37 protein-coding genes and 1 pseudogene (2 of these 38 cut by a window edge) are annotated in these 57,671 nt (G+C 61.3%); 23 read left to right on the plus strand and 15 right to left on the minus strand.

Going from position 1 to position 57,671, the window contains the following annotated elements:
- From ISP18_RS05480 to ISP18_RS05490, 3 genes are all read right to left on the minus strand, one after another.
- Window positions 1-1,867 carry the 5' portion of a CocE/NonD family hydrolase gene (locus tag ISP18_RS05480; protein WP_380007758.1) on the minus strand. It extends 107 nt beyond the left edge of the window, so 1,867 of the gene's 1,974 nt are visible here — the first part of the coding sequence; the start codon lies at window positions 1,865-1,867; its stop codon lies off the left edge, out of view.
- A gap of 232 nt (window positions 1,868-2,099) precedes the next feature.
- Window positions 2,100-3,875 (minus strand): acyl-CoA dehydrogenase C-terminal domain-containing protein, encoded by a 1,776-nt coding sequence (locus tag ISP18_RS05485; protein WP_380007761.1) that lies wholly within the window; start codon window positions 3,873-3,875, stop codon window positions 2,100-2,102.
- A 21-nt stretch (window positions 3,876-3,896) separates the two neighbouring features.
- Window positions 3,897-4,394 carry a hypothetical protein gene (locus ISP18_RS05490; protein ID WP_380007764.1) on the minus strand — a complete coding sequence of 166 codons (498 nt, stop codon included), beginning with the start codon at window positions 4,392-4,394 and terminating at the stop codon, window positions 3,897-3,899.
- Between the two features lie 273 nt (window positions 4,395-4,667).
- On the opposite strand from ISP18_RS05490, the gene ISP18_RS05495 reads away from it, so the two are divergent.
- The 8 genes from ISP18_RS05495 to ISP18_RS05530 all read left to right on the plus strand — a co-directional run bounded on the left by ISP18_RS05495 (window position 4,668) and on the right by ISP18_RS05530 (window position 12,537).
- On the plus strand, window positions 4,668-5,147 hold the full coding sequence (locus ISP18_RS05495; RefSeq protein ID WP_380007767.1) for an SET domain-containing protein: 480 nt from the start codon (window positions 4,668-4,670) through the stop codon (window positions 5,145-5,147).
- Between the two features lie 254 nt (window positions 5,148-5,401).
- Window positions 5,402-5,938, plus strand: coding sequence for an RDD family protein (locus tag ISP18_RS05500; RefSeq protein ID WP_380007770.1), 537 nt, complete (start codon window positions 5,402-5,404; stop codon window positions 5,936-5,938).
- Window positions 5,938-6,618 (plus strand): RDD family protein, encoded by a 681-nt coding sequence (locus ISP18_RS05505; RefSeq protein WP_380007772.1) that lies wholly within the window; start codon window positions 5,938-5,940, stop codon window positions 6,616-6,618. Before ISP18_RS05500 ends, ISP18_RS05505 begins: the two co-directional genes overlap by 1 nt.
- Complete coding sequence (locus ISP18_RS05510; RefSeq protein WP_380007775.1) at window positions 6,615-7,592, plus strand: stage II sporulation protein M; 978 nt, start codon at window positions 6,615-6,617, stop codon at window positions 7,590-7,592. The genes ISP18_RS05505 and ISP18_RS05510 overlap by 4 nt, the downstream gene beginning before the upstream one ends.
- Complete coding sequence (locus tag ISP18_RS05515) at window positions 7,582-9,108, plus strand: DUF4129 domain-containing protein (RefSeq protein WP_380007777.1); 1,527 nt, start codon at window positions 7,582-7,584, stop codon at window positions 9,106-9,108. The genes ISP18_RS05510 and ISP18_RS05515 overlap by 11 nt, the downstream gene beginning before the upstream one ends.
- Window positions 9,105-10,229: a DUF4350 domain-containing protein gene (locus tag ISP18_RS05520; RefSeq protein ID WP_380007780.1), complete on the plus strand. Its 1,125-nt coding sequence runs from the start codon at window positions 9,105-9,107 to the stop codon at window positions 10,227-10,229. The genes ISP18_RS05515 and ISP18_RS05520 overlap by 4 nt, the downstream gene beginning before the upstream one ends.
- A gap of 41 nt (window positions 10,230-10,270) precedes the next feature.
- Window positions 10,271-11,230: an AAA family ATPase gene (locus ISP18_RS05525; RefSeq protein ID WP_380010928.1), complete on the plus strand. Its 960-nt coding sequence runs from the start codon at window positions 10,271-10,273 to the stop codon at window positions 11,228-11,230.
- Window positions 11,230-12,537 carry a DUF58 domain-containing protein gene (locus ISP18_RS05530; protein ID WP_380010931.1) on the plus strand — a complete coding sequence of 436 codons (1,308 nt, stop codon included), beginning with the start codon at window positions 11,230-11,232 and terminating at the stop codon, window positions 12,535-12,537. Before ISP18_RS05525 ends, ISP18_RS05530 begins: the two co-directional genes overlap by 1 nt.
- Before the next feature lie 111 nt (window positions 12,538-12,648).
- On the opposite strand, the gene ISP18_RS05535 is transcribed toward ISP18_RS05530, so the two are convergent.
- Together ISP18_RS05535 and fusA are read right to left on the minus strand one after the other, a co-directional pair.
- On the minus strand, window positions 12,649-13,149 hold the full coding sequence (locus ISP18_RS05535; RefSeq protein WP_380007783.1) for a GreA/GreB family elongation factor: 501 nt from the start codon (window positions 13,147-13,149) through the stop codon (window positions 12,649-12,651).
- 141 nt (window positions 13,150-13,290) lie between these two features.
- Window positions 13,291-15,330 carry an elongation factor G gene (fusA, locus tag ISP18_RS05540; protein ID WP_380007786.1) on the minus strand — a complete coding sequence of 680 codons (2,040 nt, stop codon included), beginning with the start codon at window positions 15,328-15,330 and terminating at the stop codon, window positions 13,291-13,293.
- A 287-nt stretch (window positions 15,331-15,617) separates the two neighbouring features.
- Here fusA and ISP18_RS05545 point away from each other — a divergent pair, with 287 nt between their 5' ends.
- From ISP18_RS05545 to ISP18_RS05560, 4 genes and pseudogenes are all read left to right on the plus strand, one after another.
- On the plus strand, window positions 15,618-16,595 hold the full coding sequence (locus ISP18_RS05545) for a hypothetical protein (protein WP_380007789.1): 978 nt from the start codon (window positions 15,618-15,620) through the stop codon (window positions 16,593-16,595).
- A 481-nt stretch (window positions 16,596-17,076) separates the two neighbouring features.
- Complete coding sequence (locus ISP18_RS05550) at window positions 17,077-19,377, plus strand: S53 family peptidase (RefSeq protein WP_380007791.1); 2,301 nt, start codon at window positions 17,077-17,079, stop codon at window positions 19,375-19,377.
- Between the two features lie 186 nt (window positions 19,378-19,563).
- On the plus strand, window positions 19,564-21,498 hold the full coding sequence (locus ISP18_RS05555) for a hypothetical protein (protein ID WP_380007794.1): 1,935 nt from the start codon (window positions 19,564-19,566) through the stop codon (window positions 21,496-21,498).
- An 18-nt stretch (window positions 21,499-21,516) separates the two neighbouring features.
- Window positions 21,517-22,008: pseudogene (locus tag ISP18_RS05560) on the plus strand (GFA family protein).
- 76 nt (window positions 22,009-22,084) lie between these two features.
- Here ISP18_RS05560 and ISP18_RS05565 read toward each other — a convergent pair.
- The 5 genes from ISP18_RS05565 to ISP18_RS05585 form a co-directional block, all read right to left on the minus strand.
- Window positions 22,085-24,337, minus strand: coding sequence for a xanthine dehydrogenase family protein molybdopterin-binding subunit (locus ISP18_RS05565; protein ID WP_380007797.1), 2,253 nt, complete (start codon window positions 24,335-24,337; stop codon window positions 22,085-22,087).
- Window positions 24,334-24,870 carry a (2Fe-2S)-binding protein gene (locus ISP18_RS05570; RefSeq protein ID WP_380007801.1) on the minus strand — a complete coding sequence of 179 codons (537 nt, stop codon included), beginning with the start codon at window positions 24,868-24,870 and terminating at the stop codon, window positions 24,334-24,336. The genes ISP18_RS05565 and ISP18_RS05570 overlap by 4 nt, the downstream gene beginning before the upstream one ends.
- 52 nt (window positions 24,871-24,922) lie before the next feature.
- Window positions 24,923-26,242 (minus strand): APC family permease, encoded by a 1,320-nt coding sequence (locus ISP18_RS05575; protein WP_380007804.1) that lies wholly within the window; start codon window positions 26,240-26,242, stop codon window positions 24,923-24,925.
- A 95-nt stretch (window positions 26,243-26,337) separates the two neighbouring features.
- Window positions 26,338-27,225: a PhzF family phenazine biosynthesis protein gene (locus ISP18_RS05580; protein ID WP_380010934.1), complete on the minus strand. Its 888-nt coding sequence runs from the start codon at window positions 27,223-27,225 to the stop codon at window positions 26,338-26,340.
- Window positions 27,226-27,339: 114 nt separating this feature from the next.
- Window positions 27,340-29,253: a S53 family peptidase gene (locus tag ISP18_RS05585; RefSeq protein WP_380007807.1), complete on the minus strand. Its 1,914-nt coding sequence runs from the start codon at window positions 29,251-29,253 to the stop codon at window positions 27,340-27,342.
- Between the two features lie 322 nt (window positions 29,254-29,575).
- Here ISP18_RS05585 and ISP18_RS05590 point away from each other — a divergent pair, with 322 nt between their 5' ends.
- A complete protein-coding gene (locus ISP18_RS05590; RefSeq protein ID WP_380007809.1) occupies window positions 29,576-29,878 on the plus strand; it encodes a hypothetical protein in 303 nt (100 codons plus the stop codon).
- 108 nt (window positions 29,879-29,986) lie between these two features.
- Here ISP18_RS05590 and ISP18_RS05595 read toward each other — a convergent pair whose 3' ends face one another.
- Complete coding sequence (locus ISP18_RS05595) at window positions 29,987-31,915, minus strand: S53 family peptidase (protein ID WP_380007812.1); 1,929 nt, start codon at window positions 31,913-31,915, stop codon at window positions 29,987-29,989.
- Window positions 31,916-32,418: 503 nt separating this feature from the next.
- Here ISP18_RS05595 and ISP18_RS05600 point away from each other — a divergent pair.
- The 7 genes from ISP18_RS05600 to ISP18_RS05630 all read left to right on the plus strand — a co-directional run bounded on the left by ISP18_RS05600 (window position 32,419) and on the right by ISP18_RS05630 (window position 42,904).
- Window positions 32,419-33,030 (plus strand): outer membrane beta-barrel protein, encoded by a 612-nt coding sequence (locus ISP18_RS05600; protein ID WP_380007815.1) that lies wholly within the window; start codon window positions 32,419-32,421, stop codon window positions 33,028-33,030.
- A gap of 142 nt (window positions 33,031-33,172) precedes the next feature.
- On the plus strand, window positions 33,173-34,687 hold the full coding sequence (locus ISP18_RS05605; RefSeq protein WP_380007818.1) for a fumarate hydratase: 1,515 nt from the start codon (window positions 33,173-33,175) through the stop codon (window positions 34,685-34,687).
- A 318-nt stretch (window positions 34,688-35,005) separates the two neighbouring features.
- Window positions 35,006-37,618 carry a bifunctional aspartate kinase/diaminopimelate decarboxylase gene (locus ISP18_RS05610; protein ID WP_380007821.1) on the plus strand — a complete coding sequence of 871 codons (2,613 nt, stop codon included), beginning with the start codon at window positions 35,006-35,008 and terminating at the stop codon, window positions 37,616-37,618.
- Window positions 37,619-37,704: 86 nt separating this feature from the next.
- Complete coding sequence (locus ISP18_RS05615) at window positions 37,705-38,085, plus strand: endonuclease domain-containing protein (protein ID WP_380007824.1); 381 nt, start codon at window positions 37,705-37,707, stop codon at window positions 38,083-38,085.
- A 118-nt stretch (window positions 38,086-38,203) separates the two neighbouring features.
- Window positions 38,204-39,553, plus strand: a complete 1,350-nt coding sequence (gene murL, locus ISP18_RS05620; protein ID WP_380007827.1) for a UDP-N-acetyl-alpha-D-muramoyl-L-alanyl-L-glutamate epimerase — start codon at window positions 38,204-38,206, stop codon at window positions 39,551-39,553.
- Between the two features lies 1 nt (window position 39,554).
- Window positions 39,555-40,913: a UDP-N-acetylmuramoyl-L-alanine--D-glutamate ligase gene (gene murD, locus ISP18_RS05625; protein ID WP_380007830.1), complete on the plus strand. Its 1,359-nt coding sequence runs from the start codon at window positions 39,555-39,557 to the stop codon at window positions 40,911-40,913.
- Between the two features lie 344 nt (window positions 40,914-41,257).
- Entirely contained in the window at window positions 41,258-42,904 is a 1,647-nt protein-coding gene (locus ISP18_RS05630; protein WP_380007833.1) for an MASE1 domain-containing protein, read from the plus strand.
- A 1-nt stretch (window position 42,905) separates the two neighbouring features.
- Here the strand turns inward: ISP18_RS05630 and ISP18_RS05635 are convergent, their stop codons facing one another.
- The 3 genes from ISP18_RS05635 to ISP18_RS05645 all read right to left on the minus strand — a co-directional run bounded on the left by ISP18_RS05635 (window position 42,906) and on the right by ISP18_RS05645 (window position 49,043).
- Window positions 42,906-43,106, minus strand: a complete 201-nt coding sequence (locus ISP18_RS05635; protein ID WP_380007836.1) for a hypothetical protein — start codon at window positions 43,104-43,106, stop codon at window positions 42,906-42,908.
- 220 nt (window positions 43,107-43,326) lie between these two features.
- Window positions 43,327-45,411, minus strand: a complete 2,085-nt coding sequence (locus ISP18_RS05640; RefSeq protein WP_380007839.1) for a M13 family metallopeptidase — start codon at window positions 45,409-45,411, stop codon at window positions 43,327-43,329.
- 278 nt (window positions 45,412-45,689) lie between these two features.
- Window positions 45,690-49,043 carry a GH92 family glycosyl hydrolase gene (locus ISP18_RS05645; RefSeq protein ID WP_380007842.1) on the minus strand — a complete coding sequence of 1,118 codons (3,354 nt, stop codon included), beginning with the start codon at window positions 49,041-49,043 and terminating at the stop codon, window positions 45,690-45,692.
- A 209-nt stretch (window positions 49,044-49,252) separates the two neighbouring features.
- Here ISP18_RS05645 and ISP18_RS05650 point away from each other — a divergent pair, with 209 nt between their 5' ends.
- The 3 genes from ISP18_RS05650 to ISP18_RS05660 all read left to right on the plus strand — a co-directional run bounded on the left by ISP18_RS05650 (window position 49,253) and on the right by ISP18_RS05660 (window position 54,105).
- Window positions 49,253-50,719: a DHA2 family efflux MFS transporter permease subunit gene (locus tag ISP18_RS05650; protein WP_380007845.1), complete on the plus strand. Its 1,467-nt coding sequence runs from the start codon at window positions 49,253-49,255 to the stop codon at window positions 50,717-50,719.
- A 387-nt stretch (window positions 50,720-51,106) separates the two neighbouring features.
- On the plus strand, window positions 51,107-53,305 hold the full coding sequence (locus ISP18_RS05655) for a hypothetical protein (protein WP_380007848.1): 2,199 nt from the start codon (window positions 51,107-51,109) through the stop codon (window positions 53,303-53,305).
- Between the two features lie 38 nt (window positions 53,306-53,343).
- Window positions 53,344-54,105 (plus strand): FkbM family methyltransferase, encoded by a 762-nt coding sequence (locus ISP18_RS05660; RefSeq protein ID WP_380007851.1) that lies wholly within the window; start codon window positions 53,344-53,346, stop codon window positions 54,103-54,105.
- A gap of 94 nt (window positions 54,106-54,199) precedes the next feature.
- On the opposite strand, the gene ISP18_RS05665 is transcribed toward ISP18_RS05660, so the two are convergent.
- Window positions 54,200-57,671, minus strand: the 3' portion of a protein-coding gene (locus ISP18_RS05665) for a translocation/assembly module TamB domain-containing protein (RefSeq protein WP_380007854.1). Its footprint extends 308 nt past the window's final position; 3,472 of the gene's 3,780 nt are visible here — the last part of the coding sequence; the start codon falls outside the window, past its right edge; the stop codon is at window positions 54,200-54,202.

The following is a 57,671-nucleotide window of genomic DNA, read 5'->3' on the forward strand; positions in this document are numbered from 1 at the left end:
GCACGAAGGTCTGCGGGTTGCGGTCGTAGAGTGGGAACCAGCTCGATTGCACCTGCACCATCACCCGGTGGCCGGGCAGGAACACGTGGTTTGCGGTTGGCAGGTCGAAGTGGTAGGCGAGCGGCTGGTTGGCGGCCAGTGGCTTGGGGTTGTCGTAGCCTTCGCGATAGCGGCCACGGAAGATATCCATCGACACGGCGAGCTGATAGCCACCCATCTCCGGCTGCTCGGCCACCTGGTCGGGATACACGTCGACCAGCTTCACCACCCAGTCGCTATCCGTGCCGCTGGTAGAGGCCGTCAGGTGCACGATCGGCGCGCCGCTGATGGTCAGCGGTTGAGTAAGCACATCGGAGACATACGTGACGACGTCGGTACGACCGGAGGCCTCGCGCTGATCGTCCACCAGCCACTGCGGCCAGGTCAGGCCGTTGTCGTAGCCGATCGGCTGGATCGGGCGCGCGCGAAACGGCACGGGGTGCGCGGGATCGGAGACATATTCGTCGTACGCGTCGCCGCTGCCCGGTGCGCTGAAGCCGAGCTTCTGGTCCGCCTGCAAGTACAGCGGACGGCTCTTTGCATTGCAGCCTTCCTCACAGGCCAGCGGCCAATGGCTGAGCCGTTGCCATTGATTGCTGCCCGTCTGGTAAGCCGTCACCGGCGCGATGTCCGCCTTGGGCGCGCCGTCCTTCAGATATTGCGCCAGGTACGGACGCAAGACGTGTTCGCGGAAATACTTGGCGGTGTCGCTGCCGAAACGGATCGCTCCGAGCGAGCTTGCTTCCTCGATTTCCTGGCCGTGATGCCACGGGCCCATCACCAGCTTGACCATGTCGCCGTTTTTATCCTTCGGCTTGATGGCGCGATACACGGCGAGTGCACCGTAGATGTCTTCCTGGTCCCACAGGCTGTGCACCAGCATCGTCGGCACTTTCAGTGGCTGCGCGGCGAGCACCTTGTCGACGGCCTGGTCGCTCCAGAACGAGTCGTATGCAGGGTGCGCAATCATCTTGTTCCAGAAGCCCAGCTGTTCCATGCCATACGCGCGGCCCATGTCACCGGCAGACACATAGTGCATGAACAGATCGTATTCGTCGTGGAAGCTGCTCCACCACTTGAACGAGTTGTCGCGACTGCCCGACTGCTCGTAGATGTAAGACATGTTCTGCTGGCGGAATGCGCCGTGATGGAACCAGTCGTCGCCCATCCAGCCGTCCACCATCGGATTCATCGGCACGGCGACCTTCAGTGCCGGATGCGGATTCACCAGCGACATCAGCGGTTCGAAACCGTCATAGGAAATGCCGATGGTGCCGACCTTGCCGTTCGACTCGGGGATGTTCTTCACCAGCCAGTCGATGGTGTCGTAGGTGTCGGTGGCGTCATCGACCGGCGTGGGATTGAGCGGGCCGTGCACCGGCCGGTTCATCACGTAATCGCCCTCGGAGCCGTACTTGCCGCGAATGTCCTGGATCACGCGGATATAGCCGTCTTCCACGATCACGTCAGTGGCGTTGTCGTAGCCCTGCAGCATGGGGCCAAGATGGCCGCTCATCACGTGATGGGTGAGTTCCTTGGCATCGTAGGGTGTGCGGGTAAGCACGATGCCTGCGTGATGCGCGCTCTTTGGGACGAGGATCACCGTGTGCAGCTTCACGCCGTCGCGCATCGGAATGTCCATGTCGCGTTCGACGTAATCGAAACTGTCCGTGACCGGCTTGAAGTGCGCCGGCGTTTCGCTGGGGTAATTCGGATATTGCTGCGGCGTGTCGTCCATGGCCGGTACGGCGCCGCTCAGGCTGAGCAGCAAGGCAAGCAACGCGGGTTTGACGCCGCGTAAAGCGATCGCGGTACGACTCGACTTCATGGTGACTCCCCGTTGGATAAGCTGGGGTAGCCTAGCGTCAATCGAGATGGACGGGTACGTGCCGATGGTCGCGTAACCCGCTTGGCCGTCATTCCCGCGCAAGCGGGAATCCATCTTCGCTTTTGCATAAGATCAAAATGGATTCCTCGCTCCTCAAAGCCGAGCACGTCCATGTGCTCTCCCCGCGTACCCGCTTGCGCGGGAATGACGGCCATGGGAGTTATCGGCTATCTCAAGCTATGGCCGGAATCGTGTCGATCCCTCCCTCAATTGCAGCTTTGTGCATATGCGTCCGCGGCAACAAACGCGCAAAGTAGAACGCCGCCGTATCCCGCTTCGCCTGCTTGAGTGCCGGTTGCTGCGCACTCGGTTCCAGCGCTGCCACCGCGCGCGCCCAGAAATAGGCAAGGGTGATGTAGCCGCTGTAGTAGAGATAATCGTTCGCCGCAGCGCCGAGTTCTTCCGGATTCGACTGGATGCGCTGCGCCAGCTTTAGCGTCAGCTCGCCCCATTCTTTCGCCAGCGCGCCGAGCGGTCCGATGTACGGCTTCAACGCTTCATCCGCCGCATGTTGCTTGCAGAATGCGCCAATCTCGGCGAGGAAGTGCTGCAAGCCCACGCCCTTGAGTTGCAGGATCTTGCGGCCAAGCAGGTCGGCGGCCTGGATGCCAGTGGTGCCTTCGTACAACGTGATGATGCGTGCATCGCGCACGAACTGCTCAACGCCGTTCTCCACGATAAAACCGTGGCCGCCGTACACCTGCAGTGCTTCCTTGGTGCATTCCTGTGCCAGTTCCGTGACCAAGCCCTTGGCGATCGGGATCAGGAAGGCGAGCAGTTCGCTGCCTTTCTGCCGCTGAGCTTCATCGGCGCCACGCGCTTCGACGTCGGTTTGCAGCGCGGCGTACAAGAGCAGCATGCGCGAGCCTTCCACGAAGGCGCGCTGGGTCAGCAGCATACGGCGCACGTCCGGCTGAACTAGCAAGTTGTCGGCCGATTTCTCCGGGAATTTCGGGCCGGAGAGTGAACGCGATTGCAGACGTTCGCGCGCGTAGTTCTCGCTGTTCTGCAGCGCACGTTCGGCCAAGGCCAGGCCCTGCACGCCTACCGAAAGGCGCGCAGCATTCATCATGGTGAACATCGCCGCCAAGCCTTTGTGCGGCTGACCGATCAGATAACCCTCAGCGTCGTCGAAATTCATCACGCAGGTGGCCGAGCCGCGGATGCCCATCTTGTGCTCGATGGCGCCGGCGTACACGTTGTTGCGCTCACCCGGTGTGCCGTCGGCCTTTAGCTTGAACTTGGGCACGATGAACATGGAAATGCCGCGGCTGCCGGCCGGTGCATCGGGCAATCGCGCAAGCACTAGATGGATGATGTTCTCGGCCAGGTCGTGGTCGCCTGCGCTGATGAAGATCTTGGTGCCCGTGATCTTGTAGCTGCCATTCTCGCCGGGCTCGGCGCGCGTTTTCAGAAGGCCCAAGTCCGAACCGGCCTGCGGTTCGGTCAGGCACATGGTACCGGTCCACTGGCCGGCGACGATCGGCTTGAGATAGGCGTGCTTCTGCTCATCGGTGCCGTGCAGTTCCAGCGCATGGCAGGCGCCTTCGGACAGCAGCGGATACAGGCTCCACGACAGGTTGCCCGACTGGAACAGCTCGGTGGTGGCCGTGCCCAGTATCGAGGGCAGTGCCTGGCCGCCGAATTCCTCCGCCATGGTGAGGCCCGGCCAGCCGCCGTCGGCGAATTGCTTGAACGCTTCCTTGAAGCCCTTGGGCGTGGTGACGGTGCGTGCGGCCTTGTCGTAATGGCAGCCTTCTTCGTCGCCCGGTGCATTGGTGGGCGCCAGCACCTGTTCGCTCAAGCGGCCGGCTTCTTCCAGCACCGCATCGAGCAGGTCGCGGGTGTGGCCGTCGCCCCCTTGCAGCTTGGTGAGCACGGCTTCGGCGCCGAGCACGTCGTAGAGTGCAAAGCGCAGGTCGGTGAGCGGAGCCTTGTAGAGCGTCATGGCTTGATCCTTCGTAGAGCGTTAGCGATACGTGTTGGGCACGCCGGGAACCGGCGAAAGGAAGGAGTTGCTGGTCAACGGAAAATCACGCGGGTTCTTGTTGTCCGGGTGATCTTCCAGATTGGGCATGCAGTGCACGATGCCGTTGAGGGTGTAGGGCAGGGAACCCGCGCTGCCCTCGGCGGCCACCGCCTGTAACGCCTGGCTCATAGCGGCTGTCGGCAGCACTTGCACCTGCACCACGTCACCGGCGAACGAAGGGACGTCGAGGTCGAACTTGGCATGCACGCGCACCGGTATGCCCTGCGCCACCTGCAGGCTGCCTTCGATCGACTGGTAATTCATGCCGGTGTAGCTGTTGTTCTGGAGGCGCAGGCTGAGCTGCCAGGCGCCGTCGGGCTGCACGCGCATCTGCTGGATAGTGATGGTGGGCGGGAACACGCTCTGCCGCTGCGGTCCGCAGGCCGTCAACAGGAAAGCCAGCATCACAAGGGCCAATCCGTGGAGCAGTCGTTTCATGGAAGCACCTCAAACGATTGTTTGAATATAGCAGGGAACGGGACGGGTGAAATGACACCGCGCAACATGCGAAACGTTTGAAACTGAAAGGGTTATACAAAAAGGATGTGGCGGAATGCAGTGCCTGCGCTTTGCTAGTTGCGCCGGCTCCGTCCAGCGCAACAGAGAAAGAAGCAGTGCATGTGCATCCTGGTGTTCTGTTGCGGTTCCCAATGCCACACAGAGCAGGCATCATTAGCGATTACCTTCTTCTCCTTCCATTTCTGGTCATCCATGTCCCGTCGCATCGTTGCTCGCCGCTCACCCATCCACGGCAATGGCGTGTTTGCCGTCGCCCCCATCAACAAGGGTGAAGAAATCATCGAATACAAGGGCACGATGATGACCCACGAGGACGCCGACGAGATGTACGGCGACGGCGGCGAGACGGGTCATACCTTCCTGTTCACCCTCAACGACGACTACATCCTCGACGCCAACCGCAAAGGCAACATCGCGCGCTGGATCAACCACAGCTGCGCGCCGAATTGCGTAGCCTTCGTGATCGAGAATGAAAGCGGCAATCCGCGCAAGGACAAGGTGGTCATCGAAGCCAAGCGCAACATCAAGGCCGGCGAAGAGCTCACCTACGACTACGGCATCGTGCTGGAAGTGCCGCACACGGCGCGCCTCAAGAAGAAGTGGGCCTGCCTGTGTGGTTCGCCCAAGTGCACCGGCACGCTGCTCAAGCCCAAGCGCGCCGCCAAGAGCTGATCGCGTCGCAAGCCGGATGATATTCCGGCGTTTGGCAAGACGTTAATCGGTTTTCTGGTGGCCTGAGCGGGTCTGCTCCCTCCCCCATCCTTATTCATCTTTGGGGGAGAGGGATCCGGTACTGCGGGTTAGGGCGAACTGACGTTGCGCGGTTGATAAGCACCCTCGCGCCACTTGCACGCCTGTCAGGACTTGCTCATATACTCAAGTCAAGCATCGGCATGGGGGCCGATGTTCAGACAGGGAAATAAGCCATGGAAACGAATCCGTATGCCGCGCCCGGCGCGGTGGTCGAGGACGCGCCTGTACTGCGTGACGACACTCTGGACGCTCGCAAGGCAACGCGATGGCAGCGTTGGTGGGGAGCTTTCATTGACAGTTTTGTCGTAGGCATCTGCGCTTGGCCCTTGTCCATGTGGTGGGCCTCCCATTACGGAATCAACCATTCCGCAAGCGCGGCCATCCTGCAAAAGCTTCCTTTTACCGGGCCAACTGCCATGGCCATCAGTTCAATCTTGCTGCTGGTGGTGGTCGCCTGCAATCTCATGCTGCTCAATCGAAATGGCCAGTCCATCGGCAAGCGTGCCGTCGGTACGAAGATCGTGCGCACCGATGGCAGCCCGGTGGAAGTCTGGCGTGTCGTCGCCCTGCGTTGGCTTCCGCTGTTTATTGTGCGGTATATCCCATTCCTGGGGGGCTTCGCCGGGCTTGCCGATGCACTGGTGATCTTCGGCAACGATAAACGCTGCATCCACGATTACGTCGCGGACACCATCGTCATCGTCGACTGATGCTGGACACCGTACGCGAAATCGAAACGCCGGAGGGCGTTGGCCTGCGTCTGCGTGCCGCCGGTTCGTTCGGCCGTGCGCAGGCGTGGCTGCTGGATTTCTTTCTGCGTGCAATGGTGTTCTTCACTGCGCTGGGCATCTTCGCGGCGCTCGGTCGCGGCGGCATGGGCCTGGCTTCGCTGCTGCTGTTCTCGCTCACCTGGGTGTACAACGTGGTGTGCGAGGTGTGGTTCCACGGCCAAACAATCGGTAAGCGCGCGCTGGGTTTACGCGTGGTCAGCGCCGATGGCACACCGATCACGCTGATGCCTTCGATCGTGCGCAATCTGCTGCGCGTGGTGGATGCATTGCCCGGTATCTACGGTGTCGGCTTGATTTGCAGCATGATCGATCCTTCCGCACGGCGCATCGGTGACATCGTGGCGGGCACGCTGGTCGTCCATGCGAACGATCTCCCTGCAGGCAGCAAGGTGCCGGTCGTGCCTGCGCAGCCGCTGCCTTTGCCCCTCGATCAGAATGAACAGGCCGCGGTGATCGAATTCGCCGAACGCTCCCCGCTACTCACAGTGCAGCGGCAGGAAGAGCTTGCCGATATTCTCTCTCCGCTGACGGGACGCGAAGGCACCGCTGCAGTCACGCAGATCACCGCCTACGCCAATGGATTGCTGGGAAGACCATGAAACAGGAGCAGTTCGTCGCCTTGCATGCGGAAGAATGGGATGCGTTGCAGTTCTGGCTCGCGCAGCTCGATCGTAAGCCGCAAGCAGCCATGCGCGCCGAGCGTGCGCTGGATTTTCCGCAGGCCTATCGACGCGTATGCCATCACCTCTCACTCGCGCAGGCGCGCGGCTACAGCCGCGAGGTGACGGATCGCTTGCAGCAGATTGTGCAGATGGGGCATCGCCAGCTCTATCGCCCACCTGCGCCGCGCTGGCACAAGGTGGCGGTTTTTCTGCTTGCAGACTTTCCCCGCCTGGTGCGCCAACAATGGCGCTACATGCTCGTCGCCGCGTTGCTGTTATATGTGCCGACGGTGGTGACTTACATCGTGCTGCAATGGAAGCCGGCGCTGGCGCATTCGCTGTTCACTACGCGGCAGCTTGCCCAATTCGACCAGATGTACGACCCGGCCAACAGTCATATCGGCCGCAGCAGTGGCACCGATCTGCAGATGTTCGGCTTCTACATCATGAACAACGTCAGCATTGCTTTTCGCACGTTCGCGTCGGGACTGCTGTTTGGCGTAGGTGCGATCTATGTGCTGGCGGCCAACGGCGTGATCATTGGCGGGGTGGCGGGGCACCTCAATGCTATCGGCTACGGCGCGCCGTTCTGGCGTTTCGTCGTGGGCCATTCCGGATTTGAATTGACGGCCATCGTGATTGCCGGCGGCGCCGGCTTGCAGTTCGGCCTGAGCCTGCTGGCGCCGGGGCGCTTGCGGCGCGAGGTAGCGCTGCGTCATGCCGCATGGACCGGCGCGCGCCTGGCCATGGGCGCGTTCGCGATGCTGGTGGCCGCAGCGTTCATCGAGGCGTATTGGTCGTCGATCGCAGCGCTGCCCGATATCGTGAAGTACAGCACCGGCGGCGGCATCTGGTTGCTAGTGCTGTGGTGGCTCATTCGCGGCGGGGCGGGGCGCAGCCATGCAGCTTGAACGCATAGGCGTGGCATTACGCCCGCGTACGCCGATGGAAGCCATGGACCTGGGGGTGGTCATGCTGCGTGCGCATGCACGCCCTCTATGGACAGCATGGTTCGCGTTCACGCTGCCGATTTTTTTGGTCTGCCTGGGATTGGCATGGTTGCTGGGCATGCCGTGGCTGGGCTTGCTGTTGCCTTGGTGGTTGCGTCCCTTGTTCGATCGTATTCCGCTTTATGTGCTGTCGCGCGCGGTGTTCGAGCAGGCGCCCACGTGGCGTGCAACCTTGCGCGGTCAGCGCCAGTGGCCATGGAAGCGGACGCTGGCCGCATTGACGTGGTTGCGTGTGGATACCAATCGCGCCTTGCGTCTGCCGATGGAATTGCTGGAAGGCGTGGCGTCGACGCAGCGCAAAGCGCGATGGCGCGTACTCAGCCGCCCGCTGGTCGGTGTGACCAGTGGCCTCACCTGGACGTGCATGGCATTCGAGTTGGCGATATCGCTGAGCTTGTGCATCTTCGCAATCTGGTTGCTGCCCAGCGAAGCACTGCCCGATTCCATGCGCAATCTGAACCAGGCTTTCGCGTTGCCGGCCTTCAGGCATGCCCTGGCGTGGATCGTCTCGGGCGTCACGTATGTATCGATGAGCATTGTCGAACCGTTGTACGTGGCGGCGGGTTTTGCGCTGTATTTGAATCGCCGCACGCAATTGGAAGCGTGGGATATCGATCTCGCCTTTCGTCGCTTGCGTCAGCGCTTGATCGAAGCGGGCGTCGCCATGGCCTTGCTGGCGTGCGTGATGTGCGTTCCGTCCATCGCTCACGCTGCGGACAAACGTGCCGAAGCCAGTCATGCGCCGACACAGAACATCGCCCAGGCGTTCCACCAGCCGGTCGACGAGAAAGATGCGCAGTTTGCCAGCGAAGCCGCCGATGTCTATCGCGATCCCAGATTCGGGCAGGAACACAAAGTGCTGCGCTGGGTGCCGCGGCTGCCGCCGAATCCCACGCCCACCAAGCCGCTCCCGCCCTTGTGGCTGGCTGGGATGTTCGCCAATTTTGGTGCCGGCGTGTTGAACGTGTTGTTGTGGGGATTGCTGGCCGTAGTGGTTGTGGCGTTGATCGTGTTTGCCGTGCGCCACCTGCAGCGCGGCGCGATATCGCCGCAGGAACGCAACGAAAAGTCGAAGGTATTGCGCAGCAGTGCCGTGCACGATATTCCGCTGCCCGAGGATCTGTCCGCAGCCGTGCGCGAACAGTGGCGCGAAGGCCATCGTCGTGAGGCCCTGGCCTTGCTCTATCGCGGCAGTGTGCAGCGTGCAGCGATGGCGTTGCGCATGCAGCCGCCGATCGATGCGACCGAGGCCGACTGGCTGCAGCATGCGCGCTCCATCGACGATTCGGCCCGACGCGAACGCTTGATCGCGATCGTACGCACCTGGCAGCTTGCCGCGTACGCTGACCGCTATCCCGGCGATGCCGACATCGACGTGTTGTTGTCGGGCTGGCCCGCGCAGCAGGTGGTGTCATGAAAATCCGCTTGATTATCGCGCTGATCTTGATTGCCGTGGCGTTGCTGTGCAGCGCTATCTTCTTCTCCACGTTCAAGCGCGACTGGGTCACCGAAACCACGCCGGCGAGCGGTGAGGCGCGCTACAACCGCTTTTTTGCGCTGGAAGGCATCCTGGAAAACCTGGAGCAGCCCGTCAGCAGCAGCGTGATGCTGGGCCGCGTTCTGCCGCTGCTACGGCCGGGCGATACGCTGGTCATCGGCGATGACGTCGGCCGCATCAATCCTGCACAAGCCGAGGCGCTGCACACGTGGGTGCGCGGTGGCGGGCATCTGGTGCTTTCGCCGTCGATATCCGCCGATCGCGAAGTGCCAGTGCTTGACGATCTCGGTGTGCTGCAAACTGGACAAAAGCGCGAATGGGTGTGCGTGAAGCTCACGGCCGGCGCCGAAAGTCGTCCCGATGCGCAGACAACGCCACTGTGCGGCTTCGGTTTCCACCTGCAGCCACAAGCGCTGGCGCGCGCGAGCACCGTGATCGGCGATCAGGCCGGTAAAGGGCTGGTCTTTGCACGCGTGCCGGAAGGCAAGGGCGTGGTCAGCGTGCTGGGCGATATGGACATTCTTTCCGGCAACCATCTGAAAAACGCGCCCGAGCAGCAGTTCGCGCGGCGGCTGTTGGCACCGAACTTCGGACGTGGCCATAGCTATCTGCTGTACGAACTGATCGGCAACTCGTTCTGGGTAAATCTGTTCGTGCGCGGCTGGCCGGCGTTGCTGGCGTCCTTGTTGCTCATCCTTGGCTGGATGGCTGTGCGCAGCGAGCGATTGGGGCCACTGGCGCCGGCGCCAGCCGCGCACCGCCGCGCGCTGCTGGAACATATTCAGGCCGTCGGCGAGTTTCTGTTTCGCCGCGACGGCGGCCGCAGTCTGCATCAGTTGGCATGCGAGGCAGTGCGGGCGCGCCTGCATCGCAGCGATCCGGCCAGCACTATGCTCAACGATCAAGAGTTGTACGCATGGCTGGCGCAGCGCAGCCGGCTCGAACCTTCCCACATCGAACATGCATTCCGCTCGCCTGCGAACGCCGCTGCGTTCCGCGGCAGCATGACTACCCTGGTGCGGCTGAGGAGCCATCTATGACGACGACAGAAACCCTTGCGCCCGCAGCGCCGCTGGCGCCGATGACGGTCGACATCATTCATGCGCGCACCAGCGCGTTGCGGCAGCAGGTGGCGCATGCCTTCATCGGGCAAAGCGGCGTGTTCGACCAGGTGCTGATGGCCTTGCTTGCCGGCGGCCATGTATTGATCGAAGGCGTTCCCGGATTAGGCAAGACGCTGCTGGTGCGCGCGCTGGCGGCGGCGATGAACTGCAGCTTCGGGCGCATTCAGTTCACGCCTGACCTGATGCCCACCGACGTAACCGGTCACGCCATCTACGACGTGAAGGCGGAGCGCTTCCAGATTCGTCGCGGTCCGGTGTTCGCCAACCTGCTGCTGGCCGACGAAATCAACCGCGCACCGGCGAAGACGCAGGCGGCGCTGCTGGAAGCGATGCAGGAAGGGCAGGCCACCATCGAAGGCCGGCGCTTCCCGCTGCCGGCGCCGTTCATGGTGGTGGCCACGCAAAATCCTATCGAGCAGGAAGGCACCTATCCGCTGCCCGAAGCGCAACTCGATCGCTTCCTGATCAAGGTGCTGATCGACTACCCCTCGCTGGAAGACGAGAAGCGCATGGTGGAGAGCGTGCTGAGCGGAAATATCGCCGCCGATCTCGACGTGTCGCGTGTGCAGCAGGTGATGACGCAGGTGGAATTGCTCGCCATGCAGCAAGGTGTGGCGAACATGCATATGGATCCCGCGGTGACCGATTACGCCGTGCGCATTGCACGCGCGACGCGTGAGTGGCCCGCGGTGGTCGGCGGCGCGGGTCCGCGTGGTGGCTTGGCGCTTGCACGCCTCGCACGCGCGCATGCCGCCATGGACGGCAGGGATTTCGTTACACCCGATGACGTGCGTGTCGTGGCCTTGCCGGCGCTGCGTCATCGCTTGCTGCTGGCGCCGGAAGCGCTGGTGGAACGGCAGCGTCCGGACGACGTGATCCGCGCGCTGCTGCACAAGGTGGCTGCGCCACGGCAATGATGCGACCGGCTCCATTGTTGCTATGGCTGCTGTTCGGTTGGACGCTGGTGGGCGTGCTGGCGAGCATCGGCATGCTTCCGTTGACAGCGTGGCTGGCTTACGGCGGTGTACTTGCGTGCGTGATCCTGATCGACGCATGGCGACTGCAGCGTGCACCGTCGCCGGCGCTGCAACGCGAAGTGGTGCCGGTGGTGCCGCTGGGGCTGGACATGGTCGTGCGGCTGCGCCTGCAGTCGGCCGAGAAAGCCCGGCGCACCGTCGACGTGCACGATCTGCATCCGGGTGGCTGGCCGATGCGCGGGCTGCCGCATCGCCTGCAGCTCGCGCCGGAAACCCATTACGCATTCGAATACGCGCTCACCCCCGACGAGCGCGGACCGGCGATCTTCGCCGGTTGCCATATGCGGGTTCATTCCGCCTGGCGATTGTGGACGCAGCGCCGCACGCTGGAGGTGGTGAACACCGTGCGCGTGTATCCCAACTTCGCGCCACTGGCGAAAATGGCCGGTCTCACTGTGGAATTGGCATCGCACACCATCGGTGCGCGCCTGCAGCGGCGGCGCGGCGAAGGCACGGAATTCCAGGAGCTGCGCGATTACCGCGTCGGCGACAGCATGCGCAAGATCGATTGGAAAGCCACGGCGCGCATGGGCCATTTCATTTCGCGTGAATACCGCGAGGAACGCAACCAGCAGATCGTGCTGCTGCTCGATTGCGGCCGTCGCATGCTGGCGAAGGACGGCGCGATCTCGCACTTCGATCATGTATTGAACGCATCGCTGTCGCTGGCTTACATCGCCATGCGCGAAGGCGACGCGGTGGGTCTGCTGGCATGCACGGGCCACACGCAACGCTGGCTGCCCCCGCAGCGTGACAGTGGCGGCATGGATCTGCTGCTCGGCACCGGCTATGACTTACAGGCGACCTCCGCGCCAACCGACTACCTCGCTGCGGCGAGCGCCTTGCAGCAACGACAACGCCGACGCGCACTCGTGATTCTGGTGACCAATGTGCGTGACGAGGACGACAGTGAACTCGCTCTGGCGGTGACACTGCTTGCGCAACGCCATCTGGTGCTGGTGACGAGCTTGCGCGAGCAGGCGGTGGAGCAGGCCGCCCAGCATGCTGGCGACAGCTTGGAAGGCGCAATCCGCAGCGCATCCGCCATGCACTATTTGGCAGGGCGCGAGCGCATGCATGACGATCTCAACCGGCGCGGGGTGATGACGCTGGATGTGGAGTGTGCGCAGTTGTCGGGCGCGTTGATTGAGCGCTATTTGAGGCTGAAGCGAGAAAACCGTTTGTAGGCTGTTTTGTAATCTCCATGGCCGTTATTCCCGCGAAAGCGGGAATCCATCTTCGCTTTTGCATCAGAGCAACATGGATTCCTGCTTTCGCGGGAATGACGGCTATGGGGGTTACGAATCGTATTCAATCCGCAGCACCTCGATCGTCATGTCCCCCGCTGGCCGTTGCCAGCGCACTTCATCTCCTACGCGCGCGCCAAGCAACGCCGTGGCCAGCGGCGACACGTAACTCACCAGGCCATGTTCGGCATCGGCTTCGTCTTCGCCGACGATCTGCCAGCGCCGTTCACCTTCGTCGCTGTCCACCGTCACGATGGCGCCGAACGCCACGCGATCACGCGGTTGCTTGGAAAGATCCACCTCGATGGCGCTGGCGACGTGTGCGCTGAGATAGCGCAGCTCGCGTTCGAGTGCAGCCAGTTCGTTGCGCTGAGCGAGCGCGTCCTGTTCATTGGCCTTCAATGCGTCGTGGCGCGCGAGCACGCTGGCAAGGCGTTCGCGGAAGACGGCGAGGCCCCGCGGCGTCATGTAATGGGGATGGGAGCTGACCAGCGGCTCGGGCAGTGCATCCGGTGTGTCGCCATCATCGTCTTTTACGAAGGCTCGGCTCATGCGGCCCTCCATCGGTGAATGTGTGTTCGAAGCATCGCCTGAATGGCTAATGCGGCAGGTGCTATCCAAATACATAAGGTCGAGTCGGGTGCCTGCAACTCACCCGACCGATTCATTCATGAAATGAGTAGTAGGGCGACGTCAGTCTTCGTCCAGTTTAGGCTTCCACGCCTCGCTGAGCTGACGCTGGATGGGTGGCGGCACCGGTTCGTAATGGCTGAGGTCGAGGCTGTAGCGACCGCGGCCGCCAGTCATGGCTTTCAGCTCCGTGGGATAGTCGGTGAGCTCGGCCAGCGGCGCTTGCGCCTTGATCACCAGTTCGCCGTCGCGCTTGGCGTCCGTGCCCATGATGCGTGCGCGCTTGCTGGCAAGGCCGCCGGTGACGTCGCCCACGCTAGGTTCGGGAATGGCTACTTCAACATCCACAATCGGCTCCAGCACGATCGGTCGCGCCTTGCTGACCGCATCGAGAAAGGCTTTCTTGCCCGCAGAGACGAAGGCGACTTCCTTCGAATCGACCGGGTGATATTTGCCGTCGTACACCGTCACGCGCAGGTCCTGCAGCGGATAGCCGGCCACCGCGCCGACGTCCATCGCCTGGCGCACGCCTTTCTCGATCGCCGGAAGATATTGACCGGGGATCACGCCGCCCTTGACCGCGTCGACGAACTCGAAGCCCGCGCCGCGTTCGAGCGGATCGACACGCAGAAAGACTTCACCGAATTGTCCGGCGCCGCCAGTTTGTTTTTTGTGACGATGATGGCCTTCGGCGGAGCTGGAAATGGTTTCGCGATAGGCGATGCGCGGCGGATGCGTGATTACCTCCACACCATAGCGCTCCTGCATGCGCTCCAGCATGATCTTCAGGTGCAGGTCGGAAAGTCCGCGTATTACCGTCTCGTTGAGTTCCTTGTGGTGTTCTACGCGGAAGCATGGGTCTTCCTCGGACAGTCGCGACAGCGCCTGCGAGAGTTTCTGTTCTTGGCCCTTGTGCTTGGGCTCGAGCGCCAGGCCGAACATCGGCTGCGGGAAATGTAAGGGTTCGAGATGGATGCTGTCTTCGTCGTGCGAATCGTGCAGCACGGCGTCGAAGTGAATGTCTTCCACCTTGGCCACGGCGGCGATGTCGCCAGGTATAGCCTGATCCACTTCCACGTGCGATTTGCCATTCAGGCGGAACAGGTGGCCCACCTTGAATGCCTTGCGATTGTCGTCGACAAAGAGCTGGCTGTCGCGACGCACGGTGCCTTGCCATACGCGAAACACGCTCAGCTTGCCGACGAAGGGGTCGTTCACCACCTTGAACACGTCGGCGATGACGTGCGCGTTCGGATCGGGCTCGACCGCAATCTGCATGTTCTGCGGGTTGCGGAAGAGCGGTGGGTTCGCCTCGGCCGGATGGGGTAGCAGCCGCTCGAAAATATCCAGCAACTCGCGCACACCCGCGCCGGTGCGTGCACTGACGAAGCACACTGGCACCAGGTGGCCTTCCCGCAGGCACTGCTCGAATGCGTCGTGCAACTGCTCTGGTGTGAGTGCGTCTTCGCCAGCATCCAGGTAGGCGCCCATGGTGGTTTCGTTGATCTCTACCACTTGGTCGAGAATCTGCTGATGCGCGTCGGCCAGCGAGGAGAAATCGGTGGTGCCGTCGCGATGGAAAAAGCAGTCGAGCACCTTGCCACCGTTGTCGGCGGGCAGGTTCACCGGCAAACATTCGTTGCCGAATTCCTCGCGCAGCGCGTCGACCAGTGCGGGCAGGCCCGCGCCATCGGCATCGATTTTATTGACCACCAGCAAGCGGGCAAGACCGCGTTCGCGCGCGCGCTCCATGATCCGGCGCGCGCCGTGTTCAATGCCGTTGGAGGCGTTCACCACCACCGCCACCGTTTCCACCGAGGCAAACGCGGAGAGCGTGCCACCGCGAAAGTCCGGGTAGCCGGCGGTGTCGATCAGATTAATGTGGCAGCCATTGCGGTCGATGCCGGCGATGCAGCTGTCGATGGAATGGCCACGCGCCTTTTCCTGGGGATCCGTGTCGGATTGCGTAGTGCCGCGCTCTACCGATCCGATGTTCTGGATGACGCCGCCGGCGTGCAGCAAGCCTTCGAAAAGCGTGGTCTTGCCCGTGCCGGCGTGACCGGCGAGCGCGATGTTGCGGATGTTTTCCGTGTGGTAGGACACGATGCGACCCTCCTCTGCAAGAGCCGCACGTGGCGGCTAGATCGTGGCGGGCCGTCATGGTCGTCCTTTGCGTGCGGGACGCAGGGCGGTCATGGCGGGGAGAGCGGCGATGCCTGCCAGGCGCCGCCGCCGTTGGGCTAGCGTTCTCTCATTGAGCGAGATGGTCAAGTTGCAGTGCGAAGACATGGGTCGGAGCATTCCGGCGGCAACCGTTAACCTTGTGTGATTTGCCATTGGAACCGCGCCGCGCAGACATGGTCTGTGTGGTTCCCATACGGCCACATGGCGTGGCCGAGCGAACACACCGAGGACGGTTTATCGAACGCCCCGACCAGATCGAGCATCACCGCTGGTTCCCCGAGACACACCGAGGACTGGCTCCGCTCGACGGCCCCACCCGCGCCATGCTGCACGAACTGCGGTGGCGCAAACCGCCGCGTGATCACCGCCGCCTGTGGACGGCTCTGGCGATCGCGCTGGTGTTGCACGTCCTGTTCGTGGCGGTGGTGTGGCACGAGATGAAACCGACCGCACCATTGCCGCAAGTGGTGCGCGTGCAACTCGATCAGGGCATCCAGGTGCGCTTCATCACGCGCAATGCGGCAAACCCAAAGGCCGCGCCGCCGCCTGTCACGCCTCCTCCACCTCCGCCACGTCCCGTGCGCGAGCCGGTGTCGAAAAACGCCATGACGGTGCATATGCCGGAATCATCCACACCGGTAGTACAGCCTGCACCGGCTACGTCGGCGCCGCATCCTGTGCTGATCGACCGCACGGGACAAATCGTGTTGCCGGCGAATGCATCCAGTGCGTCGGCGCATTATGTGCAGCAGGCACTGCAGGGTGATGCGCAGATCATGCAGCATCGTGCCGGTGCGCAATACCAATCGGGACCGAATACATTCAAGAAATATTTTCCACCTCCGGACGAATCATTCGTCGGTGGCGTAGTGCGCAAGTTGAACGGTAGCGAGAGCAATTCGAAAAGCGTAGATCTGCCGGGCGGCATTCATCTGAAATGCCAGAAGGTATTCGGCATTCCCATTCCCAATTGCGGCATACCGCCACCTCCGCCGCCGCCGACCGATGGCGATCAGCGCTTGAACATGATGTCCGCACCGCTGGTGAAGGGAACGCCGATGCCGAAACCGGATATTGCTACCTGCATTGCGGATTATCGAGCTGGCAAACCGTTGCCTTATGGCTGCCCGGTCGATACGCCCGCGCACGCAGTGGATGCGGAGAAGAAGAAATCGGGACCATAGCCCGCGTTTGTCATTTCGGCCTTCGTGTGCTGCTGCCAAAAAAACGGAATCCCCATGGCTGCGCAATCCTTGCCGGTCGTTGTCGGCTGACCGGTCGTCATCATGAGTTTTTCACGCGAATGGCCTCATGGTGTTACAGCCTTTACGTTGGGTCATGCATTTAGACGTCTAAATTTAGATGTTTAAATTTAGCCAAGTGTGATCCGTAGATCGGGCGTAGTACTTTAATTACTTGTAGCACTAGACGTCCAAACGTACTGGTTGCATTATCGGCCGCCCCCGTCACTTGGCTGGGGATCAAGTGGGAGTTCAAGCAAGTCAGCGCTACCGCAGCCCGTGGCTGCGTCGAGCCCGTATGGCGGTTCGATGACTTTGTCCGTTCTTATTACAGAAGAGGTGACCGACGAAATATAGGGACAGGCTGGCAGATCCATCACAGGGGGCCTCGCTTTTTCATCCGAATCCTTTAGGGAGAAAATACGTGAAAACCGAGCATGTGATGATCGGCGTATCGATTGCAGCGGCCCTCGCCACGCTGCCTTCGATCGCCCTGGCTTCCGCTTCAAACGCCGCGCTTGCGGGTATCGACATTACCGAAGCGCCACGGGTAACCCAAACTGTAGACACCAGGGTCGTTTCCACCCTTGGCAATACTCATCTATCGCTGCTGGACAACGTTACGTCTATCGGTGCCGTGGCTGATTCCGCACCGATGAACCATATGCAGCTGGTCCTGCAACGCAGTGCAAAGCGCACGGCCGCATTGAATCAGCTGATCGCCGCGCAGCACGATTCTTCTTCATCCAAGTTCCATCAATGGCTGACGCCGGCCGAGTTCGGACAGGCTTTCGGTTTAGCCGATGCAGATATCAGTGCCGTAACGTCCTGGCTTACTTCGCAGGGCTTCAAGGTCAACGGCGTGCTTCCAAACAAGATGCAGATCGATTTCAGCGGCACCGCCGGCCAGGTGCGGCAGGCTTTTCACACGCAAGAGAATCATTACACCGTCAATCATGAAAGCCACATTGCCAATGCGGGCGACATCAGCATGCCGACCGCGTTGCGCGATGTGGTAGTGGGTGTGGCGGGGCTGAACGATTTCCGGCCGAAACCCTTGCACCAGCAGCCGCAGACCGCGCAGTTCGATGGTTCCAGCCAGCGCTTCAAGATTCAGCAGTCACCCAAAGCCAACGCCAGCATCGCCGGTGGTCCGAAGCCGTTGGTGAATTTCCAGGGTGGCGTACGTGGCTTCGTGCCCTATGACATGCAGACGATCTACAACACCTCGCCTCTGTACAACAGCGGCCTGACTGGCAAGGGCATCACCATCGCGCTAGTGGAAGATCAGGACATGGATGTGTCGGACTGGCCGAACTTCGTCAGCCAGTTTGGCCTGGGCGGCTATGGCGGCACGTTCAACCAATCCCAGCCATTGCTATCGCCTGATACGGGCAATTGCACGGATCCAGGTGGCAACAACCCTGGCGGTGAGAGCATCGAGGCTGTGCTCGATGCGGAATATTCCACCGCCATCGCGCCGGGTGCAAATATCTGGGTGGCCACGTGCAACGACGCCGGCAGCACCAATTTCTTCGGTGGGGTGTTCACTGCGGCAAGCAATCTGATCAACGGCACATCGCGTCCCAACATCATTAGCGCCAGTTATGGGTATGGCGAAGGCTTTACCGACGCCGCCAGCAAGACAGCCATCGATCTGATGTGGGCACAGGCGGATGCGGAAGGCATCTCGGTCTTCGTATCGAGCGGCGATTCCGGTTCCAACCCCAGCTTCAACGGCTCGATCATCAATGGCGTGCCGGCTATCGATGCCAATTCCTTTGGTTCTTCGGCCAACAATACCGCCGTCGGCGGTTCGGATACGGCGGACGTGCTCGATGGCACGAGCAGCAAGTACTTCAACACCGCGTTGAATCCGGTGTATGGATCGGCGAAGTCGTACGTGCCGGAAATCACCTGGAACCAGTCCTGCGGCAATACTCGTGCCGCCAAGGATCTGGTCAACGTCTCGGCCCTGCAGTTCTGCAAGAACGCGTTGATCTACGATCCCAACGGCGATTACGTCACCTCGGAAAGCGGCAGTGGTGGAGCTTCCTCGGTCGTTGCGAAGCCGTCGTGGCAGCGGATCGTACACGGCGCGGCCAAGGATCAGTCGCGTGACTTGCCGGATGTCTCGCTGTTTGCCGGTTCCTACGGCGGTTATTCCTGGGTGATCCTGTGCACCGGTAACTATCCGTGCACAGCGAACTTCACCTCGCCGGTGGTGCTGGAAGGCGGCACGTCGCTGTCGTCGCCGATGTTCGCCGGTATCCAGGCATTGATCGACCAGGGTCTGTCCAGTGCAGGCGGATCGGTGGATCAAGGCAATGCCGCGCCCACGCTGTATGAGCTGGCACGGAATGAGTACGGTGGTCCGACCGGTTCGGTGCCGTCGACGCTTGCCGCGTGCAACGCCGACAATGGCGCGAAGGGTACCGGTAAGTGCGTGTTCCACAACATCACCGACGGCGGCAACTCCACGCAGTGCATTGAGTTGCTGAGCCAAAACGAAGTCACCCCCGACTGCTACTTCTACGGCACGATCAATAACTTCGAAGGTTTCTTTGGACCGACCAAAGTCGGCCTGACCTCGTCCAATGCCACGAAGTACAACAGCACCACGGCGGCCTATGCGGCGCAAGCCGGCTGGAGCGCTGCCAACGGTCTGGGTTCGGTGAACGCCACTAACTTGCTGTCAGCGTGGAAATCGTTCAACGGTCTTTGATCATCCTCATTGAGTACAGAGCGTTCATACCCCTGGCGGCTAGTGCCGCCAGGGGATTTTTTATAAGAGGCGGGGTCGAGGTGGCGGGTTCGATAGCGCGAGCTTAAGAAATTCCTCGCGCCTATTACACTGGCGCCCATGTCGTCATTGCCCCCCGATCAACCCGCCCCATCCAAACAGGTCGTCATGATCAAGTCGCCGCGCGACGCGGCGACGTGGGCGCTTGTTTATCGGCGTCGCAGGCGCGACAGGCCGCGCGATCGTGTGCTGAAGATGCTGGGCCTCATCGGCAGCCTGCTGGTGCATCTTGTCGTGCTGTTCGGCGCGATTCTCGGCTCGCCGTACGAGCTGCCGCCACCGCCGCCGGAACCCAAGGGCAATGCGCTGCTGGTGCGGCTGATCCAGAACAAGCCCCAGCCGCCACCGCCGCCGCCCGTGCGCGGCGTGCCACCCAAGGAACATGGGCCGACGCATCGAGGCAACACCGCCCAGGTGACGCACGCCACGCATGAAGCCTCGACCGCCGCGCCGGTGGCCGCGGTGACGCAGCCGCCTGCGCCAGCGCCCAAGCAGGAGCCGGTGGTGGCGCAAACCAAGCCGCCTGCCGCGGAGAAAGCGCAGGCGCCTGCCGCGCCGCTGCCGCCGATCACCTTGCCGAAACCGTCGGCGCCACCGATCGAGCAACCCACACCCACCGGTTTGCCGCCACCGGCGTTGTCGCTGCAGGCCGTGCAGGCGCCGCAACCCGTGCCGCCTCAGTTCCAGCCCGAACCGGTGCGCAAAGCGCAGCCCGAAGGCACGCAGCCGATGCCGCCGTTGCCGTCGGTGGCGCTTCCCACCCAGCCCGCGCAATCGGCGCAGACCATCGCGCCGCCGCAGATGGCGGTGGAAAAACCATCGCTCACGCCGGTGCCGATGCCTAGCGTTGCGACGGCGCAGCCCAGCCCCACGACGGCGGCGCCGCCGTCGCCATCGTTGCAGCCGGTGCCGCTGCCGGCGCAGGTGGCGCCTACGGTCAACCTGCAGGCATCTACAACGCCGCTGGTGACGCCGAATGTGCCACGTACCTCGCAGCAGGAGCTTGGCCCGGTTGTGCGCCCCCAGGAACAGCCGCAACTGGCGCCGGTACCGGTCACGCCGGTCGCCGCACCGACGCCGAACGTTGCGCCGTCCGCACCAGCGTTGAATATCGAAGCGCCCAAGCTCGCCGTGCCGGAGGTGTCGCTGCGCCCGCAACTGAGTCCAGCGGTTTCGCCCACGCCTACCACGCCGCAGAGCGAAGCCAAGCCTTCGTCATCGACGAGCAACGAGAAGGAGACGGCGGCGACATCTTCGCCTGCGCCGAGTACGGCACCTTCCAGCGCGCCTGCGAACGAAGGCAACGCGAGTGCCAGCACTGCGCCCAACGCCACGCCGCAAGGCAGCGAAACCGCCAATCCGGGGCAACCCAATGGCGTCATTCAATCGCCATCGGAAAATGCCGGCCAAGGCACGCAGCCGGCTCCATCGATCGGCACGGGCAACAACACAGCGGGCGAGCAGGGCGGCGGCACACCGGGTACGCCGAACGGCACCTACATCCAGCTCAAGCCACGCGGCGATACGGAAATCATGTCCCACAACACGAATCTGCCGGGGTACAAGCGGACCCGCTTCGACCAGTATTGGACGCCAGAAGGCGAGAGTTCCGTCGACACTGCCTTGCGTCACGCCGTGGAAAAAACCACGGTGAAGCACACGTTCAATTTGCCGCAAGGCGTGCGTATCGAATGCGCGGTAACGCCGCTGCTGCCGTCGGCGTTGTTCGGTTGCCGCAATCCCGATCCGCCCAGGCAGCCGCTCGAGAAAAAGATCTACGATCGATTGAATCTGCCTTCGCAAAACGCATCGATCCCCAAGACGGAAGCGGCCGCTGCCGCGAGTACGTCAGCACCGGCCGCACCGGTGGTGCTGGACAACAGCGCCGAATGCGCCGCGGCGCGCGTCAGCGGAGGCCCGATGCCGCCGAATTGTCCGCCTACGGCATCGACGCCAGTGAAGGCTTTGCAGCCAATAAAGCCGGTGGGCGCGCCGACATCAACATCGGGTTCATGGGTGCCGGCCAGCGATCAATTCCATTAGCGACATGGAGGCGATGCCATGAGCGATGAAATCAAGCACTTCGAAGGCGGGTGTGATTGCAGACTGGTGCGCTATCGCATGATAGATACGCCACTGTTCGTGCACTGCTGTCATTGCCGCTGGTGCCAGCGCGAAACCGGTAGCGCGTTTGTGCTCAATGCGATGATTGAAGCGGAGCATGTGTAGTTGCTGTCCGGCGAAGTAGAAGTGGTGTGCACACCGTCGTGCAGTGGCAAGGGGCAGAACATTTCGCGTTGTCCCGAATGCCGTATCGCTTTATGGAGTACGTATTCCGGCGCAGGCGAGCTGATCCGCTTTGTGCGTGTCGGTACCCTCGACGATCCGGATCGTTTTCCGCCGGATATCCATATCTTCACGCAGTCCAAGCAACCGTGGGTGCTGTTGCCGCCGAGCGTGCCGGCGATGCATGCGTATTACGATCGGGAGAAGTATTGGCCGCAGGCGAGTTTGGAAAGGCGCAGGGCGCTGTTGATACGAGCGGGGCGTTAGCGATCGGCAAATTCCTCGCTAGACCGGCCCCTCACCCCAACCCTCTCCCCGAAGGGGAGAGGGGGTAAAGGCAGCATCACAACAACCGCAGTAATTCCTTCATCAACGGCAGCCTGCGCACGCGCACCGCGCTCACGCGGAACACCGCGTTGGCAAGCGCAGGCGCTGCAGTCGGCATGGCAAGAAAGCTCGCACCGGCTGGATCGCCTTCGCCAGGCACGGTGATCACTTCGACCGTACGCGGTAGCTGCGCCATGCTGGCGAGCTGATAATCCTTCAAGGTGCTTTGCTGCACTTTGCCGTCCTTCGTGGTGATCGCGAGGTTGAGCGCAGTGGAGAGCGCATCCAGGGTGGCGCCGGCCACCTGGCCTTCCAGACCCATCGGGTTGATCACGCGGCCCACGTCGACCGCGCACACGACGCGTTCGAGGGTGAGTTTTTCGCCTTGCATCGACACTTCGATCGCATGCGCGACGTAAGCGCCATCCATGTACCAACAGGCGATGCCGAAGCCGTTGACCGAGTGCAGCCAATCCTTCCAGCTGATGCGATCGGCGACGAGCTTGAGCACATTGATCATGCGCGCGGTATCGATCGCGCCACCACCCTGCAGGGGCACCAACCGCGGCTCGCCGAGCAGGCGCAGGTTGGTCACCAGCGGGTCTTCTTTCAGCGCGTGCGCGATCTCGTCGATGAAGCTGCCGACGGCGAAGGCGTTGGTCACGTCCGGCATGCCGCGATGCGGCCCGCGTGGCAGCGACGACGCAAGGCCGAACCAGTCGCTGCGGTAATTGGGCACGAAACCGGCTGGCAGTTGGTTTGCGCTTACTTCGGACGTCCATAGGTGATCGCTCGGCACGCCGCGGCCGTTAAGCGCTGACGCACTGGCCACGCGCTGGTTCCACGCGATGACGTTGCGCTTGGCGTCGATGATCGCGTTGAACTTATGCACGCAGCCGGAGCGGTAAAAGTCGTGTGTAAGGTCTTCGTCGCGCGGCCAGAGCAGTTGCAGTGGCTTGTCGACTTCCTTGGCCAGCAGTACCGCTTCGGCCACGTAGTCATGATCAAGGCGCCGACCGTAGCCGCCGCCGATGCGCGGCACGCGGATGTCGATCTGATCCGGCGCGAGGCCGGTAAGGCGCTGCACCACCGTCCATGCCTGCTGCGGCGATTGCGTGGGCACGCAGAGCGTGGCGCTGGTCTTGTCCAGGCGCACCACGCAGTTCATTGGTTCGCTGGTAGCGTGCGCCAGCCACGGCTGGTAATAGGTGGCTTCGACGCGGCGCGCGGCCTTGCGCTTGGCCTTGTCGACGTCGCCGTCGTCGCGCACGCGCGTGGTGGGCGCGGCATCGCTGTCGAGTAGCGCGGCGGCTTGCTGCTCCAGCGCGGCAGTGCTTTCGCTGCCGCTCGCACCGGGTTTCCAGGTGAGCTTCAGTGCGCGCCGTGCCTGCAACGCAATCCAGGTGTTTTCGGCAATCACCGCGACGGCCGGCGCGATGACTGTTTGCCCCGGCGGCAGTTTCGGATCGGGCTTGAGTTCGATCACCTTCACCACGCCTTTGATGGCGAGTGCGGCGGTGCTGTCCAGGCCGGTGAGCTGACCGTCGGGCCATGGGCAATGCGCGAGCACGGCGACTAGTGCGTCGCCGAAACGCTGATCGAGCGCGTAAGGGGTTTGTCCCGTCACGATGGCGCGTGCATCGGCGTCGCCTGCGGGCTTGCCGATGAAGCTGTAGCGATCGGGCATTTTCAGTGCGATCGGGCCGGGCGGCAGCGCAACTTTCGCTGCTGCGGCGGCGAGCTGGCCATAACCGAGGCGACGGCCGTCGGGCGCGATGACGGCGCCTTGTTCCGTACGCAATTTCTCGGCCGGTACACCGAGTTGCGGCACGGCTGCCCGGATCAGCAGCCAGCGCACCAGCGCGCCAGCCGAACGCAGATCGCGCCACGCGCGTGGCATGGAGTTGCCGGTGCCGCCCACCTGCTGGCCATAGAGCCAGCGCGGCTTGCCATTGTCGTTGGCCACGCCCAGGCCCAGCGGCAGCACGCGCACGCGCTGCCAGTCGGCATCCATTTCGTCGGCGATGATGCGAGCGAGCGAGGTCGCGACGCCGGTGCCGGTTTCGGGATCGCGTGTGCCGATCAGCACCGTGCCGTCGGCGTCCACACGCACATAGAGGCCAAGATCGAACAGCGCGTCGCCCAGCATGTCCGGAGGCACCGGTTCGGTGGCGGCATGGACAGCACGAATGCCGACGATCAACGCGCCGGCCGTACCGGCAAGCACCTGCAGGAAGCGGCGGCGGGAAAGCTGTACGCGGCCGCTCATGCCTTCGCTCCTTGCTTCATCGCTGCAGCCGCGCGCTTGACGGCTTTGCGCACACGCGTCTGGCAGCCGCAGCGACAGAGGTTGGGCAGGGTGTCGATATCGTTGTCGGAAGGATCCTTGATTCGATTCAACAGATCCATCGAGGCGATCAGCCAGCCCGGCGTGCAGTAGCCGCAGCCGATGGCGTCCTCGTCGATGAAAGCCTGCTGCAGCGGATGCAGCCCGCCTTTCGCATCGGTCAGGCCTTCCACCGTGGTGACTTGCTTGCCGGTCAGCTTGCGCATCGGCACGCCAATGGCTGATGTGGCCTTGCCGTTCACCAGCACCAGATCTGCACCGCCTTCGCCATGCTCGCCGCCGTACTTGGTGCCGTTGAGCCGCAGCACATCACGCAGGTACCACAGCAAGGGCATCTCCGGATCGCCGGTGTGGCGGAATTGCTCGCCGTTGATCAGCAGGTCGATGCCGGGGCGGACCGGAGTGGGCGTGATATCCGCAGCTTTACTGGGCAGCGCGGCGTGGTCTTGCGCCATCGGTTGGTGTCTCCTTAAACCTATTCGCGCATTTTGGCATTGACGCAAGAATTTAGGGGCGAACCGGGCTGAACAATCGTCGCCAGATCAGATAGACCGGAATGCCTGCCACCATGATGGCCAGGCCAATACCCGTATTCACCAAGCTTGTACGCAGGCTTTGCACCACCACCAGTCCGATCGTGCCAATAAAGATCAGCGGCAGCAGCGGATAACCGGGCACGCGGAACGACACGTCGCTTCGCTGCTTGTGGCGATACCAGAACAGCGTGCCCACGCCCACGGCGCAGGCGAGCCAATCGCCGAAAGTGGCGTAATCGAGCAATTGGCCGTAGCTGCCCGACAGCACCAGCACGATCGACCAGCCCACCAGCAGCAGCAGCGCCAGGTTGGGCGTGTGATGACGCGGATGCAGGCGCCCCACACTGGCGAAGAACAGGCCATCCGCGCCCATCACCTGCAATACACGTGCGCCGGATACCAGGGTGATGTTGCAAAAACCGAAGGTGGAGACGGCGATGCCTACGGCGATCAGCTTGGCGCCTGCCGGGCCAAACACCTTGCCCATCACTTCCGCGGCGGGCGTGCGGCTGTGGGCGAGGCCATCGTGGCCAAGCACGGCCAGATAGGCCACGTTGACCAATGCATACACAGTGATGACACCCAGCATACCCACCAGCAGCGCACGGGGCAGGGTGCGTTGCGGTTCCTTCACTTCGCCGGCCAGATTGTTGAGGTAGGTGAAGCCGGAGTAGGCGAACAGCACCGGTAGCGCAGCGCCCATGAAGCCGACGTTCGCGCGTGCCGGATCAACGGCCAGCAGCGGCGTGCTACCGACGCCGGCCAGGAACAGTCCGCACACCACCAATACCGCCACGGCGAGCAGCTTCAGCAGCGTGAACAGGTTCTGCATCTGCACGCCAAACTTCAGCCCGAACAGATTGATCAGCGCCACCAGCGCCAGCGCGCCGATCGCCAGCGGCGTCGCCATGCCGGCCGGCAAGCCGAACACCGAAGCCGCGTAGCTGGCGAAGATGGTGGCCACTGCCGCGCTCGATCCGGAATAGATCACCAGCAGCATGGTCCAGCCGAATAGGAAGCCGGCGAGCGGCCCGAAGGCTTCGCGCAAATAGACATAGCTGCCACCCGCATGCGGACGGCGCGCGCCCAGCTCGGCGTAGCACAGCGCGCCAATCAGGGTCAGCACCCCGGCGCCCACCCACACCAGCAGTAGTGCAAGGCCCGATTCCGTGCGCTGCGCGGCAATGCCGGGGTTGAGAAAGATGCCGCCGCCGATGATGCCGCCGATCACCACCAACGCTGCGTCCCGCAGGCGGAGGCTGCGTTGATAGCCCGTAACCGGTGACGTCATGGGAAAGCCCCTGGAATGGAAAGGCAGAGCATGGCAATGGCGATGCGATCCGGCAAGGTCCGCTTTTTCACCCCATGCAAGCACGAGCGGGCGCGTTATCCGATTTCCGCCAGATCGAGTTCGCCCCGGATCACCGTCACGCACTGCCCACCGATCACTATGGCGCCGCTGGCGGGATCGCGCCTGACGCTGACGTATCCGTCGTGGCCTATTTCGCGGCCCTGGCTTGCAAGATAGCTGAGGCCGTAGCGGGTATCGCCGCGTGATGTAAGAAAAGCCATGATCCCGGCATTGGCGCTGCCGGTCACCGGATCCTCTGACATGCCGTCTCCCGGGCAAAATGCGCGCACGGCCATCTGCGCGAGTCCGGAGCGTTCCTGGCCGAACACGCTGACGCCCAGGGCGTCGTGCTGCTCGCACAGGCGCTGGATGGCATGCAGGTCGGGCCGCAAAGCACGTACGCGTGATGCTTCCTGCAGATCGCACACCCACCAGCGTGGGCCGTTGTCCACCAAGCTCATTTGCATATCATGCGATGCCATGCCGATCGCTTCGGCGATGATTCGACGTACCTCGGCACTGACGTCTTGCAGCCCAGCGGCAGGCGCTTGTACGTGGATGATGCGTTGGGCACCGGGATTTTCGATCTCCATTGGCAGCAGACCTGCAGCGCACTGCTGGATCAGTTTCGTTTTGCTGCCGGCAACCAATCCCGCTTCGATGGCGGCATAGGCGCTGCCGACGCTGGGATGCCCTGCGAACGGCAATTCCTGACGCGGTGTGAAAATGCGCACGCGATAATCCGCTTCCGGTGTCGTCGGTAGAAGCAGGAAGGCGGTTTCGGAGAGATTTGTCCAACGCGCAAACGCGCGCATCGTGGCTTCATCCAACCCATCGCCATCGATGACGACCGCAAGCGGATTGCCTTTCAACGGTTGGCGCGAAAACACATCGAGCTGCATGAAGCGGCGCTTGGAGGCCATGGGCATGCGACGTTGTGAAATGGGCTGCCATCATAGCAATCGACGCCGGCATGCTTGCTCTGCAAGCGACAACAAGCCCTTCTCCGATAGCGGGGAAGGGCGTTGGCTTACGACTTAAAATTCACTGCGCAGGAACGCATCCAAATTCGCCACATTCAGCGAACCGATGCCCGCACCCAGGTTGTACTGCGGCGCACCGTAATAGAACCAGTTATCACCGGTACGGATGCTGTGGAAGGGGGAGAGCTGGCCGTAGCCGAAGATGTTCTGGATCGCATACACCTGCGGATTCCAAAAGCCGATGCGGTGACCCGAACTCTGTCGTAGCAGTGCGGCTATGCCGTTGAGCTGCGCTGACACGAAGCTGGTGCCGCCTTCGCCGCTGTTCAAACCACCGTCATAAGTCGACACGTAGATATAGCCCGTTTCGGGATCGGCGTTCAACGAGATATCCGGCACGTTGCGGCCCGCAAAGTCGCTGGGCATGTTCAGTAGCGTACTGCAGCGACCGAGCAGATCGCAGAAGTCCACCGCCTGATTCGGTTGGCTGCGCTGGATGCCGGACGTGAGCCGCTGATAGAACGGCGTATGCCAGTACACGCTCACACCGCCGCCGCTGCCCACGGAAAACTCATCGACGCCCATGTGGAGGTAGGTGGAAAAATAGTTTTGGATGTAATCCCACCCCCAGACGCTTTCCAGCGTGATGGATTCGTTTGGGCCGCCGTCGAAGGCATAGCTGAAAGGCACGGTGGTGCCGCCGGCAGCGGTGATGTACGGATCGGAGGCGGGTGAGTCGACGCTGAGCGGTATGGAGTAACCGACCGCATTAACGAAGTAGCTATTGACGTCATACGCACCGGAATCACCCGAAGCGGCAAATAGCGATTGTCCCTGCGCGGCCGCTTCCAGGAAGATTTTGTGCAAGGCGCGTAGATCGCCCACATCGGTGGTGTCATTATTGTTACCGCCGTACCACGCGGCGAAGTTGAAAAATTCAGGCATGCTCCAGCTGGTGGAAAGGCTGTCGGCAACGTCGTCCGACACGGCTTGCGCAAACGCGTCCACGTAGCCACTGCCGCCGTTGGGTGCGTCGTACACGATGATGTTGGCATACGGCGCAATGCCGCCCGATTGTTCGACGGCGATGGACGTTTCGCCGCTGCCGCCATCGATCGCACCGCCGCCATCCACATGTACCTGCGTGATGCGATTGGGCTTGGTGGTCAGGCCGATATCCGACCAATAGGTTGTTGCGTCACTGGGATAGAAATCCGACAGCGTCACGATGCCGACAATCGAGCCTCTGCCGACCACGCCGCGTTGATAGAGCGGATTGATGTTATAGAGATTGGCGACGTCGCCCACCGTGTACTGGCCGGGAATGCCGGATGCTGTGGGATTGCCGTTGGATCCGGAGGAACCCTCGCTGCTCAGTTGCCGGGTTTTCGCGTTCGGCGTTCCGGATGTGGCAAACGCGGGTGCCGAGACATGATGCGGGCGATAGATATTCTCCGTGCTCAAGCCGACGGCAATATCGACCACATCGGCAATGGTGGAAGGAATCTGCGGCGACGATATCGGCTTATAGAAGCGACGTCCGTTTTCGCGCGCTACATAGTCGTGGATCGACGTCTGGAACAGTTGACTGAACTGACCCAACGTGCCGCTGGTGCGAATGGCCAGATGGCTCGGCAGCACTTCGCTGTTCAAACCCTGTTTCCGCAGAAACGTCTGTATACGTGCAATGTCGTTATCGGTGGCGCCGTATTGTTGCGCGAACTGACTGGTGGTCAGAAATTGCTTATAGTGCGCACTGCCAGGCGTGACGGTCTGCTTGATGTAGTCCTCCAGCGCGGCTTCGTTGTGCAGCTTCAAGAACAGAGTGACGTGTACGGTTTGATTGGCCGGCGCCACACCGGCATCAACGGCTGGGATAGTGTTGGCGGCCCACGTGCCGGCACTCGCGCCGACCAAGAGCAGGCCAAGGGATAAGGAAAGCGATTTGCAATGCAGCTTCGCGAACATGGTGTTCCTCCTTAAACTGGATGGTCGCAACGACAGACCTGGAGCACACACCTTCGTCTCGCGCGAGACGCTGCCGTTACGCATGGTTGAGTGCATCTTTCCCGCGACGTTGTCCGTCTCCCCGAGGACTCACATCTCGCCGCTTCCTTGAGCTTATAGCTCGCTCGCGAAGCCTGGAAGGACTTGGTGGAGGCTGATTCTCTGTTTTTCTGCGAGTCGACGAGAAATAAAGGCTGTGAATGTGGTTTGTGTTCGTTAGATCACACACACAGGCGGCCGCATGTCTTGCAAGCCAAGTGTTCGCAAACGAACGCACACATTCGTGAAAGAAATGTCTTTAGGCATTCGCGTGCTGCGCATGGGTTATCACTGGAACAGCGTAGTGAATGACTGTGTTGACGCCGGCTATGACTTTCTCGGCAGCGTCGTGATGCGTGGCGTCCTGCCCGATGACATGGGCATCGGGCTTGAGCAACAGCAAACGCGGAGCTGGCTGCTAGGCGCAACCTCAACGACAACATCATCGAACTGTGTGCATCGGTGCCAGCGTTGGCTGTTCCGTCGCGCAGGCTGTACGTGCTGCACCACATCGCGCTTGGCAGCGAGTCAGGCCGTGACGCTGTAAACCGCGCTGGCGAATACTTCGGCGTGGGCGGCGGCTACAACTTCAACAAGGCATTCCGCCGCGCGGAAACTCCCTCCCCCGATAGCGGGGGAGGGAAGGGAGCGCAACTTAGAAGCCGCTACGCAAGAACACATCCAGATTCGCCACATCCAGTGCGCCGATACCCACGCCCTGGTTGTAGCGCGGCGCGCCGTAGTAGAACCAATTGTCACCGGCACGGATGCTCTTGAACGGCGTGAACCAGCCGTAGCCGAAGATGTTCTGCAACGCATACACCTGCGGGTTCCACAAGCCGATGCGATGTCCCGTGCTTTGCCGCAGCAACGCGGTAATGCCGTTGAGCTGTGGTGCTACGAAGCTGGTGCCGCCTTCGCCGCTAAGCAGGCCGCCGTCAACCGTCGACACGAAGATGTAGCCCGTTTCCGGATCGGCATTGAGCGAGATATCTGGTACGTTGCGTCCCTCGAAATGGCTGGGCAATTTCAGCAGCGTGGTGGGACCGGCGCTGGGGTCGTTGTAGACCAGCGACTGATTCGGTTGGCTGCGGCGAATACCGTCGGTGAATGCCTGATAGAACGGTTTGTGCCAGTACACGCTGACGCCACCGCCGCCGCCCGAGGAGAACAGGTTGACCACACCTGGGCCGATGTAGGTATCAAAGTAGTTCTGCAGATAATCCCAGCCCCACACGCTCTCCTGTGTGATGGACTTGGTCGGGCCGGTACCGAAGGCGTAGCTGTAGGGCGTGGTGGTGCCACCGGCCGCAGTGATGAAGGGATCGGAAGCCGGCGAATCGACGGTGAGCGGCGCGGTATATTGGCCCACGCCTGTGCCGACACCCAAGTCGCGCACCGTGTCATAGGCGCCGGAATCGCCCGATGCGGCGAACAGCGATTGTCCTTGCACGGCCGCTTCCAGGAATATCTTGTGGAACGCACGTAGATCGCCCGCGTCGCTGGTGTCGGTATTGCTGGCGCCAGTGACGTTCAGTGCAGCGAAATTGAAGATTTCCGGCAGGCCCCAACTGGTGGAGATGCTGTCGGCGACGTTATCCGATACTGCTTGCGCAAATGCATCGACGTAGCCGGCGGTGGTGTTGGGCGAGTCGTATACGAGGACGTCTGCGTAGGGTGCCACGCCGCCGGACTGTTCGACGTCGATGGATGTTTCACCACTGCCGCCGTCGATCGCGGCGCCACCATCCACATGCACCTGCGTGATGCGGTTGGGTTTGGTGGCAAGGCCGATATCCGACCAGTACGTGGTCGCGTCGCTGGGATAGAAGTTCGACAAGGTGACGATGCCGACGGTCGAGCCCTTGCCGACCACGCCATGTTTATAGAGCGGATTGATATTGTAGAAATTGGCGACGTCACCCACCGTGTATTGGCCGGGTACGCCCGACGCAGTGGGATTGCTGGACCCGCCGGAACTCTTGGCAGCCAATGCGTTGGTCTTCGCGTTCGGCGTGCCTAGCGCGGTGAGCGCGGGCGTCGAAACGTGGTGCGGACGATACACCTTCTCGCTGCTCAGGCCGGTGGCGACGTCCACCACGTCGGCAATAGCCGAAGGTAGCTGCGGCGAGATGGCCGGCTTGTGGAAGCGATGACCGTTCTGACTCGAAACATAGGTGTGGATGGACGTCTGGAACAGCTTACCGAATTGGCTCAGCGTACCGCTGGTGCGAATCGCCAGATGGCTCGGCAAGACCTCGCTGCTCAATCCCTGGCTACGCAGATAGGACTGTACGCGCGCGATCTCCGCATCGGTGGCGCCGTATTGCTGTGCGAATTGGCTGGTGGTCAAAAATTGCTGGTAGTGCGCGCTGCCTGGTGTGACGGTCTGGCGAATGTAGTCCTCCAGTGCAGCTTCGTTGTGCAGCTTCAGAAACAAGGTGACGTGCGCTGTCTGGTTGGCCGGTGCCGTGCCCGCGTCCACAGCAGGTGTGGCGTTCGCGGCCCAGGTGCCGGCACTTGCGCCGGCCAGTAGCAGGCTAAGCGATAACGAAAGCGACTTGCGATGCAGTGTTGCAAACATGTTGCTCCTCCCGAATGAGCGCAACAGCACGCACGCATGCGTAGCAAAGGCCGAAAGCACACACCCTTGCCTCATTCGCACGAGACGCGTTGCGCATATGGCTGAAAATTCGTCTTCCCAGCGACGTCGTCCATCTCCCCTGACGACTGGCATCGCGTCGCACGAAGGAGCCTATAGCGGTTTGGTGGAACCTGGAAGTGCCTGAGTTGCATGTAGGCAAAAGCAAATTTCATGTGCCAGCAAATTCAGAAGGTTTTCCTCGATCCAACGCAACATCAAGGCTGTGTGCGTAGTCCACGGCAAGACACGATTTGTACGCGGATGCGCGTGCTTCGCGCGAAGACGGATTGCGTAAGAAAAACCCTACCTATGTAGAAGAAATCTCTTTAGGCACCGGCGAAGCGATTGGTTACCTTTTGCAAAATTTTTACGCTCGAAACCGCGTTCCTCTTCGTGCGGTTCGATCAGACGGAATCTCGTCAAAACCATCAAGGAGTTTTCTCATGCGCAAGCTCGCAACGATCGCCATCGCATTGGCGCTGGGTACGGCTTCATCCGTAGCGCTCGCCGACGACGGCAATTTCTTCGTCAATGCCAATGGCGGTGCTTCCCGCTACAGCGTCGACAATCCGTACTCGGGTCAGGACAACAGCTTCAGCAAGACCGGCAAAGCCGGTGCGCTGCGTGTGGGTTATCGCTGGAACAGCGTGGTGGATTACGGCGTTGAAGCGGGTTACGGCTTCCTCGGCAACGCCACGGCGCGCGTCAACTACTACGGCGGCGGTACCGAGCGCGAACAGGTGCAAACCCGCGGCTGGCTGCTTGGCGGCAATCTCAACTACAACATCACCGAGCAGTGGTATGTCGATGCACGCGCCGGCTGGTTCCGTGCGCGCAGCCTCTACGAAAACCGTCTGCTGAGCGACAGCGGTAACTCCTACTATCGCGTTGCTCAGGTCGGCACCGGCGAATACTTCGGTCTGGGTGGTGGCTACAACTTCAATAAGAATCTCAGCCTAGGTCTGGCCTACGACACCTATCGCGCCCCCAACAACGGGAACACCTACAGCACCCGCATCGGCATGTACTCACTCCAAGCCGAATACCGTTTCTGATTCAAGGAGTTCTCCACTCTTTTGCGGCCGCTCTGCGCGGCCGCTTTTTTATCTGCGGGACCGGATTGGGGCACAATAGGATGGTTATGCCCGGCTAGCGCAAGGTTCGCCAGGCATCGTCCCCCAGCAAAAAGCCGCCGCCATGACCACCATCAAGCAAGACGATCTGATCCAGTCCGTTGCCGACGCCCTGCAGTACATCAGCTACTACCACCCGGTCGACTACATCACCAATCTAGCCAAGGCCTATGAGCGCGAGGAGTCGCCGGCCGCCAAAGACGCCATGGCGCAGATCCTGATCAATTCGCGCATGGCGGCGGAGGGGCATCGTCCGCTGTGCCAGGATACCGGCATTGTCACCGTGTTTCTCAAGGTCGGCATGGACGTGCGCTGGGACGCCAGCATGAGCCTGGAAGACATGGTCAACGAGGGCGTGCGTCGTGCCTACAACCATCCGGACAACAAGCTGCGCGCGAGCGTGCTGGCCGATCCCGCCGGCAAGCGCAGCAATACCAAGGACAACACGCCTGCGGTGATCAACGTTTCGATTGTTCCTGGCGATACGGTGGACGTGATCGTGGCGGCGAAGGGTGGCGGCTCCGAGGCCAAGTCCAAGTTCGTGATGCTCAATCCGTCGGATTCCATCGTCGACTGGGTGCTCAAGACCGTGCCGACCATGGGCGCGGGTTGGTGTCCGCCGGGCATGCTGGGCATCGGCATCGGTGGCACCGCCGAGAAGGCGATGCTGTTGGCGAAAGAGGCATTGATGGAGCCGATCGACATCCAGGACCTGATTGCCCGCGGTCCATCGAGCCGCGCCGAAGAATTGCGCCTCGAGCTGTACGAAAAAGTGAACGCGCTGGGCATAGGCGCGCAGGGCCTGGGCGGCCTCACCACGGTGCTCGACGTGAAGGTCAAGGATTACCCCACCCATGCCGCCAATCTGCCGGTGGCGATGATTCCCAACTGTGCCGCCACGCGCCACGCGCACTTCACCCTGGACGGCTCCGGTCCGGTCATGCTCGATCCGCCCTCGCTGAAAGACTGGCCCGAGCTCACCTACGACGCCTCTAAGGGCCGCCGCGTGAACCTGGATACGGTCACCCGCGAGGAAGTAGCAAGCTGGAAACCCGGCGAAGTGCTGCTACTCAACGGGAAGCTGCTCACTGGCCGCGATGCCGCGCACAAGCGCATGGTCGACATGCTGAACAAGGGCGAGAAGCTGCCGGTGGATTTCACCGGACGCTTTATCTACTACGTCGGCCCGGTCGATCCGGTGCGGGATGAAGTGGTCGGCCCCGCCGGCCCCACCACCGCCACCCGCATGGACAAGTTCACCGAGCAGGTGCTGGCACAGACCGGCCTGCTGGGCATGGTCGGCAAGGCTGAGCGCGGCCCGACTGCGATCGAGGCCATAAAAAAGCACCAGTCCGTGTACTTGATGGCCGTGGGCGGCGCAGCGTACCTGGTCTCCAAGGCCATCAAGGCCAGCCGTGTGCTGGCTTTCGAAGATCTGGGCATGGAGGCGATCTACGAGTTCGAGGTGAAGGACATGCCGGTGACCGTGGCGGTGGATTCAGCCGGTACCTCGGTACACAAGACCGGGCCGCGGGAGTGGCAGGCGAAGATTGGGAAGATTCCCGTATTGGTCGAGTAACTCACCTTGGTGAATCCCTCTCTCCTACGCCTGATTAGCGTCGAATCTCAGTTACACCTCATCGTCGCCCCGGCGAAAGCCGGGGTCCAGCGCCTTTCACGCGATTCGAAGTCACTGGATCCCGGCTTTCGCCGGGACGACGAGCAAAAAAAAGCACGGCAAGCTGAGATCCATACTAATTAGATCCCCTCGGGAGAGGGGCTATGCACCGCAAGCATTTAGCCATCCAAACGCTATGCCGATTTATCGGTTGCATTCCGGCTGACGCGTTGCAACACTGGCGGAATTGACTTTCCCGCAGCCCTAGACAGAGAAACCGTGACCTCGAATGCCCCCGCGCCGCTTTCCGCCGGCGCACCCTGGATCGTGATGAAGTTTGGCGGCACCAGTGTCGCTACCCTGCCGCGCTGGCAGAACATCCGCGAACTCATGGCCAGCCGTCGTGCCGAAGGCGCGCGCGTGCTGGTGGTCGTGTCCGCGCTGACCGGCATCACCGACGCACTCAAACAACTGTGCGCCCAGGAAGACAAAGGCAAACGCATCGAGGCTTACAAAACGATCGTGCAGCGTCACTACGAGCTGCTCGATCACATGCAGCTTGCCGTGCCGGACACTTTGGCTGCACGTCTGCGCGAACTGGCAAAGCTGGCCGAAGAAGGCCCGGCTGTGATGGGTGAACTCGCATGGTCCGCGCTGGTGCAGGCGCACGGCGAGCTGATGTCCAGCGCGTTGGGCGCAGCGTTCCTTTCGCACAGCGGCTTGGCCACGCAATGGGTGGATGCGCGCGAATGCCTTGCCGCAGTTGCGCTGCCGAATCAAAACGAACGCACCAAACTGCTTTCGGCGATGGTCGAGGCCAAACCCGATTCTGCATTGAACGAACGCTTGGCCAGGCTGGGTGAAGTGTTCATCACGCAGGGCTTTATCGCACGCGAAGCACAAGGCGGTACTGTGCTGCTCGGCCGTGGCGGTTCGGATACGTCGGCTTCGTATTTCGGCGCATTGTTGAAAGCGCAGCGTGTGGAAATCTGGACCGACGTGGCCGGCATGTTCACCGCCAACCCGCGCCAAGTGCCGGGTGCCCGCCTGCTGCAGAAACTCGATTACGAAGAAGCCCAGGAAATCGCTTCCACCGGCGCGAAAGTGCTGCATCCGCGCTGCCTGTCGCCGCTGCGTGAGCCGCGTGTGCCGATGTTGATCAAGGACACCAATCGCCCCGAGCTGGAAGGCACGGTGATCGGCCCGGAAGTGCGTGAGCATGCACCCAGTGTGAAGGCGATCAGCGCGCGCAAGGGACTGACGCTGGTGTCGATGGAGTCGGTGGGCATGTGGCAGCAGGTCGGCTTTCTGGCCGACGTGTTCGCGCAGTTCAAGCAGCATGGCTTGTCGGTGGACCTGATCAGCTCGGCGGAAACCAACGTCACCGTGTCGCTGGATCCCACCGAGAATCTGCTCGATTCCAACGCTGTCGCCGCGCTCGCCAGCGACCTGGCGAAAGTCTGCCGCGTGAAGGTAATTGCGCCATGCGCGGCGATCACGATGGTCGGTCGCGGCATGCGTTCCATGCTGCATACCTTGTCAGGTGTGTTGGCGGAATTCGGCCAGCTGCGCGTGCATCTGATCTCGCAGTCGTCCAACAACCTCAACCTCACTTTCGTGGTGGATGAGAGCGTGGTCGACGAACTGGTACCTCGCCTGCACGAAATGCTGATCGCCGCCGGCGCGTTGCGCACCGACGACAGCGCCTTGTTCGGACCAAGCTGGCAAAGCTTGTACGGCAGCGGCGAAACCGTGACGGCGGGCGATGCCTGGTGGCGCACGGAATGCCGCGAGCGCTTGCTGACGCTCGGCGCAGAAGCCACGCCGCGTTACGTCTATCACCTGCCGACCGTGCGCAAGCAGGCACGTGAGCTGAAAACGCTTGCTGCGGTGGATCGCCTGCATTACGCGGTAAAGGCCAATACGCACCCGGCCATTCTTGCTGCGCTGGCCGAGGAAGGCTTCGGTTTCGAATGCGTGTCGCCAGGCGAATTGAAAGCGGTGATGGCGGTGGTGCCCGAATCGGCGCCGTTGCTGTTTACGCCCAACTTCGCGCCGCGTGCCGACTACGCATGGGCGTTTACCACGCGTGCCACGGTATCGCTGGATTCGCTCTATCCGCTGGAGCATTGGGGCGATGTATTCCGCGGTCGCGAAATCGTGCTGCGCCTGGATCTTGGCCGTGGCCTGGGTCATCACGAGAAGGTGCGCACCGGCGGCAGCGGCAGCAAATTCGGTTTGCCGGTGGACCAACTCGACGCATTCTTGCGCCTGGCCGATGCGCATGGCGTCACCGTGCGCGGCCTGCATGCGCACCTGGGCTCGGGCATTCTCGACGTCAAGCACTGGGGTGAGGTGTACGGCCAGCTGGCCAGCATCGCCGAACGCATCGGCAGCGTCGCTTTCCTCGATATCGGCGGCGGCCTCGGCGTGCCCTCGCATCCCGGCGAAGCGCAGCTGGATATCGCGGCATTGCAGGAGATGTTGCACAAGGTGAAAGCCGCGTATCCGCATTACGCGCTGTGGATGGAACCCGGCCGTTACCTGGTGGCCGATGCGGGCGTGCTGATCACGCGCGTGACGCAGCAGAAAGGCAAGGGCTCGTGGCGTTATCTCGGCGTGGACACCGGCATGAACAGCCTGATTCGCCCCGCGCTGTACGACGCTTGGCACGAAATCGTAAACCTCACCCGCCTGGACGAACCCGCCACCGCGCTCTACCAAGTGGTTGGCCCGATCTGCGAAAGCGGCGACGTGATCGGCTCCGATCGCCGCCTGCCGGAAGCGCAGGAGGGCGACGTAGTGCTGATCGCCCAGGCCGGCGCTTACGGCAAGGTGATGTCCTCGCCGTACAATCTGCGCGATGAGGCGGAAGAGATCATTATTGAGTGATCTTGCGGCTTTTAACTCGCTCCCCCCTCCGGGGAGAGGGCTGGGGTGAGGGGTCAGCCTCGCCAGATGTAGAAAGGAACTCAGGGATGAAGCGGATGCATGTCCGCAGAGCAAGGGATCTGCGCGGCAACATGACAGATGCGGAGCGATTGCTGTGGTGTCATTTGCGCAATCGGCTGTTTTCTGGACGGAAGTTCCGCACGCAGCATGAAATCGATCGTTACATCGTCGATTTCGTATGTGCGGAGGCAAAGCTGATTGTGGAACTGGATGGCGGACAGCATGCGGAGCAGATGGAGCAAGATGCGGAGCGAACGCGCAGGCTGGAGACACTAGGCTATCGTGTACTGCGTTTTTGGAACGATGATGTTTTGACGAATACTGACGCAGTGCTTGAGGCGATTTTGGAAGTTCTCGCAAGATTCGCCCCTCACCCCAGCCCTCTCCCCGGAGGGGAGAGGGAGTAGAGCGCGAGGCGAGGTCAAACAATCTCGCCTTACCCAGCACCCTCTCCCTTCCGGGGGAGAGGGTTGGGGTGAGGGGTGAACCTCGCGAAGTGTTAGAAACAAAGCCGGAGCTTTCTGAGTGACCCACCCGATCCAACCCCGCCTGACCCAGGTCTTCCACTTCGTACGCCGCAGCTATGCCGACGGCGTGGCCGAGCTGGTCTATGCCTTCGACCAGGGTGAGGAATTGATCGAGCGGGTGCGTTTTCCTGCGCCGCCCGCGCTGACGCCGGAGCGCAAGCATGCGTTCGATGCCGCACTGAAGCTGCTGCACTACATCGCGGGCGTCAGTTACTACAAGGCGGGCGTGCCGCCGAAGATCGAAGTAGCCGACGGTCCACTCGACGACGCAACGGCGGATCTGCTCGATGCGCTGTACCTACATGGTCTGGCCGAATTCGCCTATCGCAACGGTCTGGACCTGCGCGGGCGTATCGCCTTCCCGCGATCCGGCGAGCCGCCGGGTAAAGTGGAGGCGTCCGCGTTGCATCTTCCCAAGCGCACCCTCGTTCCGATCGGTGGCGGCAAAGACTCCCTGGTCGCTGCCGAAGCGATCAAGCAGATCAGCGGTGAGGCGACCGCGGTGTGGGTGGGCAATTCGCCGTTGATCGCCGCCTGCGCTGAACGCACTGGCTTGCCGACGCTCAACATCCAGCGCGAACTCGCGCCCGAGCTGTTCGAATTGAACCGGCTTGGTGCTTGGAACGGCCATATTCCAGTGACGGCGGTGAACTCGGCGATTCTTGCCGTGGCCGCCGTGCTGTACGGCTTTGACAGCATCGCCTTCGCCAATGAGCGCTCCGCATCAGCCGCCACGCTGGAATACGAAGGGCAGCAGGTGAATCACCAGTGGAGCAAGGGTTACGCGTTCGAGCGCATGCTCAGTGATTGGCTGCATACGCATGTTGCAGCGGATCTGGACTATTGTTCCTTGCTGCGGCCGTATTCGGAACTTGCGATCACACGTGCGTTTGCGAAACACACGCAGTACTTCGACGTTTTCTCCAGTTGCAACCGCAACTTCAAGATTCTGGGGCCAAAGCCCGCCGATCGCTGGTGTGGACAATGCCCGAAGTGCCATTTCGTATTTCTCGCGCTGGCGCCGTTCCTGCCCAAGCCGCGCCTGCTCGCCATCTTCGGCCGCAATTTGCTTGATGATGAATCGCAGGCAGCCGGTTTCGATGCGCTGCTCGAATATCGTGATCACAAACCGTTCGAATGCGTGGGCGAAGGCGCTGAAGCGCGCGCGGCGATGTACACGTTGAGCCAGCGTCCGGAGTGGCAGGAAGACGCGCTTGTCGCACGTTTCCGTAGCGAAATCCTGCCGCAGCTCGATGCTTCGCAGCTCGCGCCGGAGCCTTGGTTGCAGCCATCCGGCGAACATCGCGTACCGGCGCGCCTGCAAGCGGCGCTGGCGGCGATCGGTTGACATGCGCATCGCCGAACTGACCGGGCAGCGCGTAGCGATCTGGGGTTTTGGACGCGAAGGGCGCGCAGCCATTCGCGCGATTCGCCAGCGTCTGCCGGATTTGACGCTCGCGCTCTATTGCAACGCATCCGAAGCAGTGGAAGCGCAGGTATTCGATGCGGCACTGAACGTCTACCCGAACGAACCTGACGCCGTGGCGCTCAGCGCTTATGACGTTGTGGTGAAATCGCCGGGCATTTCCGCCTACAAGCCCGTGATTCTTACTGCGCAAGCGCAGGGTACGCGTTTCACCTCAGGCACCGCGCTATGGTTTGCTGAGCATCCGCAGGCGCGCGTCGTTGCGGTGACTGGTACCAAAGGCAAAAGCACAACCACGGCATTGATCGCGCATCTCGCACGGATGTTGGGCGTGCGCACCGCGCTGGCCGGCAATATTGGCCTGCCGTTGCTTGAGCTGCTCGATGGCCAGGCCGAACTATGGGCAATCGAATTGTCCAGCTTCCAGACTGGCGAAGCAGGGTCATTGGAACTGGGTGTGATCACCAGCCTCTACGAGGAGCATCTCGATTGGCACGGCTCGCGCGAGCGTTACGTGGCTGACAAGCTCAAACTCGCTGACGCAGCTCGCCATTTGCTGGTGAACGCCCAACAACCCACGCTGCTGGAAAAAACGTCCCATCACGCGCATCGCCTATTATTCGGGCATACGGAAGGTTGGCATGTGGCGGAGGGATTCATCCGTCGCGGCACGGCTGACGTGTTTTCGTTGCAACGCCTTTCCGTTCCTGGCCTGCACAACGCCTTCAATGCTTGCGCTGCGCTCGCCGCGCTGGAAGCGATGGGCATCGATGCGACGGCGGCGGCACCGGGGCTGGCTACATTTCGTCCATTGCCGCATCGCCTGCAAACGCTTGGTGAGCGCGACAGCCTGCAATGGATCAACGATTCCATCAGCACCACACCGCAGGCGACGCTTGCGGCGCTGGAGAGCCTGCACGATCGGGAAGTCACGGTGATCGTCGGCGGGCATGATCGCGGATTGGATTGGACACCCTTCGTCGATGCGGTCAAATCGCGCACAGCCTTGCGCATCGTGACACAGGGCGCCAACGGCCCGCGCATCGCCGCCGCCTTGCGCGTCTCCAAGTCCGAGGTGCCCATGGGCGATGTCGACAAGTTGTCGGATGCTGTCGAGATGGCACGCATCATCACCCCGCCGGGTGGTACGGTGCTGCTGTCGCCCGGCGCGCCGAGTTTCGATCAATTCCATGATTACGCCGAACGTGGGCGACACTTCGCTGCGCTGGCAGAGTTTGACGAGCAAGCGATCGTGGGTATTGAAGGGCTGGGTATTGCCTGAGCCATCGATGCGGCTGCGCTGAGCGCAGATCTAACTTCACGCCAGCGACGATTGTCACTCGCCATCTAGTTTGCGCATTGTCCGTATACGAACGCTGAAGCCGCTTGCGTCTGCAAGCGGGCTAGGTCGTTGCTGCTCGCTTCGTACACTTACTTCGCCGTTATCTCTGACTAATCTTAATTAGTGGAAATGCCTTCATGCATATTCAGCGATCCCTTATAGGGTTTGCCTTGGCTATGCCGTAGTTTTTCGTCATTCCGCGCCTTTATAGGCAGTTGGCTGATTGGCTGCTTTGCGTATCAAGGGATATCGGGTTGCGGCTACTTTGCAGGAGGGTTCAGGAAGTGGGAGAGGGATTGAGAGGACGTCGGTGGCTGACGCATATCCTCGTCGCAGCCGGTTACGCGCTTGCTTATTTCGTGGTGCGTCCATTTTCCGATGCGCAGTGGACGCTTACGTCGGGACTTCGTGTTGCATGTCTTCTCTTGATGCCGTATCGCTTCTGGCCTGCTTTAGTGCTGGGAGAAGTTCTCCCATTGGCCTACTGGAACTATCAAGAAGGCATGGACTTCGGATGGATTTGGATGCTGCTTGCATCCATGCCACCGATTACCGTGGGAATGCCGATAGTCTGGTGGTGTCGTCATCGTCTGGCCCTGTTTCCATCACGCCGTTTGGTCAACATAGGCGCCCTGCTGCAATGCCTGTTGTTGTTGTCGATGGCTTGGGCGTTTATGAGCTATCTGCTGTATCTGACAGCCAGCCCGTCACATCATGAGAATGCGGCGGCTCCTGCGCTAGGTACGGTCATGTATTTTCTTGGCAACTATTTGGGCATGGTTACCATCTTGCCATGGGCGCTTCTGGCAAGACTGGAGCAATGGCGGGGGCAGTGGCGTTTCAAGCTGAAGCAATTGCTTGCCAATCACATGTCACGCGACATTTTCGCCATCGTGCTGCCGTCAATGGGAGCCCTTTCCGCGCTAAGTTATGTTGATCAGGGTGACCTTGGGGAGGTGGCGCGTGCAGCGATGCTATTACCTATTGCATGGCTCACACTTAAGCACGGATGGCGTGCTTCATTGCTCGGAAGTACGTTCGTTGTGACGTGTGTCTGTATGCTTTTTGCCTGCAAACCTGACGGAGAAATGCTGCAGGTGCAGAGTTATGTGGTCATTACGGTAACTTGTCTCTGTGCGCTTGGTGCGCACGTCTCATCGCGACGTCAGCAGAAAGAGCAAGTCATGACGTATGTGCAGCAAACAAAGCAAGCCGCCAAAAGTAGTTTGAATTTTGGTGATCGTCATTTGAAACAGGCTTCGCGGGCACTGGAATGCGTGCTGAGTGTGCTGGAAGTAGAGCAGTTGAACGTGTCGGAGAAATTGCGGCATGTTGCAACGGACACAGAAAGAAGCATTTACGACAAGCAAGCAGGTCTGCTTCAGAGACGGATATACCATTTGGCGGAAAGCATGCATCCCAGCGCCTGGCGCTTAGGTGGAATGCAAGCGGCGCTGCGCGATTCCGTGGGGCGCGTGCTGAATGAGGCTGGCCTGTTGTATCGCTTTAGGACAAAAGGGCAGCGTTCCAACGCTCTTTCGCCGAGCATACAAGTCGCCATTTATCGTAGCGTTTGCGCTGCCGTGGCATCGATGAGTTCGGATTTGGCATGCGCTAGCGTCGACGTAGTCATGCGCGAAGGCATGACGCATGGTCATCCATGGGTCATGCTGCGTATCGATGGAGGGCTGAGCAAGCTGGCTATCGCACGTAATGTTTGCCTTGCACAAGAGCGCGAGCGCGTGGCGCCAAAATTGGGTGCACACGCGCTCGATTTCCAGGAATTGCGGAATCTCATTCAACTATTCGATGGTGAGTTACGCATTCGAGAAGGAAGGGATAAAGTGCGAGTGACAGCCTTACTGTTCGATGGCGCCCAAAGAGTGAGGGAAAGCACTACGGCCTTCACCCCTCCCTTATGGGTAAGCTGAATTACTGATTGACTCTTCCGCCACCGGTGCAGTAGGAGCAGGTTCCGATTAGGGCCTCGACGCTGTTTGTCTGTGCTGTCGTCGATGTGGTCGTTGTCGTGCTGCTTGTGGTGGTCTGCGCAAAGGAGATGGTCGACAGACCAACAGTTAAGGCGAATGCGGCGATGGTTTGACGAACAAAGCGACTGGTGATGCGGAACATGATGCGCGTCCTTTACGTTGGTGGTGGAGAATTTCCCCTGCGACTGCAATGTAACAAGACGCGTACTACGGAAAAGACGGCGTATTTCGTATTGACAGGTCCTCGTTCTGTGTGCTTTTCGGTAGGTTTGCAGAAAATTCCTTGAGCGTATTTTGCTCGACAAAAAAAGCCGCACTCGAAAGAGTGCGGCTTTTCTCGGTTTTCCTACTCGCTTCGATGTTTACCAGATCTTCACGCGCTCATCGGGCGCCAGGTAAAGCTTCTCGCCGGGCTTCACGTCGAAGGCCTGGTACCAGCCGTCGATATTGCGGACGGTCAAGGCGCGAAATTCTGCTGGAGCGTGGACGTCGGTGGCAAGCCGCTGGCGTTGTGCCGCATCGCGGATCTTGGAGCGCCAGGCTTGGCCAAAGGCCATGAAGAAGCGCTGGTCGCCGCTGAGGCCGTCGATTACCGGCGCAGGCTTGCCGTCGAGCGAGGCGTGATAAGCCGCATAAGCCGCGGTGAGGCCGGATACATCCGCGATGTTTTCGCCAAGGGTCTGCTGACCATTCACGTGCAGACCGGGTAGGGCTTCGTATTGATCGTATTGCTTGACCAGCTTTTGCGTGGCGGCTTGGAAGTGGGCGGCATCTTCGGACGTCCACCAGTTTTCCATCTTGCCCTGCGCATCGAAATCGGCGCCGGTGTTGTCGAAGCTATGGCTAATTTCATGGCCGATGATCGCGCCGATCGCGCCGTAGTTGGTAGCGGCATCCGCATGCGGATCAAAGAACGGCGGCTGCAGGATCGCGGCCGGGAAGTTGAGCGCATTCTGCAGCGGCAGGTTGACGGCGTTGACCGTTTGCGGCGTCATCCACCATTCGCCCTTATCCACCGGCTGGCTGAGCTTGGCGAGCTGGTGCTTGTATTCCAAGGCCTCGGCGCCTTCGTGGTTACCGAGCGGGTCGTCGGTGCGGATATCCAGTGAGCTGTAATCGCGCCAGGTATCCGGATAGCCCACGCTCACGCGCAGCGTGGCGATCTTTTCCTTGGCCTTGGCGCGCGTGGCTGGCGTCATCCACGCCAGCGTATCGAGGCGTTGGTCGAAGGCGGCCACGATGTTCTTCACCAGCGCTTCCACTTTCGCCTTCGAAGACGCAGGGAAGTAATGCTTCACGTAGAGCTGGCCCACCGCATCGCCGAGGTCGGTGTTGGTGGCGTTCACCGCACGCTTCCAGCGGTCTTGTTGCTTGGGAGTGCCCTGCAGCGTAGTACCGTAGAAATTGAAGCTGAGGTCCGCATAGGCCTTGGGCAGCAGCGGCGCGGCCTTGTCCAATGCGTGATAGCGCAGCAGTTGCTTCCAGCTTTCGATTGGCTCGCTACCCACCAGCTTGGCGATGTCGGTGGTGGCGGAAGGTTGCCATACGTCGATCTGCTGCTGACCATCAAGGCCGGCAGCCTTGAAATAGGCGTTCCAGTTCAAGCCCGGCGCCTTCTGTGCAAAGTCAGCCATGCTCCAGACGTTGTTGGCCTTATGCACCTCCTGGCTGTCGACCAGGCTTTCCTGCGCCTGTGCGATTTTTGTTTCCAGCGCGATGATGGCCTTGGCCTGTGCTTCGGCATCCGGCGTGCCGGCAAGCTTCAGCAGCGATGTCACGTAGGTTTCGTACTTGGCGCGGGCTGCAGCCATTTGCGCATCCTGCGACAGGTAGTAGTCGCGGCTGGGCATCGCGATGCCGCCCTGCAGCAGGTAGGCCAAGTTGTGCGATGGATCTTCCAGGCCTTGCGTGACGAACAGGCCGAACACATTCGCGGTGTGGAAGTTGGTGGCGTTAATCGGATCGACGTCGGCACGCATCTCGCTGCCGAGTACGCTGGCGAGATCGTCGCGAGTCTTGATGGCATCGATGCGTTCGAACTCCGGCTTTAGCGAAGCGAGGCCGCGTTTTTCGATGTTGGCCTCGTCCATGTAAGCAGCGTAGTAGTCGGCGATCTTGCGCTCGTTGGAGCCGGATGCGGCATGGCCTTGTGCCACATTGCGGATCAATTGGGAGGTCTGCTTCTCGGCCAACTGGTACACCTGCAGGAACGTACCGGTGCTGGAGCGATCGGGCGGAATCTGCGTCGTCTTCACCCAGTTGCCGTTGGCGTAGTCGAAGAAGTTGTCGCCGGGCTTCACCGCGTGATCGATGCCCTTCAAATCGATGCCGATATCCGTGCGGCTGGCTTTTGTTGTCACCGCTTCGTCCATCGCGGCGGGCGAGGCTGCCATGGCCGTGGTGCTACTTAAAACGGCGGCGGTGAGAATCCATCTGAATCGCTGCATGGCGATCACCTTTTTATGTGGGGAGAAGTTCCCCAACATAGCCCGCTCGGGCGGGCTTGTGAGCATGACTTTCGGGCTAGCTGGTTGCTCTACGCATCTGCACGATTGCGATGGTCTGCTCCCTCCCCTGCTTGCAGGGGAGGGCTGGGGTGGGGTGAGTACTAGCCTCAGACTTCCCCGCAAGTGTTCACCCCCTCCCAGCCTCCCCCTGCAAGCAGGGGGAGGGGTTGCTCGAGGCTTCGTTTCGGCCTTACGTAAGCGACGGCTACGCTGGAACGTCAGTGTCCCAACAATGCAATCTCTGCCAGCGCCTTCGGCGCATTGTTATCGAACCGAAGCCGATAGTACGCATGCACATCGGGCTGACGAATGCCGAACGCACGTGTCTGCCGCGCCCAGGGGAACTGTTCGTTCTTGCGGGTATCCAGCACCGCCCAATGTTGCCCATCATCGGAGGCTTCCAGCGTCCAGTTCGACGGCGCCAATGCCTGCTTGGCGGAGGTAAGCGTATACATCGCCACCGCACGTGGCTGCGGGAAATGCCAGCTCACCATGGGATGCGAACCGGGCAACTGTGCCTCGGTATCACTGGTGTGATCGAACAAAGCCTTGAGATCGGGCATGGCCGGATCGCTGGCGGGCTCGCCTTGGCCGATGCCGACCAGATCGTGCATTGGCGAAGGCTTGCCTGCGGTCGTAAGCGAAGGCGGTAATGCCTGCTCATCGCTGCCCCACGTGGAGGGCTTCGGCCCCATCACGAAATCCAGCGTCGCGCCCTGGGCAAGCAGCTCATGCGGCAAGCTGAGCTTGTTCCACGGCTGACCGTTCACACGCAGGCTTTGCACGTAGCGGTTGACGTCGCTTACCTCGGGGGCGTTGATCACGATGTGCTTGCCGTTCTCCAGCGCGATGTCCATGTGCGGGAAGTAGGGCGCGCCGATGACGTATTCGGGTGTGCCCATGCGCAGCGGATAGAAACCGGCGGCGCTGAACAGCCACCAGCCAGACATTTCGCCGTTGTCCTCGTCGCCCACGTAACCCTGGCCGATCTCGCTGCCCAGGTATAGGCGCGATAGCACATCGCGCACCTTGTCCTGCGCCTTCCACGGTTCGCCAGCGTAGTCGTACATGTAGATGATGTGATGCGAAGGCTGGTTGCTGTGGCCGTACTGGCCCATGCGCACGGCCTGCGCTTCGCGCATTTCGTGGATCGGTTCGCCGTAACCGCCCACGTGGTAGACGCCAGGCGTGGCGAAGAACTGATCCAGCTTCGCGCCGAGTGCCGCGCGCCCGCCATACAGCGCGGCAAGGCCGGCGCCATCCTGCGGTGCGTGGAAGGTCATGTTCCACGCATCTGTTTCGGTGTAGTCGTCGCCCCAGCGCAGCGGATCGAAATTCTGTTTCGTATAGCGCCAGCGGCCTTGCGCATCGCGGGCGACGAAGAAGCCGATGTTGGGGTTGAACAGATTCGCGTAATCCAACGCGCGATCGTGGAAGTAGTCGGCATCTTCCGCGTAGTGCGCCTGATACGGATCCTGCGCATCATGCTGTGCTGCCAGCGCGCTGGCCAGGTTGCCGATCGCGAAATCGGCGATATACCCATCCATCGACCAGGAAAAACCTTCCTTGATCGCGTAATCGGTGTAGCCGTGGAAGATCGAACGTTGCAAGCCCTTGCGGCCGGTGCCTTTCAGCGGGCTCACTACCGTCGCGTCCTTCAATGCCGCCTGATAGAACGATTGCACGTCGAAGTTGTGTACACCTTTCAGCCACGCATCGGCGAAGGCGACGTCGGCGCTGGTACCAACCATCAGATCCGCGTAGCCCGGCGACGACCAGCGCGCAATCCAGCCGCCGTCGCGATATTCCTGCACGAAGCCGTCGATCATCGCGCCCGCTTGCTGCGGCATCAGCAGTACGTAGGCCGGCCATGCTGTGCGATAGGTATCCCAGAAACCGTTGTTGACGAACACCTTGCCATCGACGATACGCGCGCCGGTATGCGTAGGCGTGTTCTCGCCTACGGCGAGGGAGAAGGGACTGGCATAGCGATACACCGGGTCGTTGGTCGTACCGGTGTTCTCATACGCCGAGTTGGGATACATGAGCAGGCGATAGAGATTGGAATACAGCGTAACGAGTTCGCCGTGGCTGGCGCCTTGCACTTGCACGATGCCGAGCTGTTTGTCCCATGTGTTCTGTGCACGTTCGCGCACGTCATCGAAGCTTTCCTGCGGCGCGATTTCCAGCTCCAGGTTGTGCTTGGCCTGGTCCAGGCTGATCAGCGACGTGGCGATGCGCACGTTCACGCTTTTCGTTTTCGACGTATTAAAGCCGAACCACGCCGTGACCTGATCGCGGCCTTCGCCAGTAAGCCGTCCGCTTTCGGCCACCGGCTGATCGACGGTGGCGTAGAAGAATAGCCGCGTGGCGCCGGTGGAGAGCGTGCTCTTGACGTCGGAGTAGCCGCTGAAGCTGCGATGCGCGGGATCGAGCGTGATGCTTCCCTCATCCGTGCGATTGTCGAATACAAGTTGTCCACGCTGGCCCGGGAAGGTGAAGCGGAGCGCCGCGGCGTGATCGGTCGGCGTGATCTCGCCGACGATGCCGTTGTCGAACGTCACCTTGTAATAGTGCGCGTGCGCCACTTCGTTGGTGTGGCTGAAACTCAGCGCGCGCTTCTCGCGGTTTGCACTCGGTGCGCCGCTGGCGAGCGCCGCGGGCATCATCTGGAACGTCTGTCGATCGCCCATCCACGGGCTGGGCTCGTGCGAAAGCGAGAACGCTTCGAGGCGCGGACGATTATCGGCATCGTTGCGCCGCTGATATTGATACATCCAGTCCGAGCCGGCATCGGTTACTGGTGCCCAGAAGTTGAAGCCATGCGGCAGCGTGACGGCCGGAACATTGTTGCCGCGCGAGAAGATGTAACCGGAGTTGGTGCCGCGCAGGATATTCACGTCGTCGCTCGGACGTTCGTTTGCGACAAGTGCCGGCGAGGGCCCGATGCGAAGATCGTCGAGGAAACCCTGAAACTTCCCGGCCGGCCCTTCGTGCACCAGCACTACATGGCGAATGCGTCGGCCGGCAGCGACCTTGCCCACGTCGATCGTAAGTCGGTTCCACTGATTCACGTAAACCGTGCGGCTCGCGCCCAGCGCGTGTGCATTCGCACGAATGCGATGCTGATCCTGTGCGCTACCGGTAGAAAGGCGCGTGCCATCGTCGAACACCAGGTCGACGGCGACATAGGTGGAAGGATCGGCCAGATCGTTTGCCGTGATGCAGGGAAACAGCAGATAGGAAAGTTGCGTAGTCGCCTGCACCGGCAGATCCACGTCGAACATCGTCGCTTCCTGCCTGCCGCCCGTCTGGCCTTCATAGCGCAGCGAGTGCAGGCCGGTGAAGCCGACGCCGGGCTTGGTGGTATACGCGTCGTCCGCCGAAGGGCCGCCGTCGATCGCGATGCTGAAGGCAGCGGTGTTCGAGCGGGCGAGCGGTGCCGGTTCGCCGGTTTCGAAGGATGTGTAGAACGTGTCGTTCCCTCCGGCGCTGACGACGGTGGCGCAGCAGGCGAGCGCGAAGAAAAGCAGCTTCTGCCGGAAGGAGGAGCGAACGGTGAAACCTGGCATTGGATTACCCCTATGGGAGTGCATGCGGGTGACGCGGCGCCACGCCAAGTCCCGGATTTGATCGATCTAAATTCGGGGTGTCAAACCGCAGCGCAGCATCATGACCACTGGACGGCAATTTCTTTCGATGGGGGTAGACTGTCGATTTCCAGTTTGCTGGTTCGTTCGTTTTCACACAGCAAACCCTTGCGATTCAAGGACACTCAATCATGCATCACGCGTCAGAACGACAGCCCGCTCACATTTCGATGCATCCAGACCGCCGCTGGATGGCGTTGGTCGTGCTCTGCCTGGGCGTGCTGATGATCGTGCTGGATACCACCATCGTTAACGTGGCTTTGCCGTCGATCAAAGTGGACCTGAAGTTCGCCGACATCACGCTTGCCTGGGTGGTGAACGCGTATCTGCTCACGTATGGCGGCTTTCTGCTGCTGGGCGGCAGGCTGGGCGATCTGTATGGGCATCGACGTTTGTTTCTGATCGGCATCGGCGCATTCACGCTGGCTTCGCTTGCTTGCGGCCTTTCTTCTACGCAGATGGCGCTGGTGGTAGCGCGCGCCATACAAGGGCTTGGCGGCGCTGTGGTGACGGCGGTGGCGCTGTCGCTGATCATGGATTTGTTCACGGACCCGCAGGATCGCGCCAAGGCGATGGGTGTGTACGGTTTCGTGTGCGCCGGCGGTGGCAGCATCGGCGCGATGCTTGGCGGCTTGTTGACCAGTAGCCTGAGCTGGCACTGGGTATTTCTCGTGAATCTTCCCATCGGCATCGGCGTGGTGGTGGCTTCGCTGCGCTTATTGCCGGCGGCGTCGGGAACCTCTGCATCGAAGCATCTGGATGTGTGGGGTGCAGTCACCGTGACCAGCGCGCTGATGCTGGCGGTGTACGCCATCGTCAACGGCAACCATGTTGGTTGGTTGTCGCCGCGAACACTGGGGCAATTGGCGATCGCGCTGGTCTTGCTGATGGTCTTCTTATGGCTGGAAGCGCGCGTGCATGTGCCGCTGATGCCTCTGCGACTGTTCCGTCTGCGCAATCTGGTGGTGTCCAACATTGTCGGCGTGTTGTGGGCGGCGGCGATGTTCGCCTGGTTTTTCCTATCTGCGTTGTATATGCAACTCGTGCTTGGTTATGGGCCGATGGAAGTGGGTCTCGCGTTCTTGCCTGCCAACCTGATCATGGCGGTGTTTTCGCTAGGGCTCTCGGCCAAATTGGTGATGCGATTCGGCATCCGCCGACCGCTGGTGGTCGGTCTCGCGCTGGCGGCGTGCGGCTTGCTGTTTTTTTCGCATGCATCCGAACACGGTCATTTTCTGACCGATATCCTGCCTGGTATGGTGTTGCTCGGCGTGGGCGCGGGCGTCGCTTTCAATCCGGTATTGCTGGCGGCGATGAGCGATGTAGGACCTTCGGAATCGGGCCTGGCGTCGGGTGTCGTGAATACCGCGTTCATGATGGGCGGTTCGCTGGGGCTGGCTGTGTTGGCAAGTCTGGCCGCGGCGCGCACACAGGTCGTCGCAGCAGCAAGTGGTACGCAGACATTGGCGTTGACCTCGGGTTATCAGCTGGCTTTCTTGGTGGGCGCCTGTTTCGCGATACTTGGTGCGCTGGCCGGCGCGGTGTTTTTGCGTACGTCGCAGGCGTCAACAGGTGAGCAAGCTGCCGCCATGCATTGAGTGACCTCGTTGTAGAACATGCGCGAAGCGGATGACTTTCGCGCATTCAACATCTCTTGATGTCGCCAACGAAAGGCCTGCGCAACAGGTACTTTCGTATTTCTCCTATCCCTTCGTCTGCCTCTTCACGAAACAATCCTACTGTCGAACGGCCCGAAGCAACGCAGTGACGTCTGCTTCGGGCGACACGGCTTGCGTAGCCGGTTTCGGGCGGGAGTGAACGAGCGGGGCGGCGATCTGCACGATGGGATTTCGTATGTCACGCCATGGAAGGCATGCATGTCTTCCAGCATCCGTTAGTACCCGCACGCCGGTGAATGAAGCGGCGCAGTCAGTCTGCCTGCGCCACGATGATTCGTAACCAAGTGGGGCTTCCCGGGAACGGCGATGATGACTTCGGAAAACAATGCAAAACGCATGTTGACCAAGGCCGCCGCCTTTCCGTTTTGCGCTGGGCGTGCGGTCAATCGGGATATGCGCCGTGTCGGTGCGTTGATGCTGATGTGTATGGGCCTGGTTGCGTGCAGTTATCGCGCGTCGGATAAGACAGCGCTGCAAGCACGAACGACTGCTTCCGAAAGTGTTGCGATAGCGGTGGGCGAGTCGAACGCGAATGCGTCAATTGCACATAAAGAAACGCAGGATGCGCAGAAGGCCGCCACATTTTCACTGACGGAGATGGTGCAAGACCGTGCGAAGCCTGCCGCACCCATAGCAGATGCAACTTCCAGCGATGGCAGCAAAAGGCGCCTTGTGCCATCCACCGAGCGTGTCGTAGGTGATGCTTCGGTTTTTCTGTCCGCGGATGGTGCGCCGGCATCCGATGATGATCATGTAGACAAGAGCGATGCTTCGGCGCCCTCCACTCCAATTGCTAAAGCGATTGCTTCTGACGAAAGCGACGCATCTGCTTTTCCGTGGGCATGGCTTCTTGCGATCTCCGCCTTGATCGCCGGCGGCGGCGTAGGTTTCGGCCTGGCTCGTTATCGTCAGCGGCGTATGACGGTAGGTCGTGAAATAGCGGACTCTGATGATAAGGCATGGGAGCAAAAAGACGTTCAAGCCGCACCTTCAACTGTGCTGGAACACGACGTATCGGTGACGCCAGAGCCCGTAGCGCTCACAGTCGATGGCGACGCGCTGTCTGTGACGGCAGATGCTGCAACCGGACCGATACCGTTTTCGTTGCTGGAATGGTCCTATCAGCCGGCCGAATACGAAGGCCGCGAACATTGGGACGTGCTCTCGCCAGTCGACTTCCTTCCCGTGTCGCTGTCTGCGCAGGAAGCAAGCGATTCGTCGCTGGCTGCCGCTGCGGAAGTCGCGGAAGAAGTGCACTTCCACGAGCAAAGTGAAGATCTGCCCATACCGACGCTCGCGCTCAGCGATCACCCGCTGTCCCAGCTGTTCGATCAGTTGGAAAGCTTCGCGCTGCACGAATCCAGCGATATTCCCGGGTTGCTGATCGAGCGCGGTAGCGATTTGCCAGAGGTGATCTGCACGACCGGCGAATCGGCGCCGAGCGAAGTGCTGCAAGCATGGGAAAGTACGTTGCGGCAGGCCCTACCCGATGCGCAAGAACTGATGTTGCCGTGGCTGCTGGTCAGTACGCTGCTGCTGCGTGCCGATGACGTAAACAACCGCGACGCCGAAGCGCTCTACGCGGAAGCCGAGGAATGGATCGAACTGAGCATGACCGCCGACCACGAGCGGAGTGCAACGTGGCAGGCGCGGGGTATCGATATCGACCTGCGCCGGGCCAAGCGACAGAAGGGCGCCGCACGTCTTCTGTCGCTGCGTGCCATGCAATCGCAGTACGCGCCGCAGCTTGCACAAGGCGAGCCGCCGCTGCTGTTCGCCTGGGTCGACGTGCTGATGTTCTGGGCGCAATGCCAGTTCGGCGACGCCGCACTCGCGCGATATGCCGAGGCAGAGGCGATCTGCCTGCGCTTGAGTGAACTGCCGACCAGCACCGACGCCGCTCAGCGGTGCCGTGCCGAGATTCTTCGCCAGCGCGCGACGATTGAGGAAGGCGGCGCGCGCTTGAACAGCCTGGATACCGCACAGGCTTTGGTTGATGCGCTATACGAACGCGTACCAAACGCAGACAACGCACTGGCGATTGCCATTACGGCGCTGGCCCGCGGCAACGTATTGCCGCCCGAACAAGCGAAGGAAGTCTATTCGTACGCCTTGATGTACGCGTTCATGGCCGAAGGCGAACCACGTTTGCGTACGGAAAGCCTGCAATGCCGGCTGGCTGTGCAATGGGCGTACGAGAGCCTGCCGGGCACAGGTGTGCAAAGCAATGTCGCCATGAACCTGGTCGCGCGGCTGGAAGCCTTGCATGTGCAGCATCCGGACACCTTGCAACGCATGGCGCAGACCTATCTGCGCAGCTCTGACTTTGCCCACGCCTGCGAGCTTTGCGAAAGCGCCTGGCGCAGCGGCCACGCAACGCCTGCGCTGCTCGCCACCTGGCAGGAAGCCTGCCTGCAGTGGGAGACGGTTTCTACTCTGCCGGAGCAGCTTGTGGTCCGGCAGCAGACGATGCGGCAGCTCAGCATCGCAAGCGCCATGCGCTAGTTCCAATTCTTATTTCATCACTTACGAGAGGCTTCATCATGAACACGCAAAAGAAAAAAACCGAGTCGCCATCGCGCCTGTGGACAACGCGCTACGGCATGATGGCGTCCATCGCGCCGAAGGGTCCGGTGGCACGCTCGCTGCAGCGCTATGGCGAGTGGGCCGAGCAGGAACTCAACCTGCTTAGCGGATTAATCCAGGACGGACAAAGCGTGCTGGAGTTCGGCGGCGAATACGGTGCGCACACGCTTTGGTTCGCGCAGGCTGTGGGTGAAGAAGGTGCGGTGCATGTCGCCGAGCCGCGACGTCTGCCGTTTCAACAGCTTTGCGCGAATGTCGCCATCAATCAGCTAACCAATGTGTACACGCATTCGCGCTGGCTGGGTCGCGCTGTTGCGCAGGTGCCGCTGTCCTCGCTCCCCGGAAGCGTATTGTCGGATGGTGAGCAGGATGAAACGGTCACCACCGCCACGATCGACAGCTTGGAACTGGACAGCTTGCATATGCTCAAGATCAACGTGCCAGGTAGCTTGATCGACTTGCTGCTGGGTGCGGCTGAAACCATCCGCAAGCACCGGCCGATCCTCTATTACCGTCTTTCCGGCATCGAGCAGGTGGAAGCGGAAGTGCAGGCTATCAAGGATCTTGGCTACCGCTGCTGGTCGCACACGCCGTACCTGTACAACGCTGACAACCACGCAGGCGAGAGCGCCAACATCTTCCCAGGCTGCGTACAGCAGAACGTGATCGCGTCGCCGGTAGAAAGCCGCTTCGAACTCGAGCAGCGGTACGAGCTGTAAAACGTTGCGTATGTGTAGGCTGGGATGCTAATCCCAGCTTTCTCGAGGTTTGACGGATGCCGGGATTGTCATCCCAGCCTACCGGCTACGGGGTTTATTTCTCGATACGGTAGTTAACGCTGGCGCGATTGAAGTCAGTAGCGTTCTGCGCCTCGAAACTCCAGCGCCGGCTCAGGCGATAACGCAAAGTGATCACCTGGCCCGGCTCGAACAAACCGATGCCATAGCTCAGATAAAGTCGCGGCGAAAGGTATTTGCCGACGGTGAAGGCGGAGCTGCCGTTCAAGGCATCGCTGCTGCTCACGCCGATATCCTCGATGCCGAGTTTGCTACCGATGCTCTTCGCCAGCAGGTTGCCGGTAGCCGAACCGAGCGCCTGCGCTGCGGCGTTCACCATGTTGCTTTCGCCGCCACTGCTCACCTGCGACAGCGGCTTGCCGGTAATCAGATAGGAAAGCGCGTCCGATTGATCCATCACCGGGTTGGAGAACACCGTGAGTACGGGCCGCTGCGCGGTGCCGGTGATCTGCAAACCTACTTGTTGGCCTTCGCTGACGGTGGCGTTGGGTTGCAGGCTGCGGATCGCCTTGATGTTGAGGCCGGGATTGTCGATCGGCGTGCTGGCGAACAGTAGCTGACCTTGCTGGATCTGCAGGTTCTGGCCGTAAGCCTTGTACGTACCGTTGACGGTGATTTGCCCCTGGCCGGTGGTAGCGCGGCCTGGGCGTTCGTCCACGGTGAGCACGCCGCTCAGCCGTCCATCCAACCCCATCCCGACCAGATGCGCACGCGAGCCGAGATCGACCTTGATGGACGCATTGATCGGCGTGGAGCCGCTGCCGGCGGCCGGTTGCGGTTCGTCCACCACTACTACGTCGGACGATGCCTTGTTGACGCCGCTGCCTGGCAGCTTGTCGAGATTCACGTCGGCGCTATCCAATCGCACCGAACCGGTGGCCTGGATGCCCTGCGCGTCGTGGCGCACGAGCAGATCCGGCGTCAGCGCGACCTTCGCCGCCGGAATATCGATAACAGTGACTTCGTTGCCTTTCAGCGTGATAGCGGTGGGCGTTTGTGCATCGAGCCCAGCCGTGCCGTTGATAGCAAGCGTGCCTTTGCCCGATTGCACGCTGCCATCGATGCGCAATTGTTTGGCGTCGGTAGTGTTTGCGACTAGCCGGCCGTCGGTGAGTTTCAAGCCCGCATCGGGCACTTCCGCCGCAAAGCCGTCGATGCCGGCCTGACCGGTAACAGCTGGTTCCGTCAGCGTGCCACCAAGGCGGAAGTCCCCGTTGATGCGGCCTTTCACATTGGCCAGCTCATCTGTGAACAGGCTGATGAAGGCGAGGTCGTCCAGGTGTAGGCCGACTTGGCCGCTGAGTGCCTGTTGCGATCCCGTGACGGCGATCTGGCCGTCCAGACGTCCATTGCCGTTGAGGGCGGCATGCACGGTGGCCTGCTGATTGTCAGGCGCCAGATTGGCATTCAGCGCAAGATCCTTGTAGGTGAGCAGCGGTTGATCGGGATGTTCGTTGTACGTGATGCGTCCTTGTGGCGAAGTAATTGAGGCGTTGCCAGTAAACACGCCTGCGGTGGTGCGATGGATTTTTCCGTCGCCTTCCAGCATGCCGTCGGCGCTTACCGGCATGTCACTGACCCCGGCAGCGTTGACGACCAGCGCCAGCGGCACGTCGCGCAGGCGGTAGCCAGCGTCTAGGTTGCCGACCTTGTCCAATTTCCCAGTGATACATAGCAAGGGCTCGCCCGCGGTAAGGCATAGATCGCCAACACTCGCGTTGCCGTCGTTCCAGCCCAGTTGCGTCGCTTGCTGCAGATGCCAGCGTGGTAGACCTTGCATATCCAGCGTGGCCGAGGAAAGCGTGCCGTTCCAGTTCTGTGCTTTCAGCGAGCCGTTGAGTGCGAGCGACACGGAGAGTGGCTGGCCTTGTGCATCGAGTGCGAGCTGATGTTGCGCCGATGTGCCTTGGCTGTTGAGTCGGATCTGCTTGAAAGCCAGTCCGCCCAGATCGGCGCCTGTGGCGTCGAGTTCCAGCTTGCCGCCCGGATGGCTGATGTCTGGTATGTCGGCTTGCAGACGCAGACTTTGGAGGGTCTGCTTGTCCCATGCCAGCGATATGCCTTGCAGCGTGCCGTTGACGGCCAGCGCCGGATAGTTGCCATGCACGCGAAATTGGCCGTTCAACGCGCCGCTGCCCTGCGGTAGCCAATCGTTTAATGAAGCGATCGCCAGGGTGATGTTTGCATCGTTGCTGCTGCCTGGTTGCGCGAGTAGTTTGCTGCTGCTGCTGCCTGAGGCGAGTTCCAACGTGCCGTCCACCACGTGATTGGGCGACAGATGCAGTCGTCCCGTACCGCGCAGGTGACGCTGGCGCAATTGTCCTTCCAGCTTGCGCAGATCGAGCGTGACGTCGGGCTTGTTCTTGGTGAGCTTTCCTTGCGTGCCGAAATCAGCATCGAGCGAACCTTGCCAGCCTGCGAAGAGCAGACCCGGGTCGAACTTATTGGCCGTTGCCTGCAGTTGCCAGGCGAGATCGGGCTGAAGTGTCAGCGTACCGTTCGCAGTGAAATTGCCTTGCGGTTGCAGCAGGCTCAGCGTATGCAACTGGATCTGCTGCGGCGTGCCGTCCAGATTCAAGGCGAGCTTGGCCGGCTTGCCGGGCGGCCCGATCGTCACGTCACCTTCGGCGTGATAGGCATTCGCGCTGCCCTTGGCGGCCAGATGGCCCTGGCTGTCGAGCACCTGTCCGACGAGATCGGCCGGCAGTTCCGCGTTCTTCCAGTCGATGGCAAGGTCGGCGCTTAGCGGATGCGCATCGAGATTCACCGTACCGGCAGCATTCACCTGACCTTTCAACTGCGGCGAGGCGAGCTGCAATTGCTGCAAGGTGAGCGTCTTGAAGTCCTTGTCGAGACTCGCTTGCAAGGGCTGCAGAAGCAGTTGGTATTGGTTGAGATCGATCCTGCCGGCAAGCGTTCCACCCTGACGATCGCCGTTGCCTTGCAGGCTCACACCCAGCTTCGTGAGGGAGCTGCTGCCGAGCAGCGGCTTGGGATCGAATGCAGGCGCGTCGAGTTTGGCAGTCCACGCGTTGTTCGTGCGTTGATCCATGTCGAGCTGCAGATGCGCAGTCATCGGCTGCGCAAGGTCTAGCTTCAACTGCACGTTGCGGCCATCGCTCTGCGCGTTGAGCGTACCGGCATAGTCGACGTCATCTACTTTCCACACGATCTCTGCGTGCCCCTTGCCGCGATAGCGCCGGCCCATACCAAGCTGTCCGCTGAGATCGACATGGCCATCCGGCGCACGCAGCGCCAAGGTGTTCACCTCGACGCCGCTGTTTGTCCAACGGCCGGAGAGATCGAGCTGGTCGGAAGCGAACAACCGCTTGCCTTGCTCGGCGATCGTCACGGGGCCGACGTGCACGCGATCCAGCGTCATCTCGATCGGCGGTTGCAGTGAGAAGGTGCTGGAAGAAGAGGATTCCTGCGACGCCGGCAGCGCCACATCCCCGCGTTCTACACGAAGATCGATAACGTGCAGGCGC

Source organism: Dyella humi, from assembly GCF_044904605.1.
Classification (GTDB): Bacteria; Pseudomonadota; Gammaproteobacteria; order Xanthomonadales; family Rhodanobacteraceae; genus Dyella_B; species Dyella_B humi.

Coding starts and splice junctions, on each gene's coding strand:
- ISP18_RS05485 (WP_380007761.1), bottom strand. CDS start 3,875: ATGACGCTCTACAAGGCTCCGCTCACCGACCTGCGCTTTGCACTCTAC.
- ISP18_RS05490 (WP_380007764.1), bottom strand. CDS start 4,394: ATGAAACGACTGCTCCACGGATTGGCCCTTGTGATGCTGGCTTTCCTG.
- ISP18_RS05495 (WP_380007767.1), top strand. CDS start 4,668: ATGTCCCGTCGCATCGTTGCTCGCCGCTCACCCATCCACGGCAATGGC.
- ISP18_RS05500 (WP_380007770.1), top strand. CDS start 5,402: ATGGAAACGAATCCGTATGCCGCGCCCGGCGCGGTGGTCGAGGACGCG.
- ISP18_RS05505 (WP_380007772.1), top strand. CDS start 5,938: ATGCTGGACACCGTACGCGAAATCGAAACGCCGGAGGGCGTTGGCCTG.
- ISP18_RS05510 (WP_380007775.1), top strand. CDS start 6,615: ATGAAACAGGAGCAGTTCGTCGCCTTGCATGCGGAAGAATGGGATGCG.
- ISP18_RS05515 (WP_380007777.1), top strand. CDS start 7,582: ATGCAGCTTGAACGCATAGGCGTGGCATTACGCCCGCGTACGCCGATG.
- ISP18_RS05520 (WP_380007780.1), top strand. CDS start 9,105: ATGAAAATCCGCTTGATTATCGCGCTGATCTTGATTGCCGTGGCGTTG.
- ISP18_RS05525 (WP_380010928.1), top strand. CDS start 10,271: ATGACGGTCGACATCATTCATGCGCGCACCAGCGCGTTGCGGCAGCAG.
- ISP18_RS05530 (WP_380010931.1), top strand. CDS start 11,230: ATGCGACCGGCTCCATTGTTGCTATGGCTGCTGTTCGGTTGGACGCTG.
- ISP18_RS05535 (WP_380007783.1), bottom strand. CDS start 13,149: ATGAGCCGAGCCTTCGTAAAAGACGATGATGGCGACACACCGGATGCA.
- ISP18_RS05555 (WP_380007794.1), top strand. CDS start 19,564: ATGATCAAGTCGCCGCGCGACGCGGCGACGTGGGCGCTTGTTTATCGG.
- ISP18_RS05565 (WP_380007797.1), bottom strand. CDS start 24,337: ATGAGCGGCCGCGTACAGCTTTCCCGCCGCCGCTTCCTGCAGGTGCTT.
- ISP18_RS05570 (WP_380007801.1), bottom strand. CDS start 24,870: ATGGCGCAAGACCACGCCGCGCTGCCCAGTAAAGCTGCGGATATCACG.
- ISP18_RS05575 (WP_380007804.1), bottom strand. CDS start 26,242: ATGACGTCACCGGTTACGGGCTATCAACGCAGCCTCCGCCTGCGGGAC.
- ISP18_RS05580 (WP_380010934.1), bottom strand. CDS start 27,225: ATGGCCTCCAAGCGCCGCTTCATGCAGCTCGATGTGTTTTCGCGCCAA.
- ISP18_RS05585 (WP_380007807.1), bottom strand. CDS start 29,253: ATGTTCGCGAAGCTGCATTGCAAATCGCTTTCCTTATCCCTTGGCCTG.
- ISP18_RS05595 (WP_380007812.1), bottom strand. CDS start 31,915: ATGTTTGCAACACTGCATCGCAAGTCGCTTTCGTTATCGCTTAGCCTG.
- ISP18_RS05600 (WP_380007815.1), top strand. CDS start 32,419: ATGCGCAAGCTCGCAACGATCGCCATCGCATTGGCGCTGGGTACGGCT.
- ISP18_RS05605 (WP_380007818.1), top strand. CDS start 33,173: ATGACCACCATCAAGCAAGACGATCTGATCCAGTCCGTTGCCGACGCC.
- ISP18_RS05615 (WP_380007824.1), top strand. CDS start 37,705: ATGAAGCGGATGCATGTCCGCAGAGCAAGGGATCTGCGCGGCAACATG.
- murD (WP_380007830.1), top strand. CDS start 39,555: ATGCGCATCGCCGAACTGACCGGGCAGCGCGTAGCGATCTGGGGTTTT.
- ISP18_RS05635 (WP_380007836.1), bottom strand. CDS start 43,106: ATGTTCCGCATCACCAGTCGCTTTGTTCGTCAAACCATCGCCGCATTC.
- ISP18_RS05640 (WP_380007839.1), bottom strand. CDS start 45,411: ATGCAGCGATTCAGATGGATTCTCACCGCCGCCGTTTTAAGTAGCACC.
- ISP18_RS05645 (WP_380007842.1), bottom strand. CDS start 49,043: ATGCCAGGTTTCACCGTTCGCTCCTCCTTCCGGCAGAAGCTGCTTTTC.
- ISP18_RS05650 (WP_380007845.1), top strand. CDS start 49,253: ATGCATCACGCGTCAGAACGACAGCCCGCTCACATTTCGATGCATCCA.
- ISP18_RS05655 (WP_380007848.1), top strand. CDS start 51,107: ATGATGACTTCGGAAAACAATGCAAAACGCATGTTGACCAAGGCCGCC.
- ISP18_RS05660 (WP_380007851.1), top strand. CDS start 53,344: ATGAACACGCAAAAGAAAAAAACCGAGTCGCCATCGCGCCTGTGGACA.